A 57,087-nucleotide genomic window follows, 5' to 3' on the forward strand; every position below is an offset into this window, starting at 1 on the left:
AAGAAAACCCGCGCCGGACCGAGGTCCTGCGCGGGTCTCTGAGCCGTGGATCCGCCGCCCGGACGGGCCGGGCGGCGGACGGCTGCGTCTTACTCGTCGTCGGTGCGCTTCTTGTTGAAGGCGGCACCCAGGATGTCGCCGAGCGAGGCACCCGAATCGGCGGAGCCGAACTGAGCCATCGCCTCCTTCTCCTCGGCCATTTCGAGGGCCTTGATCGAGACCTGCACGCGGCGGGCCTTCCGGTCGAACTGAACGACGCGGGCGTCGAACTTCTCGCCGGCGGCGAAGCGCTCGGGGCGCTGGTCGCCGCGGTCGCGGGCGAGCTCCGCCCGGCGGATGAAGGTCTGCATGTCGGTGTCGACGATCTTCGCCTCGACGCCGGCATCCTTCACCTCGATGACCTCGCAGGTGACGATCTGACCCTTCTTGATCTCGCCGGCTTCGGCGAAGGGGTCACCGCCGAGCTGCTTCACGCCCAGCGAGATCCGCTCCTTCTCGACGTCGACGTCGAGAACCTGGGCGCGGACCATGTCGCCCTTCTTGAACTCCTCGATGACCTGCTCGCCGGGACGGTTCCAGTCGAGATCCGACAGGTGGACCATGCCGTCGACGTCGCCCTCAAGGCCGATGAACAGGCCGAACTCGGTCTTGTTCTTGACCTCGCCCTCGACCTCTGAGCCGACCGGGTGCTTCTCGGCGAAGCCCTCCCAGGGGTTCTGCAAAGTCTGCTTGAGGCCCAGCGAGATGCGGCGCTTGACCGGATCGACCTCTAGGATCTGGACCTCGACCTCCTGGGAGGTGGAGACGATCTTGCCCGGATGGACGTTCTTCTTGGTCCAGCTCATCTCGGAGACGTGGATCAGGCCCTCGATCCCCGGCTCCAGCTCCACGAAGGCGCCGTAATCGGTGATGTTGGTCACGCGGCCCTTGAGCTTGGCGCCCTCCGGGTAGCGGGCGGCGATGCCCTCCCACGGATCAGCGAGCAGCTGCTTGATGCCGAGCGAGATGCGGTGCGTCTCGTGGTTGATCTTGATGATCTTGACCTTGACCGTCTGGCCGATGGTCACGACCTCGGACGGGTGGTTCACGCGGCGCCACGCCATGTCGGTGACGTGCAGCAGGCCGTCGATCCCCCCGAGATCGACGAACGCGCCGTACTCGGTGATGTTCTTGACGACGCCGTCGATGACCTGACCTTCCTCGAGGTTGGCCACCAGCTCCGAGCGCTGCTCGGCGCGGCTCTCCTCGAGCACGGTCCGGCGCGACACGACGATGTTGCCGCGACGGCGATCCATCTTGAGGATCTGGAACGGCTGCGGGGTGCCGAGCAGCGGGGTAACGTCGCGGACCGGACGGATGTCGACCTGCGAGCGCGGCAGGAACGCCACGGCGCCGTCGAGGTCGACGGTGTAGCCGCCCTTGACCTGGTTGAAGATCGTGCCGGTGACGCGGTCGTTGTTCTCGAACGACTTCTCGAGCTTGACCCAGCTCTCCTCGCGGCGCGCCTTGTCGCGCGAGATGACGGCTTCGCCGAGCGCGTTCTCGATCCGGTCGACGTAGACCTCGACCTCGTCGCCGACCTTCAGCTCGCCTTCCCGGCCGGGGCCGGTGAATTCCTTGAGCGCGACACGGCCTTCCGTCTTGGCACCGATGTCGATGACGGCCACGTCCTTCTCGATCGCGACGACGCGACCCTTGACGACGGAGCCTTCGGTGATCTCGTGTTCGAGGAAGCTCTCCTCGAGGAGGGCGGCGAAATCGTCGCGGCTCGGGCTGTGCCCCAGAGCGGTACCTGCGGTCATTCCATCTCCTGAACGGCCTCCAGCGGAGGCCCGTTGCGTCGGCGGCTCGCGTTGCAGGCGCCCCCGTTCGCCGCGGCCTCCCCGGAGTCTTTCGGGAGAGGCGACCGGTCCCGCGGGAGCCGGTTTGCCGACGCGTCGATACGGATGACGAGGGCGGTCCATCCGGCGGCCCGGCGGGCGCGCCAGAAGACGAGCGCGCGAGGGCGGATCCGGGAGGACGCGCGTCCCATACAACATCGTCCTTGCGACTTCAACCGATTGGGGTTTTAGGCTCGGTGGACCGCCAGGCGCCGTCGCGCCGTACGGTCTTGCCGATGGAAGCGGATGCGGCAACTCTGTCGGCGGTGTGGCGAACCCGGTGCGAAAGGCGCAGCGGGACCGGCGCTCGGGCGGGTCCGGCCGATCCGGAGCGGTTTTGGGGGGCAGAGGGTGCGGAACCTCGATCACGACGCACACGCTGCGGAGCCCCGGTCCGGCGCCGCCCCACCATCCATGCGATCCGGAGGGTGACGCGCATGCCGAACGGCTACAACGCCCCGATGGAGATGCTGGCGCGCAAGCTCGACAGCATCGCGCCTCTCGCGGAGTCGGACCGTGCCGCGCTCCTCGGCCTTCCCCATACGGTCCGCAACCTTCCGGCCCGCCACGACATCGTCCAGTTCGGCGACCGGCCGGGCCATAGCTGCCTCGTCCTGCAGGGCTGGATCTATCGTTACGCCGCGCTCGCGGAGGGCGGTCGCCAGATCCTGTCGTTCTACATCGCCGGCGACGTTCCTGACCTGCAGAGCCTCCACCTGCATCGGATGGACCACAACCTTGCCACGCTGAGCGCCTGCGCGGTCGCGTTCATCGCGCATGACGATTTGCGCGCGGTCCTCCTCCGGAACCCGGGCCTCGCCGGTATCCTCTGGCGCGACAGCCTGATCGATGCCGCCCATTATCGCGAGCGGATCACGAGCCTGGGGCGGCGGCAGGCCCTCGGGCGCGTCGCCCACATGTTCTGCGAGCTGTATCTCCGCCAGAGAGCCGTCGGGCTCGCCCGGGGCCTGAGCTGCCCCCTCGCCCCCAAGCAGGCGGAAATGGCCGACGCCCTCGGCCTGACCAGTGTCCACCTCAACCGCGTCCTGCGCACCCTCAGGGGGCGCGGGCTCGTGACCCTCAGCGGAGGCACGCTGACGATCGAGGACTGGGCGACGCTGGTCAAGGTGGCCGAGTTCGATCCGACCTTCCTGCATCTGGCGAACGACACGGCGATCGTCCCGGAACCCGTCGAGACCGTCTAGTCCGGGGAGCGCGTCAGGCCGCCAGGGCGTCCGGCGGCGCGACGGACTCGTCGGTATGGACGTCGAACCGGACGAGCAGCGCGGTGCCGAAGCTCGTGGTCAGGGCGCAGTCGGTGGCGTCGCGGCCGCGGGCCATGACGATGCGGCCGATGCGGCGGCAGTTGTGCCGCGCGTCGAACGTGTACCAGCGTGGGCCGTCCGGCCCTTCGAGGAAGACCTCGAACCAGGCGGAGAAGTCCATCGGCGCCGGGTCCTGCGGCACGCCGATGTCGCCGAGATAGCCGGTGGCGTAGCGGGCCGGGATGTTCATGCACCGGCACAGGGCGATCGCCAGATGGGCGAAGTCCCGACAGACACCGACCCGTTGCGTGTACCCGTCGAAGGCGGTGCGCGTGGCGTCGGCCAACTGGTAATCGAAGCGCAAGTGATTGTGGGCGAAGTCGACGATCGCCTGGACCCGCGCCCAGCCCTCGGGCGTGCCGCCGAACAGCGACCACGCGATGCCGGACAGCTTGTCGGTGTCACAGTAGCGCGAACCGAGCAGGTACATCAGGACGTCGTCGGGCAGATCCTGGACGGCGATCTGGCGCGCGCCGGGTGCCTGATCGTCCGGCAGGCCGCTGTCGGCGACCGTGAAATCGGCCGCCATGGTGATCCGGCCGCCCGGCGCGACGATGCGCGTGCTGACGTTGCCGAAGGCATCKACATGCCGGCGGGCTGCAACCGGAGGGTCGAAGGTGATCGCCTCCGGAGTCACGAGATCCCCGTGGCGCTCCGGGCGCACGTTGAGGAGCAGGTTCATCGGCGTCGGGCCGAACGTATCGAAGGCAATCGAGAAGCCCGAGCGGATGTGCATCGTCAAAGACCGTGTAAGAATCCGCCGCCCGGGTCGGCCGGACGACGGGTCGTGACTGGACAGGGCTCTAGAAGCCGCGAGGCGAGGCGAAGTTCCTTCAGGTTGTTCGTCTATCCGCCGACGGGCTGCACGAATATTCCGGACGGACCGGGCGCGCGTGCTTCGGCGTCGCGTGCGTCGGGCACGCTTCAGGTGTCGCAGCCGAGCGGGGCTGCCCGGCGCCGCGCCATGTTGCAACGCACAGGGCGCCCTCGTATCCCTGGCCGCCCGAATCCAGGGTCGGCCGGACGCCGCCGCGTAGACCCGCTGCCAGACGATCGATGCTCATGACGCCCGACAAGTTTTCCCTGTCGAAGGACAAGATCCGGGTCCTTCTGCTCGAGGGCATCAACGACAGCGCCGTGGCGCTGATGCAGGCGGCGGGCTACGCCAACCTGACTCGGCTGCCCAAGGCGCTCGACCGGGAGGCCCTGCACGAAGCGCTCCAGGGCGTGCACATGGTGGGCATCCGCTCGCGCACGCAGCTCGACGCGGCGGCCTTCGCGGCCGCGGACCGGCTGCTGGCGGTGGGCTGCTTCTCCGTGGGCACCAACCAGGTTGACCTCGAGGCGGCGCGCCACCGGGGGATCCCGGTCTTCAACGCCCCGTTCTCGAACACGCGCTCGGTGGCGGAGCTGACGATCGGGGAGATCGTGATGCTCCTGCGCCGGATCGTGCCGCGCTCGGTGGGCGCCCATGCCGGGCGCTGGGACAAGTCGGCGGCGGGCGCGCTGGAGGTCCGCGGCAAGACCCTCGGGATCGTGGGCTATGGCAATATCGGTACGCAGCTCTCGACGCTCGCAGAGGCCATGGGCATGCGGGTGCTGTTCTACGATCACACCGACAAGTTACGGCACGGCAATACCGAGCCGACCGAGTCCCTTCGGCAACTCCTGGCGCAGAGCGACGTGGTCTCGCTGCACGTGCCCGAGACCGAAGCCACCGCCAACATGATCGGCGAGGGAGAGATTCGGGCGATGAAGCCCGGCGCGTTCCTGATCAACAATGCCCGCGGCACCGTGGTCGATCTCGACGCCCTGGCCGGGGCTCTCCGCGACGGCCATCTCAAGGGCGCGGCCGTCGACGTCTTCCCCGTGGAACCCGGCTCCAACGCCGAATCCTTCGTCAGCCCGCTCCAGGGCCTGGAGAACGTCATCCTCACCCCGCATATCGGCGGTTCCACCGAGGAGGCCCAAGAGCGCATTGGGTCCGAGGTGGCGCGCAAGCTGGTGGATTACTCCGACATCGGCTCGACGGTCGGCGCCGTGAACTTCCCGCAGGTGCAGCTCCCGGCGCGGCCGACCGGAACGCGCTTCATCCACGTCCAGCGGAACTTGCCGGGCATGCTCGGACGGCTGAACGACGTCTTCTCCCGCGGCCACGTCAACATCGCCGCCCAGTTCTACCAGACCGACGGCGAGGTCGGGTACGTGGTGCTGGAGACCGACGCCACCGACGCGGATGCGGAGGCGCTGCTCACCGAGATCCGCGCGATCCCCGGTACGATCCGCGCCCGGCTGCTGTACGAGCGCCGCTGAGCATGCGCGCCGGCGTGCGGCGCATTCCGCCGACCGGAATTTACGATGCCGGCGTGAACACCACCGCTCTTGCCGCGTTCGCCTTGCGCGGCCAAGCTGGCCGCTGTTCAAGTCTTGGACGGCACATCGACGGCGTCGACCGATCGATTGCCAGGCCGGCGGAGGAATTGCGGTGACGAAGCGTGTTGGATGCGCGTGGGCCGGACTGGTGCTCGGCATCGCCGGGTCGGTCTCGGTCGTCTCCGGCGCGTCGGCGGATTGCCTGCGCCGGGTCTACAACCGGTCGAACCTCGTCATGGTCGCGCGCCAGGACGGCGGCCCGCCCGCCACGCTTCTGCCGGGCCAGTCCCTGCCGTTGCGGCTGTCCCATCCGGGCCGGATCGATATCGCGGCGTATTGCGGCGTGCCCGCCGCGGGGGGCGCCCCGGTGACCCAGCGCACCTTCGACTACGAAGCGGTTCTCGATCGCTGCTTCGTCCGGTTCGGCGGAGATCTGTTCGTGCCGCAGCTCGGGCGCGGATTCATCGGCCTGCAGGAGACAGCGCCGTTCACCGTGAACAACCCGCGCCAGGGCGACATCGTTCTGGGACCGGCGGCCGGGGCCGCCTGCGCGATCCCAGGCGCCGTGCTCAGACGGCGGGGCTGAGCGCCAACCCGTCAGAGATAGTGGCGGAACACGACGCCCCCGTTTTCGGACGCGCCGGGCGGCGGCGGAGCCACCGGCCCGATGAGCGGGCTCGCGAGGCGCAGGGCCACCAAGCCAAGGGCGGCGAGCGCCGGAGCGATCAGGCGAAACGGGCGAGCGAGCATGGACGCCTCCGTCGCGCGGTCGGTTCCGGATACGTCCTGCATGCAGACCCGTTGCGCATGTGAAGCATCGCACCTTACGGCCGAGCTGGACGTGCCGAAGCGCACATCGGTGACGTTGGGCGTCGCCCCGGCGCGGGGCGGCGCTGCCGCAGTGACGGTCGTTCGAATGCGTCCGCCATGTCGCTGGCATGTGCGCCGATGCGCTCCTATGCTGCCCGGCGTCGGGTGTTGCCTGGGGTCGCGCTGCACGGGCCGCGATGGCGCTCTCCGGGTGGAACCGACTGCGTGAACGAGGACGCGCGTATGCTGACCCAGACAGGCAACCCGATTCTCCGAGGTGATCTCGGCGTCGAGGAGACGATCGAGTCCGACAACATCGTCCGCTGGGACGGGGAGCGGCTCTACGTGGAGCAGGACGTCTATCACAACGGGCAGCTGGTTCACCGCAAGTATCGCCGGACGGTCACCGAGCCCGTCGCCCGCGTGCTCTGGACGATCCTCAACCGCGCCAAGCAGTAAGCCTCGGGCTTCCCGAACGACCGTCCTGACGCCGGGTCGTCGACGGCGGCGCGGAATCGGCCCGACGGGGCGATGGGTGATCCGGGGGTGTGAAGCGCGCCGCCGGCGGCGCTGGGCCGTGTATTCGGCCTCGCTCGGGATGATCCGTCTCAGATTGCGGCCCCTGCGTCCCAGACGAACGCCGTCCTTGACGAGGCGAGATAGGGGCGCTTTTCCTGCTCCGGACTGGGGCTGATGACCTCGAGTCTTGCCCGAGTCCTGCGTTCATGCGCGTTCAGACTGTCGTCCGGTCGATGCTGGCAAGCCTACTTCTCAATCGCTGGTCGATCATCGTGTTCAACACGGTGATCGCTCTCCCGCTGATCCTTGCACTGGTCGAGATCACGTCGCTGCTCTGGGGCGCAGGCTTGCAGACCCACCCGACGATCCATGAGGCCGGACACCTGGTCGAGGGTATGGGTGTGATCCTGATCGGCTGGGGCGTCGTGCTGGAGGAACGACACGGCGTTAGCCATCTCCTTGGAGGCCTGCCGACCGAGGACCCCGATTACGAGGCAGCCATCGATGCGCTCTGTCACCGCGGCGGTCTCGCCCTGCTGGTGCTGGGGCTCGTCGCCGAGATCCTCGTGCAGTGCGTCGAGGTGCCCGACCACGTCATCAACACCGACCGGATCGAGCGGGTCGTCCTGAGTGGTGGGGCGATCTTCCTCGCCCTCGGCCTGACGATGCTCGTTCGCCTGTCGGCCGGTCTCGCGACATTTCGGCGGCCGGGAACCGTTTCGGCCGGCACGCCCGTGCCCGAGGCGCGGCCGCACTGAGACACCGTCGGCGGGATCGCCCGGGCACCTGTACCCCGATGCGGCCGCTACGCGGCGACGGCAGCCGTCGGTTCGACCAGGGTGAGGTGAGCCGGTTTCAGTGCGTCCAGGCGCTCATGCGCGTGATCGAAGGCCGCCCGGATCGTCGTGCTCGCATCCTCGACCGCGACCAGGACCGCCAATTTCTGAGCGCTGGCGCGATCCGCGAGGCTGCGCGCGGCCGAGACCAGTGACTGCTCCAGATTGAGGAGGTCGGCCTCGGCATCCTTCCCCGCCTCCCGCGCCACCGTCGTGAGCCGGTCCAAAACAGTTTCCAGGGCATGGCGCAGGACAAGCGTCCGCACGCGCTCCTGAAGGAGCGCCCTCTCGTCGATCTTCATCGGAATCGGTCCGGGTTCGGGAACACGATCAAGCTCTCATACTTCGGCGCAGTGTGCAGCCACCTTTTTGCAACAGCGCAATACTGTCTCGCGACCTGGGTCTTCCGCGCGTTCAACATCGTGTCGGTGCGCAGGCGCCAAGTTGCTCTGCAATCGTGTGTCGAGTATTTGCCCAATTTGGGAATCGAATGCCCTGTCTCACGAGGTGCAGGACGAAAAATTGCGCACTCCGAGGTGCGCGCAATGGGTCGAATACCGGTGGTTGCCTGGGATTCGCTGCATCACGCGCGGCGCGCCGAACGGGACCGGGAGCGGGTGGCCGCTGCGTCGTGTCTCAGTACGGCGTGCCGCGCTGGCGCCGATCCCGCAGGGCCTCGGCGTGCCATTCCAGCTCGTCGAGGAAGCGGGCGGCCGCCGGTATGAGCCAAGGCTCGGCGGGGATGCCCTGCCCGTCGATGGCCGTCTGAAGGCGCGGGATCGGCAGGAGCGAGGGGATGCTGGACATGCCCATCTCCGCGAGCATCGCCCGGAGCGGCATCGCCGCCCGGACGCCGCCGAACTGGCCGGCGGAGTAGCAGCAGATCGCCGAGGGCCGCCAGAAATACTCTTCCAGGAAATGGTCGAGGGTGTTGGACAACGCCGGTGGGACACCGTGATTGTACTCCCCCGTGACAATCATGAAGGCGTCGGATCGGCGGAAAAGATCGGCGAGACGTTGCAGGGGCTCCGGCGCGGCGCCGGCCGGGTATTCCTTGAACATCCGGTCAAGGAGGGGCAGCCTCAGCTCAGCCGGATCGACCAGCGGTGCCGCGTGGCCGCGCGCCTCGAGCTGCGCAATCAGGAAGCGTGCGGCGCGGATGCCGATGCGGTCGGTCCGGACGCTGCCAAGGATCACGGGGATGGTCAGGGGCATGGTGAGCTCCGGTTCGCCCGATTATGCCAGAGGCGGTCGCGCCGCTCCAGGCGTGGCGCGATCCCGGGGGCGTCAGGCCTTGGCGCTGCTGGTGAGCGCGGCCGCGATGCCGATCGGACCGCCGGTCGCATAGGCGGTGATCGCCTTCGTGACCTGCTGCAGGAAGGAATCCAGGTCGCTCCCGCTCGCGGTCGGCAACGCGGCGGAGGCGGTCGAGGTCGCGCCCGTCGACGTGGTCGACGCCGTGGACGCGCTTGTCGCGTCCGTCGCGGCGCCGGTCTGCCCGGTCTCCGAGGAGTCCGGCAGGGGCGGACGGGCGTGGTGGCCGTGGTGGCGGTGCACCGGCGTGGCGTCGGTCGCGGCCTGGCCCGACGCCGCGCCGGTCGTGGATGCATCCTCGGCATTGGCCGCCGCATCGGCTGGCGTCGTGACGCCGCTCTGGAGGCCCATCTGGCTGAAGTCGGATTGCAACTGCAGGAGTGACGCCATCAGGTCGCTCGACAGGGTCGGCGCCGTGGCTGCGCTGGTCCCCTGCGGCGTGGCCGCCGTTTCGGGCGCAGTGCCGGAATTCTGGCCGGCGCTCGACAGGGCGCTGGCATCGAGCTGGATGGCGCTCGCTGCGCGTGCCTGCCTCAGGGCGCTGACGAGATCCCGTTGGAGAGAACTGCCCGTAACCGCATTCACCGACATCGTACGCCCTCGCGACCGCGTTCGATGTGGGCAGGCATGGCACGTTCCAGAATTAGCGCAATGATTTCAAGCGCCCTTGCAGGACGTCCTTCGGCAGGAACGGCCGAGCGGCAGAATTTGCCGATCCGTCCCGACCGAGCGCGATCGATTGGATCGGGATGAGGCCGGTCGCTCGGGGGATGCTGAGGGCAGTGCCGTGGATCGCGGCTTCTTCTGGTTTGCTGCGCCGCGCTCGATCAGGGCCGCCGCCACGGGTGTCGTGGGACGAGGGCACGGTGCCCGGCCCGGATCCATCGTCTGCGGACCGCCGCAGGCGCGACGGACGAACGGTCAGACTGAATTGTGCTGGAGCTGGGCTTTTGGCTCCCCGAGCAGGACTCGAACCTGCGACAAGGCGATTAACAGTCGCCTGCTCTACCAACTGAGCTATCGGGGATCACGAGGGGGTCTCTACACATCGGGATCGCAGCACGCAAGGGCCTTGATGTGCGCTCCGCTCCGGGGGGCGCCGGGCGGCCGTGACGTGATCGATCGGCAACACCCGCGGACGGCACCCAGGCTGATGGCACGCCGACGACTCGCCAACGCACGCCCCGCGTCATCGGACGGTCGTGACCCGATCCTATGGCGATCACCCCGCCGCACGCGCCGGCACGTTCTCACCGCGACCATGCTGTTCCATCGTTGTCTCAACCCGCAGGACCCTTTCGCCGAGAGCGAACTGTCCGTCGCCTTCGAATGGGTGAGCGACCGGCCCCGCCTGATCGCCGCCTTGGACGAGCATCGGGCCGACATCCTCCCCGAACTGGTCGACGTCTAGCGCGATGACCTGCGCCGCGAGATCGTCGCCGCCCTCCCGAGGCAGCCCGCTTCGCGACATGCGCCAGAGGGCGGCCGGTTCGCCGCGTGCGTGGATCGATGATTGGAGCCCGGCCCGGGTCGGCGCCATGATGAAATCTGTTCCGGCCGGGCCCGTGAACCGCGGCGGCGAGGCGAACAAGTCATGACGGTGGTTCGTGCCGACATGAACTGACAGCAACGATCGGAATTGAACTTAAAACCTTGCAAGCATCAGGAAACTTCGCTGGCTATCAGCGCGAAAAACCTCAGCGTTTGATAAGTAATTTTGCCAGCTATAGTTGTCTGTTCAAATTATTGTCCTTCGGTATAGATTGAGCAATCAGGCATTCCTGCCAGGGCGGCGCTGCTCTCATGCGAATCTCACTCGGCTTCAAGCTCTCGGCGGTCGTCGGGCTGCTGGCCCTGGTGGCGATCGCCATCGCGGTGTTCGCCGTACGGCAATCCAACTGGGAGCAGGAGCGCGCCGCCGCTACGGACAGGATCTGGAACGCCGGGCTTCAGGCCGGCGCTCTGGGTCAGGCGATCGAGCACGCGGTGGTGCAGGCCATCGCCCTCTACACCGCGGAGGACACGACCGAGGCGCGTTCGCGGCTGTCGGCGCTGCACGACGCCCTGGCGACGGTGGAGCAGGTGCGGGGGCCGTTCCTCGACGCGATGCAGGATCAGCTTCCCGAGGACCGCCGCCGGCGGTTCGATCTGTTCGTCAAGGAATTCATCGCCTACCAGACCGACACGGCCGAGCTGGGGCTCACGGTCTCGCCCAAGGCCGCTCTGATCCAGGCGACCGACGAGGCGACCGTGAAGAACCGCGAGCGCATGATCGCCGAGATCGGCCTTCTCGGGCGGGAGGTGCTGACCCGTCTCAACGCCCGCCGCGCCGAGGATGCGGCCGAGCGCCGTCAGATGCGGATCACCCTCGTGGTCGTGCCGGCCCTGGCGCTGGCGCTGGGTCTGTTCGCGGCGATCTGGATCATCGTCACCCAGGTCCGGCAGCCCCTGCATCGGCTCAAGGACGGGATGACGGCCCTCGCCACCAACGATCTCGGCCGCACGATCCCGTTCACGCACCGCCGCGACGAGATCGGCGAGATGGCCTCCGCCATCGCGGCTTTTCAGACAGCCCTGATCGAGAAGCGCGACCTCGACGCGCAGGCGCAGGGGCGCCGCGACCGTGACCGCCACCGGGCCGAGACGCTGGCCGTCGCGACGCGCACCTTCGAGACGGAGACGCATCGCGCGGTCGCCGATCTCGCGGGCTCGGCGGAGGCGATGCAGGTGGCGGCCGACACCCTCTCGGGGAATGCCGGCGCGATGACGGCCGAGGCCGCCGTCGTGACCGGGGCGTCAAGCCAGAGCGCCGGCATCGTCGACAGCATCGCCAGCGCCGCCGAGGAACTCTCGGCCTCGGCCCGGGAGATCGAGGCCCGAGTCCGATACACCAGCGAGATCGCATCCTCCGCCCTCACCGATACCCGCGGCCTGGAGGAGACGGTGATGAGCCTCTCGCAGGCGGCGGAGGAGATCGGCGCCGTCGTCACCCTCATCCGTGCGGTGGCCGAGCAGACCAACCTGCTGGCGCTCAACGCCACGATCGAGGCCGCCCGCGCCGGCGCCGCCGGGCGCGGCTTCGCCGTGGTCGCCGCAGAAGTTAAGGCGTTGGCCTGCCAGACGTCCCTCGCCACCGACCGCATCACCGGGCAGGTCGGGGCGATCCAGGGGGCCGCGGATCGCACGGTCGGCGCCATCGGGACGATCGGCGAGACCATCGCCCGGATGAGCCTGATCGCTTCCGAAGTGGCCCTCGCCACCGACCAGCAGGGTCACGCCAGCCAGGACATCGCCCGGGCAATCTTCAGCGCGGCGGCGGATGCCCGGAAGATCTCGGAGAGCGTGGCCGGCGTTGAGGCCGCCGCCGCATCGAACGAGGTGCAGGCCGGGCAGGTGCGCGGCAGCGCTGCGCGGGTCAAAGCCGGAACTTACACCCTGCAGCAGGCGATCGAGACATTTCTGATGCAGGTCCACGGCGCGTGACGCCGCGCCCGCACGCCATGGCGAGACTTGCCGATCGACCGGAATGGGAAGGATGGAGGCCTCGCCCGGAATCGAACCGGGGTGCAAGGATTTGCAGTCCTCTGCGTAACCACTCCGCCACGAGGCCTTCCTGGACGACGCTGCCGTCCCGCGGAGCTTGGCGGACAGCTCCGAGAGCGCGTCTCTAGCAGAGGTCGGCCGTCCCAGGCAACGGCCCCGAGCCCACCGCGTGTGCAGAGCCTGTCAGCTCTGCCAGACCCGGGGCATCGGCAGCCCGCGATAGCCCGTTAGGAACCGGGCGACGAGGCCGCGCAGGGGGCCGACGGCGTCCCCGAGAGCGCGGACCGCCAGATGGCCGTTCCAGGCGCTCGCCGCCGCCGTGATGCCCGGCGCAGCAGTCTCGGCCAGCCGGCTGCGCGCCTCATCGAGCCGCCCCTCGGCGCCGTCGGAGACGTCCAGGACGGTGGCGAAGGCGCGTGCCCCGCCGCCGATGGCCGGGCGGGCGAGCTGGTCGCTGATCGGTCCTTCCAGCAGGAGCGTGTCGGCATAGGCGAGCCGTCCGCCGCGGCGGATCCGCCAGGAATCCGAGAACAGGCCGTCCAGGATCCGCTCGCCCCGGGCCGCGCGACCGAACGCGACGACCTCCACGACGATCAGGGCGGCGCGTTCGGCGAGGTCGGCCTCGAAGTGCCGCCGGACCCGGGCACGGTCGAACAGGATCGTCTCCTGCGGCAGCCAGGCGAGGCGGGCGCCCGCCCCCAGGGTCACGGCGTTCTCGATCCGGCTCACGGGGCCGTCCGATCGGTAGATCTTCTCGGCCGCCGTCGTGGTCAGCACCAGATCGGCCGCCGGTTCGAGGGCGAGGTCGAGGGCGAAGGTGTCGCCGCAGGCCACCCCGCCCGCGGTGTTGACGAGGACCGTCTCGAGGGCACCCGTCCCCCGTGGGAAGCGTAGCCGCGATGGCCCGGATTCCGCGAGGTCGAGGACGCGCGTCTCGGCGCCCGGACGCGCCGGTCCCGCCCGCAGCCGGACACACCCATTCGAGCGCTGACGCGAGGGCGCGCCGTGGTCCGAAGCGGGTGACGAGGGCTGGCGCGGGAGGTGGCCGTCCATCAGGCGCGTCCGGTCGGTTCGTCGGTGACGGCGCCGAACGAGAGGGTCGGCCGGTCGAGGATGCGCCGGCCGAACAGGCTCGCCACAAGTTCCACCAGAACCCGCGCGCTGCGTCCACGCTCGTCGAGGAAGGGATTGAGTTCGACGACGTCGAGGGAGCGCACCAACCCGGAATCGTGAAGCATCTCCATGATCAGATGCGCCTCCCGGAACGTCGCACCGCCCGGGACGGTGGTGCCCACACCCGGTGCGATCGACGGGTCGAGGAAATCGATGTCGAGGCTGACATGGAGATGGGCGCCTTGAGCGGCGACGCGGTCAAGCACCCGTCGGAGGGGCGCCACGACCCCGAATTCGTCGATCGTCCGCATGTCGGTGACGCCGACCCGCCGCGCCGTCACCAGGGCGCGCTCGCCGCCGTCGATCGACCGCAGGCCGAACAGATGGACGTTGCCGGGGGGCAGCGGCGGCGGAGCCGGCTCGGCGAACAGGCGCGGAAAGCCCGGCTCGCCGCAAAGGGCGGCGAGCGGCATGCCGTGCACGTTTCCGGATGGTGAGGTCTCCGGCGTGTTGAAATCGGCATGGGCGTCCAGCCAGAGCACGAAGACGGATTGGCCGCGTCGCCCGCAATGCCGCATCACCCCGTCGACGGAGCCCAGCGACAGGCTGTGGTCGCCCCCCGCCGTCAGCGGCAGCGCCCCCGTGTCGAGGGCGTCCTCGACGACCCTGGACAGGGCGCGCGTCCAGGCGGCGACCGCGTGGAGCCCCCGGTCGCGCGCGGTGCCTTCCGGGCTGACGTCGCCGCGGTCCGTCACCGCGTGTCCGAGATCGGAGAGGGTGCGGGCGAGCCCGGCGGTTCGCAGGGCCGCCGGACCCATCAGCGCGCCGGGCTCGCTGGTTCCGACCTCGATGGGTGCTCCGATCAGCGCGATGCTGCGCGTCGCGTCCAGTCTGGCTTCGCTGCTCATACCGTCTCCATCGCGGTCTCGACGCCACGGCGCTCCGCAGCCGCTCTAGCAGGGGCCGGGCCGTCATTCGATGACGCGCCGCCGATCGCCCTTGGCGGGCCAGCCGACGCCGGTGCATCCGTCGATCGATCCGGCTGGATTTTGAAAGCCGCCGGACTGTCGAAACCGGCCTGCTGATCTACCCATGACTTGAACGGAAAGATGTTCCCTCCCTCCATGGTTGTGTTCCGAAGCTGATCGGCAAGAATCTCGCTGAATTGGCGTTTACGAGTTTTTTAGTGGAATTGGTTAGTCCGACAGGCTGTTCGCATCGCTTCAATATACCAGGGCCATCATGAAAACGTTTTCGCGGCTGAGCGCGCGCCTTCCCGCGACCACTGTCGGTCTGGCGCTCCTGAGTGCCACCGCGATGGGTGGATTCAGCTGGTACTCGGCGCGTTCGGGCCTGATGACCGCCGCCCACGAACGGCTCGAACTGGCAGCGGCGGCCCGGCGGGACGGGATCGAGCTGGTGGCGGACCGGATGCAGGCCGACTTCCAGGCGGTCGCGTCCCATCCGCAGATCGTCTCGAACTTTCCCGACCTGATCGATACGCTCGATCCGGCGAAGCCCGACACCGCCGGCGTCGTCGCGGCGTTCCGCGCTCCGCAGACCGCCGAGGCCCGGATCGCCCAGGATGGCAGCGGCATGACCTCGATGTATGCGCGCCGGCACGTCAAGGTCCAGGAGGTGGCGCGCAAGCTCGTCGCTCAGCCCGGCTACGCCGACCTGTTGTTCCTCGATGACAACGGCCGGATCGTCTACACGACGACCAAGGGGGACGACTTCGCCAAGGCGGTGTCGGACGAAGGTCTGTCGGGCACAGCGCTCGCCCGGCTGGTCGAGCGCCTCAAATCCGCCGATGCGGGCGCGGTTCTGTTCGAGGATTTTTCCGTCTATCCGGTCGACGGGATGCCAGCCGCTTTCATCGGCCGCGCCATGACCAAGCGCGCGAACGTCGCCATGGGCACGGCGCAGGCGGCCGAGCGGATCGGCTTCATCGCCATGCGGGTGACACCGACCCTGTTCGATCAGACCCTGGCCAAGCGGACCGGCCTCGGCGAGACCGGACAGATCGTTGCGGCCGGCGCGGACGGCCTCCTGCGCAGCAATCCGCCGCTGAATCCCGGCGTGAAGGCCGGAACGGCGCTCTCCGGAATCGGCCTGGCCGGCGACCGGATCAAGGCCGGTGGCGCGGTCGATTTCACTGCCGCGGACGGCATACACATGGCGGCGGCCTCGCCGGTATCCGTGCTCGGTGCGCCCTGGACGGTGGTGGCGGAGCAGTCCCAGGCCGAGGCGATCAGTGCGGTCCAGGCCCTGTCGCGCACACTTGTTCTCACGGGGCTCCTCGTCCTGGCCGCGACGGCGGTCCTCGGCCTGTTGCTCGCCCGCTCCATCGTGGCGCCGCTCGGAGCCCTCACCCGCGCGCTGAAGGCCCTCGCCGATCGCCAGGCCCTCACCGACGTGCCCGGCAGCGGGCGTCGGGACGAGATCGGGGACATCGCCCGCGCGGTGGTCACCATCCGCGACATGTCCCTCGAGGATGCCGCCCAGCAGTTGCAGACGACGGAGGCCGCCCGGCTGCGCGAGGAGCAGAGCCGCCGCGCGATGCTGAAGGAACTCGCCGACGGCTTCGAACGGTCGGTCGGCGGCATCGTCGAGGGCCTGACGGGGGCCGTCATCGAGCTTCAGGGCGCTTCTGGCACCATGCGGGCCGCGGTCGCGGGGACGTCCGAACGCTCGACCAGCGTCGCCAGTGCCGCCCAGCAGACCTCCGAGAACGTCAACACCGTTGCGGCGGCGGCCGAGGAACTCGGCGCCACCGTCCAGGAGATCGGCCGCCAGGTCGAGCAGGCGGCCGGGATGTCGGCGACGGCCGTCGGCGAGGCGCGCCGGGCCGAGCAGACCATGACCGAGCTGGCCGCCGCGGCGACGCGGATCGGCGACGTCGTCGGCATGGTCTCGACGATTGCCGGTCAGACCAATCTGCTGGCCCTGAACGCCACGATCGAGGCGGCCCGGGCCGGCGAGGCCGGGCGCGGCTTCGCGGTGGTCGCCTCCGAGGTCAAGGAACTCGCCGCCCAGACCAGCCGGGCTACCGAGGAGATCAGCCGACAGGTCGCCGCGATCCAGAACGTCACGGGCGATGCGGCGGGTGCGATCCAGGGAGTCACGGCTCAGATCGAGGCGATGAACCACGTGTCGACCAGCATCGCGGCCGCCGTGGATCAGCAGGGCGCCACCACGCAGGACATCGTCCGCAGCATGGGCCAGGCCTCCGTCGGCACCGGCACGATGACCGTCGAGATCGCCGCGGTCGCCCGTGTCGCGGGCGATGCCGGTGAGGCCGCGGCTTCGGTCGCTCAGGCTTCCGATGCCCTGGCGACGCGCTCGGAGCAGCTCCGCGCCGAAGTCGCGCAGTTCCTGCGCAACGTCAGGGCGGCCTAAGGCACGACCACCGCGGTGGCCTCAGGCCGCCGCGGCCGGCAGCGGCGCGGGCTTCTGCGCGGCGCGGCCCGCGAAGGCCTGGGCCGCAAGGGGAAGCTCGATCGCGGCGCAGAGACCGCCTTCGGGACGGTTCTCCAGGCACAGCCGCCCGTTATGGGCCTCGACGATGGCCTGGACGATGGAGAGGCCGAGACCGAAGCCGCTCGCCGCGTTAAGATTGCGGGCCCGGTCGCCGCGCACGAACGGCTGGAGCATCGCCTCGCGCTCCGCGTCCGGGATCCCGGGGCCGGAATCGAGGATGCAGACCCGGACGCCGCGCTCGGAGGATTCCATCTGGACCTCCGCGCGACCCCCGTATTTCACGGCGTTGTCGACCAGATTGGTCACCGCTCGCTGCAACTCCTCGGGACGGCCCTGGACCAGCACGTGCCGACTGCGGCCGACGCTCACCGGCGCCCCGAAATCCGAGAAATCGTCGCAGACCGTCTGGATCACCGACGCGAGGTCCACGAGGCTGTGGCTGTTCGTGTCCCGAACCTGGCCGTCGCGCACGAAGGAGAGCGCCGCTTCCACGAGGCCGTTCATCTGGTCGAGATCGCGCAGGGTGGAGGCCCGCGCGTTCTCGTCCTCGATGAATTCGGCCCGCAGCCGCAGGCGGGTGATCGGCGTGCGCAGGTCGTGGCTGATCGCGGCGAGCATCTGCGTGCGGTCGTCGATCAGCCGCCGCACCCGGGACCGCATCCGGTCCAGCGCCCGGGACACGGCGAGAACCTCGCGCGGGCCTGCTTCCGGCAGCGATACGTGGTCGTCGCGGGCGCCGAAAGCCTCCGCCGCCCCGGCGAGTCGCTTCAGCGGCGCCGTGAGAGCCCGGGTCGCCCACACGCAGAGGAGCGCCAGGGTCAGCGCCAGGAACACGACGGTGAAGATCAGGGCACCCTGGCGGGGACCCCGCAGCGGATCGTTCGGCAGCGTCGCCTGGAGGCGCGCCCCTGCCGGCGTGACGATGCCGACATGCAGCTGGCCGTCCGACCGGGCCTCGTCCGGATCGTTCGCCGAGAGATCGGTGATCGTCACCGGGCGGCCTGCGCCATTGCGCAGCCGTCGGATCACCGGCAGGTCGGGCGGCGTTGCCGCCCCCGGCGGCACCGTGCCGTCCCAGGCCTCGACGCGGATCAGCGGCAGGCTTCGCGCGCTCGCCAGCAGGGCGGGCCGCGCCGCCGGATCAACCGCGTCCATCAGCCGGAGGAGCACGCCGAGGCGGCTGGCGGCCACGCCCGGCAGGGTATCAGGATTCTGAGATTCGTGCAGGAACAGGAACGCCAGGGTCGCCACCACGTGGGCCACCGCGATTCCGGCGACCACGAGCAACGCGATCTGTCCCGCGATGGTCTTCGGGCGCAGACGGGCGCGGAGCCGCCGTAGCCCGCTCATGACCGCGTGACCTCCGGTGTGAACAGGTAGCCCCCCGAGCGGATCGTGCGGATGAATTCGGGGTTGCGCGTGTCGCGCTCGATCTTCTGACGGATCCGCGAGATCAGCACGTCGATGCTGCGCTCGAACGGACCCGCCGCGCGCCCCTGGGTCAGATCGAGGAGCTGGTCCCGCGACAGAACCCGCCCCGGCCGGAGGCAGAGGGCGTGCAGGAGATCGAACTCCGCCCCGGTGATCGAGATGCGCGCCCCCTCGGGCGACAGAACCTGCCGCAGGGAGATGTCGAGCGTCCATCCCGAAAAATGCAGGCGCCGACGATCATCCGCGTCGGGCGCTTCGGCCGCGACCCGCCGCAGGATCGCGCGGATGCGGGCCAGCAGCTCCCGCGGATTGAACGGCTTGGCGAGGTAGTCGTCGGCGCCCAGCTCCAGGCCGAGGATCCGGTCTACGTCCTCGGACTTCGCCGTCAGGATCAGGATCGGGATCTGCGATCCACCGCGGAGGCGCTTGCACAGGCTGAGGCCGTCCTCGCCGGGAAGCATCAGGTCGAGGACGATCAGGTCGATGCGCGATTCCGCCAGAGCCCGGTCCATATCGGGCCCGTCGCCCGCCAGGGTCACGCGGCAGTCGTTGCCGCGCAGGTAGCGCGCGATCAGTGACGAGATCTCCCGATCATCCTCGACGACGAGGATGTGCGGTGTTGCCGGAGAACTCATCGCGAAGGAATCGGTGTGCGGGTCAGCCTGCATCATAAGGCTATTATGGCTCGATCCGCCGATTATTCGAAGGTGGGTCAGGGAACCAATTTGTAAACGCGTGTTTCTCGCACGCGTCCTGAATTGAAGCGCAACGCGACGCCGCATCTGACGGGGGGAATGATGACCGGATCCGTGGACCGGAAAGACCCGATCGCGCCGCAGCCGCCGGACCTCGTCGCGCCCTGGCGCACGGAGGCACGGGCGGCGCTTCAGGCCGAGGCCCGGGCGTTCGCCCGCGACACGGTGCTTCCGCTCGCCGACGAACTCGACCGGCAGAAGGCCGAGATGCCGCGCGCGTTGATCGACGCCATGGCCGAGAAGGGCTGGTTCGGCATTACGATCCCCGAGGCGCAGGGCGGCCTGGGGCTCGGCGTGTTCGAGTATTGCCTCGTCTCCGAGGAGCTGGCCTGGGCGTGGCTTTCGGTGGGCAGCATCCTGGCGCGCGGCCAGGGGCTCGGCACCCAGACCCTCGATCCCGAGCGCCGGGCGGATCTCCTCCGGCGCTCGGCCCGGGGACAGTGGATCGGCTCGATCTCCCTGTCGGAACCCAATGCCGGGTCCGACCTCGCCGGCGTGCAGACCCGGGCGGTGCGCGACGGCGACCGGTGGCGGCTCACCGGCACCAAGCGCTGGGCGGGCTTCGCCAAGGGGGCCGACTTCATCGAGGTCCTGGCGCGCACCCGCGATCCGGAACCGGGCGAATCGCGCTCGGCCGGCTTGGAGCCGTTCCTGGTGCTCAAGGAGCGCGACAGCTTCCCGCCGGGCGTGACAGGCCGCGTGATCGACAAGATCGGCTACCATGGCTTCCAGACCTTCGAACTCATCCTGGAGGACGTCGTGGTGCCCGAGAGCGACCGGCTCACCGGGCTCTACGGCGACCAGGGCGCGGATGGCGATTCCGGCGGCTTCGCGTCCGTGCAGCGCGGCCTCAACATCGCCCGGGTCCACACGGCTGCCCGGGCTGTCGGCGTCGCGCGGGCCGCGGTCGAGGATTGCCAGTCCTACCTCCAGGAGCGGGTCCAGTTCGGGCATCCGATCGGCGACTTCCAGGCGCTGCGCTTCGCCCTGGCCGACATGGCCGCCGAGGTCGCTCAGGCGCGGGCCTATTGGCATCAGGTCGCCCACCTCCTCGACCAGGGGGAGCCCGCCGAGAGCGAGTCGGCGATGGTGAAGCTCCTGGCCACCGAGATGGCGGTGCGGGTCACCAACCAGGCGATGCAACTGCATGGCGGCAACGGCTACACCACCGAGCGCCGGGTCGAGCGCTACTGGCGCGACGCGCGGCTGACCACGATCTTCGAGGGCACCAGCGAGATCCAGCGGCGGATCATCAGCGACCGGATGCTGCCCCGACCGAGAGCCTGACCGGCCGTGCGGCGAATCGTCGAGCGGGACTCCCCGCCCGGCGCCACCCGGCTACCTCAGGATTTCGTCCTGCCCGGCGGACCGGGTGCCGCCAGCCGGAAGACCCGTGTCGAAACCCATCAGCGATTACGCTCTCATCGGGGACACCCATTCCTGCGCCCTGATCGCCCGCGACGGCTCGATCGACTGGCTGTGCTGGCCCCGCCACGATTCGCCGGCCCTGTTCCTGAAGCTTCTCGACGATTCCGCGGGCGGCGCGTGCAGCGTCGCCTTCGACGATTCGACCGGCCATGCACGCCGTTACGTCCCGGACACCAACGTCCTCGAGACGACCTTCACGACGCGGGCGGGGCGGGCGCGCCTCGTCGACCTGATGCCGGTGAATCCGCCGAGCCCCGAGCCCGACGAGGGGCCGGACGGCGAGAGCGAGAGCCGTCTGATCCGCTTGCTGACCTGCGAGCAGGGACACGTCTCGGGTTCGTTTCGCGTGCGTCCAACCTTCGACTACGCCCGCCGCCCCTGCACGCCCCTGGTGGAGGGCGGGTCCGTCCTGTTCGAGGCCGGAGACTGGCGCGTGCGGGTCAACGCGCATCCCAGGCCCTGTCTTACCGGAGACGCGGCCGAGGTGCGTTTCAGCCTCTCGGCGGGTGAGACGGCTTACCTGGTCCTCACCCACGGCGAGGATCAGGAAGACGCCTGCATCGATGATTTCGCGGGCGCGCGGCATCGCCTGGAGACGACCACGGAGTACTGGCGCCGCTGGAGCGCGCGCAGCACCTATCGCGGCGCCTACCGCGACGCGGTGATGCGGTCGGCCCTGTGCCTGAAGCTGCTGACCTACTCGCCCTCCGGCGCCATCGTGGCCGCGGCCACGGCCGGTCTCCCGGAAGCGGTGCCGGGCGACCGCAACTACGATTACCGCTTCACGTGGATGCGGGACGCCGCCTTCACGGTGACGGCTTTCGTGATGCTCGGCTATGTCCGCGAGGCGTCGGAGTTCCTGCGCTTCCTGCGGGAGCGGGACGGCACCTACGGGCGGGAGACCCGGCTGCTGTACGGCATCGCCGAAAACATGCCGCCCGAAGAGACACTCGATCACCTCGCCGGATGGAACGGCGTGAAGCCGGTGGTGATCGGCAATCTCGCCGCCGATCAGGACCAGCACGACATCTACGGCGAGTTGCTGCGGGCCTTGTGCATCTTCCTGGAGGCGGTGGATTACGATCCGCCGGAGAAGGTCAACGATCGCCTGCCGGAGGTCCTCGACAACCTCACCGCCCGGGCCATCCGCCACCGGCACGATCCGGACCACGGCATCTGGGAGCTGCGCACCGGACCGCGCCAGCAGCTCCACACCAAGGCGATGATCTGGGTGGCGCTGACGGATGCGGCCCGGATCGCCCGCAACATCGCGGGGGTGCCCGAGGAGAAGATCGCCCTCTGGGAACGGATCGCCGCCGAGGTCCGCGCCGAGTATTGCGAGCGCGCCTGGAACGCCGAGAAGCAGTCCTATGTCGGGGCCTACGGATCGCACCACCTCGATGCCGCCGTGCTGCGCGCCGCCCTGTTCGGCGCCCTCGATCCGCGGGAGCCGCGCATGCGCGCGACCCTCGCGGCCATCGAGCGCGAGTTGGGGGTCGGCGACCTGATCTACCGCTACCGCATGGATGACGGCCTCGCCGGCGACGAGGGTACGTTCACGGCCTGCGCGTTCTGGCGGGTCGGTTGCCTCGCCCTCGACGGGCGGACCACCGAGGCGAGGGCCGCCTTCGAGGGCCTGATCGCCCGGAGCAACGATGTCGGCCTGTTCGCCGAGGAGATCGACCCGGTCACCGACGCCCAGCGCGGAAATACCCCGCAGGGCTTCTCCCACATGGCGCTGATCAACGCCGCCCTGCGGCTGGAGGCCAGCATCGCCCGCTTCGGCATGGACGCGCCGGCGGATGCGGTGATGCGGCGGGCGGCCGAGTGATCGGGCTCGGCCGGACGCGTGGCGGCGCCCGCCCGGACGTCGCGGCGATCCCGGTCATGGGCGCACCGCCGCAGCCGCCAGGAGCGACCGTCATGGACCGTCGCCCCACGCGGGCCGGACGGGCTCAGTCGACGTAGACCCCCGCTCCGACCAGCGCCGGAACCTCATCGACGCGGGTTTCGCTGACGTAGCCCCATTTCACGACCGGAACGGTTTGGCCGGGTCGGGGAAACATGTAGTCGACCCAGCCCGATCCGGAGCCGCGGACGACCGCGACGAAGTCCTTGCGGAACTGTTTTCCGTCCGCATCCCGCTCGTCGAGCAGATTACGACCCTCATGGTCCGGATGTTCGGCGTTGAAGAGGATGACGCCGCGCATGTCGGTCACGAACAGGTAGACATCCGCGTGTCTCCAGTGACTGTTTTTCATCCTGAAGCCGGCGAAGGCGCGGTGACCCTGTCGTTTCAGAATGTCGCTCGCCTCCTGGACGAGCGCCTCGATCTCGGCGGCTTGATGGACGCCGTCCTCATCGTCGCCGGGATCGGGTTCGCACGGCGTCATCGTCAGGCTCAGAAGGAGCATTCCCAAGAGCGGCGCTTTAAGCATTGCCCAGCTCCCTGCACGCGGCCATGCGGCGACCTGCATCTCTGTCTGGGTACGCCGAGTCCCGCCCGGAGGGTGCTGACGACGGGCGAATGGCCGGGGTCGTGTGCTTCTGGCCGCAGGCAGAAGCTCGACGATGTCACGTTACCCGAGAACGGAAGCCCCAATCCCACATTCTAGGCCGATGGACCGGCACGGAATTGATGTAGCGCAATGCGCGACGCAGCGCCTTGCGCCGCCGTGCTCCGTCGAGTGCCAGACGCTGTCCGGGTTCCCCCGAGTCCACGCGGTCATCACGCGGAGAGGCGGAGCGTTGCCGTTCCCGCCGCGGATCGGCGACCGCCAGGGAATCGTATCGGGTCCGCCGGCGTTCGCGTCGCTGCGCGCGCGCCTCTCGGCTGCGCACGCGGATAGTGCGTGACGCCGGTCGGCCCCTTCGATCAGGCGGCGATCCGCGAGGGCTTGTCGAGGGCCTCGGGGGCGGCCTCCGGCTCGGCCAGGCCGTGGCTGGCGCGAAAATGGCCGAGGAGACTGTCGCCGAGGCCGTCGAGCACCGCATCGGTGGCGGCCTGCGCCTCGGGATCGAGCGCCGGCTCTTCCGGCCGGTACCAGGCCAGGATCTGCTCCGGCAGCGCGTCGAGGATCGCCCCCACCGGATTGATCGGACCGACCGCGTCCGGCTCCGGTTCCGCGGCAGCGACCAGCAGTGGCTCCGTGGCGTCGGCTGCGATCGCGAAGGTGGTCTTGCGCTGGCTCTCCAGGGCCGCCCGCCATGCGGCGTCGGCAGCATCAGCCTCGCGGCGCGCGGCTTCCCGGGCCAGTGCCCGCGCGGCGATGGCGCGCGCCGCCTCCCGGGCCTCGTCCCGGGCGGCCTCGGCCTCGTAGCGATTCAGCAGTGTGATGACCGGATGCATGTCCGGATCCGACGGGTCGCCGCAGGCCTCGATGGCGCACTCGATGATCCGCCGCGAGAGGCCGGTTTCCCGGACGGGGATCGCCCGCCGGGCGAGATCCTGCCACGCGGCGAACGCCGCCTGCATCGCCGGCAGGAGCGCGTCGGGAAGGCCGGCCCGGGCGTGCAGGTCCGCGAACAGGCGGGGATCGCGCAGGGCTCGGGCGATTGCGGCGTGGTCCTGACCCGACAGGTCGGCCAGGGCGGCGAGGGCGAAGTCGGTCCGCCCGGAGAGCGCGGCGCGCAGGATCAGGCCCGCGGTCAGCTGACGGGTCGTGCGCAGATGTGTCACCAGCCGCGACACCGCGGCCGCGCCCAGCCCGTCGCAGGCTTCGAGCGCCACCCGCTCGCCGGCCTCCCGGCTCATACGGTCGCAGCGTTCGGCGCCGAGCCAGCCGCGGCGCGTGACGAATCCCGACAGCGCCTGCGCCACCGCGATCGCCACGGCGTGGCGGACCTCCGGTGGCAGATCGGCCCGGGCGAGGAGCGCCTCGCGCAGGCAGGCCTCGTCCCCCCGGCGTTCGATCATGCGCAGCATCCGGCCCGCGGTGATCTTCGCCGTGGGATTGGCGGCCAGCACCACCAGGGTGTCGGTTTCGCCGATCTCGGCCAGGGCGCCCGAGACCGCGTGCGAGAGGTGATGACGGGCGGCGATCACCGCGCGGGTCGCCTCGTCGACGAGGGCGGCGGCATCCACGAGGTCGGCATCGGTGAGAACCGGCGAGCGCGCGAGGATCGGCCGCGCCACCTCCGGGACGTCACAGGAGAGCGCGACCACCAACGGGCGCGGCGTCCGAGCCGAGGCGGCGCAGGTCTCGGCGAGCGCCCGTCGGACCAGGGGCGACGGATCGTCGAGCAGCGCGAGCAGCGCGGTCTTGGCTTCCCAGGCCGCGTCGGCGTCGAGATCGCCGTACAGGTAGGCGCGGGCCAGGGCCGAGGTGGCCTCGGCCCGCCCTTCGGCCGAGGCGTTCTGCGTCCAGGCCAGGAACTCGCGGATGATCATCGACCGCTCCGGGGGGCGAACAGGCTGGTCCTGCCGCCGGACATGGGTGCCGCGACCGTGAGTTCCGCGGGGCGGCGGGGCGGTATCGGCGGGTTGAGGAGGGCGGCACCCGGCGGCGTCGCCGCCGGCTCGGGTAGGGCGCCCGTGACCAGAGGCTCCGGGACGGCCGCATGCGGTTGCGGCTCCGAATCGGAGCGCGGGAAGTAGGTCGGTGCCGCGTGCTGGGCCGGGGCCGCGGCGTTGCGCGCCTGCCAGAGCCGCGCCGCGGCGTCCGAAACCGCGCCGCGCTGGTCGGTCTGGAACAGGCTGCGCAGGTCGGAGGTGCCCCCGAACGCCGTCGCCGTGCTGGCATAGGCCGAGACCGCCTGCGGTGGGGCGGCGCCGCCCTGGCGCAGCCCCGTGATGTCGGTGGCGGTGGCACCCTGCGCCGCCGCGGCGAGGCTCGCGTAGAGTTCGGCGGCGCTGCGCGGCCGGCCGGTCCGGTCGTAGAACAGGGCGCGGTTGGCGGCGGCCGCCTCAGGCAGGTCGAGGGCGGCGGCGCGCTCCGGGAAGGTGCGGGCCGTCCCGATCAGGGCCGCCGCGCCCTTGGCACCGAGGACGTGTGCCGCGTAGAGGTCGCCGGCGGTCGGCTCGCGGCCGAGCGCCCCCGTGAGGGCATCGGCGTTCTGCTGGGTCAGGGCGCCGGCCAGCGTCGCGGCGATCTTGGGATCGCGGCGCAGGTCGAGGATCGCCTGCCGCTGACTCGCGTCGGGGACCGTGTAGCTGCCGTCGGACTGCCGGGTGATGGCGTCGGCCTGCGCCTGGAGACCGAGCCGCGGTCCGGCATTCTTCATGACGCCGAGCCAGGTCTGCTCGATGAACTGGAAGAGCCCGGTGGCCGAGGATGTCCCTGCCTTGGCGGTGGGATCGAGGGCGGATTCGCGACGCGCCGTGGCGAGAAGGTAGTCGAAGCCGGCGCCACTCGCCATCGCGCCATCGCGGATGGCCTGCACCACCGGCCCGGAGGCGGCCGTGCCCGGCAGCGGCCGCGCCTGGGGCGGCGGGCTCTCCGGTGGGCTCGACGGCGTGGTGAACAGGAACATCCGGGCGCGCACGGGGCTTGAGACGGCCCGAACCTGCGCCCGCTATGGTAAACAAGTCCTCAATCCGCCCCGTCGGCGAGGTTCCTGATTCAGGACCCGGTGAACTCCCCGGCGCCCTTTGGTCTGCGCATCTGGAAGCGGGTTTCGGCGGTGGCATGGAAGTAGTCGAAGTAGCCGCCGCGCATGATCGGATGCATCGCCGCGGTGTCGACCATTCCGTCGGTCACGTAGCGGGGGTCGACGTAGATCGACACCACCTGCCCGATGACCAGGAAGTTCTCCGCCTCCCCGCCCCCGAGGGGCACCAGCGGCACGGTCTGCAGCCAGCGGCATTCCAGGGCGGCCGGCGAGGCCGCCACACGGGGCGGACGGACCTTGTGAGAGGGCGCCGTCTCCAAGTTGGCGAAGGTGAATTCGCTCTCGCCGCGCGGCAGAGGGGCCGAGGAATCGTTCATCCCGTCGCGCAGGTCCCAGGTCGCGAGGCTGCAGACGAATTCCTGCCCCTCCTCCGCGAAGGTCATCGCGTCCTTGCGGCCCGACGACGAGAACGCGACCATGTTGTCGGCCACGGCGTTGAAGAACGAATAGGGCGCGAGGTTGAGCTGGCCCGCACGATTCACGGCGCTGATCCAGCCGATCGGCCGGGGGGCGACGATCGCCTTCAGGGGGTTGTGCGGGAGAACGCGCGCCTCGCGCGGCAGGTCGAGATCGTAATGCACGGCGGGCTCCCTCAGAGGTAGGTGACGATCGCGTCGAGCGCGGGCCGCGGTCGGTCGGAGGGCACCTCCCGCGCCCGGCCGATATGGACGAAGCCCGCGAGCTTCTCGGCGGGGGCGAGGCCCAGCGCGTCGAGGATGCGGCGATCGTAGGCGAACCACTCCGTCAGCCAGGAGGTCGCGAAGCCCGCGGCGTTCGCGGCGACGACGAGGTTCATGGCGGCGGCGCCCGCGGAGAGCACCTGCTCCCATTCCGGGATCTTCACGTGCGGACCGGCTCGCGACACCACGGCGATGACGACCGGCGCGTGCGTCAGCCGGGCCTGCTCCTGCGCCAGCCGTTCGGGACTCGCGTCGGGGTTGTCGGCCGCGAAGGCGGCGGCGATTAGAGCGCCGACCCGGACCCGCGCTTCGCCGGCGATGACGATGAAGCGCCAGGGCGCGAGCTTGCCGTGATCGGGCACGCGGGAGGCGACGGTGAGGAGGGTCTCCAGCTGCGCCCGGTCCGGACCGGGTTCGTCGAGCAGCACCGGCGGCACCGAGCGTCGGGTCTTCAGGAGATCGAGGGTGGCGGTCATGCGCTCAGTCCCGGTGTCGCGTCCCGGCGGGATGTGGCATGCGCGGGCCGCCGGTGGAAGTGCGGCCTTGCCGCCGCCATGGTCCCGGGTCAGAGGCTTGCCCGGACGATCCGGCGTCCGAACCGGAGCGAAAGGTTGAGAAAGGCCGACCGATGCGCATGAGGCTTGCCGCGACGGCGCTGGCGGTTCTCGCCGCCGTCCCGCCGCCCGCGTCCGCGCAGCAGGACCTGTTCCAGAACCGGCTCGGCGGCCCCCTCCCCTCGCCGTCGATCACCAGCCCGACCCTGCCGCCCTCCCTGCCGCCGGCCGAGCCGGAGGCGCAGCTGACCCTGTCGGCGCTCCTGTCGGGCCCGGGCGTGTCCCTGCGCGAGGGTCTGGCGTGGCGGATCTACGAGGATCGCGGCGACGGTACGCGCCCATCGATCGTCGCCCGCTCGACCGAGGCGGAGCCGCATTTCACCCTGGCCCCGGGCACATACGTGGCGACCGTGACCTACGGCTTCGCCAGCGCCTCGAAGCGCATCGTGATGGGGGGCCAGCCGACCACCGACACGCTGCGGGTCGCGGCCGGCGCCCTGAAGCTGGCGGGCGCCGTCGGCGACCAGAAGATCCCGCCCGGCCAGGTGGTGTTCTCGGTCTTCGTGCCGGTGGGGACGAATTCCGAGGGGCGGCTCGTGCGCTCCGGGATCAAGACCGGCGAGCTGCTGCGCCTGCCGGAGGGCACCTACCACGTGGTCTCGACCTACGGGGAATCGAACGCGATCCAGCGCGCCGACCTCCGGGTGGAGAACGGCAAGGTGACCGAGGCGACCCTCAACCATCGCGCCGCCACCGTGACGCTCAAGCTCGTGGCCGCACCCGGTGCCGAGGCCTTCGCCGGCACCGCCTTCTCGGTCCTGACGCCCGGCGGCGACACGATCCGCGAGGCGATCGGGGCGTTCCCGCAGGTCACCCTCGCCGAGGGGGATTACGTGCTGATCGCCCGCCACGACGGGCAGGTCTACACCCGGGAGTTCAAGGTCGAGAGCGGCCTCGACCGCGACGTCGAGGTCGTGGCCAAGGCCGGTTGAGCCCCGGGCCGCGTCGTCAGGCGAAGCGCCGCGCCAGGGCCACGCAGGCCGCCACCGCCAGGGCGGCGCCGATCATCGCGGGTTCGATCCGTTCGCCCAGCACCAGGGCGGCGACGCCGAGTCCGAGGAACGGCTGCAGCAGCTGGAGTTGCCCGATCGCGGCGATGCCGCCACGCGCCAGCGCCCGGTACCAGAACACGAACCCGATCAGCATGCTGAACAGCGCCACGTAGCCGAGACCCGCCCAGGCCGGCAGCGGGATCCCGGCGAGCTCCGCCGGCCGGAGCGTCAAGGCGAGCGGCAGGCTCACCGGGAGCGACAGGACGGTTGCCCAGGCGATCACCTGCCATCCACCGAGCCGGCGGGCCAGGACGCCGCCCTCGGCGTAGCCGAGCCCGCAGAGCAGGATCGCCGCCAGCATGAACGCGTCGCCGGGACCGGGTGGTCCATCGAGCCCACGCGCGGCGAACCCGACGGTGACCAGCGCGCCGGTGAGCGAGAGCAGCCAGAAGACGGGGGACGGCCGCTCGCCCGAACGGAGCGCGCCGAAGAGCGCGGTGGCGAGCGGCAGTAGGCCGAGGAAGACCGTCCCGTGCGCGGCGCCGACCGTTCGCAACGCGAGCGCGGTGAGCAGCGGAAAGCCGACAACGACACCCGCGGCCACGATGGCGAGCGCCGGGAGATCGGCACGGCGCGGCCGGGTCTGCCGCAACACCATCAGGGCAGCCGCGCCCACGAGGCCCGCGAGCGCCGCGCGCGCGGCGCTGAGGAACAGCGCGTCCATGCCGGTCAGGGCGAGGCGCGTCGCCACCAGGGACGCGCTGAAGATCGTGATGCCGACGAGACCGTCGACCCAGGCGCCCGCCGCGCCTGCGCGCACCGCGTCCCGCACTCCCCCCGCCACGCACGCCTCCCGAGAACCACTGCCGCACGCGGCTTGCCGCGCCACGATGCGCGTGGCCAGGAACGCTTGCGGGCTCGTCGACGGATCTGTCCTGCCGGACCATCAGTACAGTTGCCACTCACGTGGGCGGTCGGAACGGGATGCTCGTCCCGGCCCGGGACGGATTGCTCGCGCGGCGCGCAATGGTTCCATGTTCTGGGCGTTAACATTTCCGTGGGGGGCCGGAACGATACGACGGAGCCATCCATTCCAAGCCACCCGTTCCGGGCCTCTGGAGATCGATATGCGCCGTCTCGTCCTTGCCGCCGTCGCTGCCGCTGCCCTGGCCGGCCCCGCCTTCGCCGCCAACGAAGCCACGCCGACCGCGGCACCGAAATTCGAGACCGTCCCGCAGGACGCGGTGCTCAGCTACAATCTGATCGGGCTCAATGTGACCGACTCGCAGAACAATACGGTCGGCGAGATCAAAGATCTCGTGATCGATCAGGGTAAGCTCGCCGGATACATCGTCTCGGTCGGTGGCTTCCTCGGCATGGGTGAGCACTACGTGGCGGTCTCGCCCGCTTCCATCGCCATCAGCTACGACGCCAATGCCAAGAAGTGGAAGGCAGTCATCGGCGCGAGCAAGGATCAGCTCAAGTCGGCCCCCGAGTTCAAGTACGACGGCAAGTTCAAGCGCTGAGCCCCATCGCTCGATGCCGGCAGGGCGCTGAGCCCGGCCATGCGCAGTGTCGCGCGGCGGCAGCGCCGCGAGACCTCGTCCAACGGCGCCCGGGCCGCAGGGAAATGTGATCCCATCGCGACCCGGCGCCCGGACAGACCTGGGCTTTCCGGTTCAGGCGCTGCGGCGCGCGACCTTCCGTGCGGCAGGCCGAACAGGTGCCGCGATCGGCGCCGCCCCGGCCGCGAGGAATTCGAAAACCATTTCAGACCGACGCATCAAACGCCCTGTGCGCCAGGCGGGCGACGACGGCATCCCGCTTGGCTTGGCGCAGGACGATCCGGGCCGCGGCCCGCGCATTGGCCGCGCGCATTTCAGCCTGCGGACCGCCGTCACGAAGTGCCCGCCACGCGAGGGCGCGGAACCATCGGATATTTGCGAGGGCGGCGGCCCGCCGGCTGAGCGGCCCCCCGACATCCAGCGGCTTCTCGAGTGCGACCGACCCCATTGGCTCAATCCTGCAGTGCGATTCGCCGCCTGTTCGAAAATGACACACGACATGGCGATTCATCGAGACCTGGGCAATAGTGCTGCCAGCCGTAACTTTCGGACATAGCGCGAGGACTGCGCATCCACGAAATGCGGTAGATCGCGGCGGTCACGACGTCAGTGTCTCCGGGTGGCTTAAGATGAGGCAAGCCCGCCGAGCGGGAACGACACCGCGGGCGGACGGCTTCCCGGATTGAGACGGTGGATCGGCGCCGATCCGCGCCGATCGATCCCGCCTGGGGGTGAGCGTGCCGACGATCTTCGATGCCCATACCTTCGCCCTCACCGCGCATGCGGGCCAGCTCGACAAGGGCGGCCAGCCCTGCATGCGGCACCTGGAACGCGTGGCGAACGCCGCCCTGGGGCGCGCCGGCCATGCACGGCTCATCGACGGGCTCGACCTCGACCCGATGCACGTGATGCAGGCGGCCCTCCTGCACGATATCCTGGAGGACACGACGCGCACCACGGCGGACCTGCACGCGGCGGGTTTCACGGCGGACGTCATCGGGACGGTCACGCATCTCACGAAGCCGGTTAACCGGATGGCCTATTCGGAGCGGATCACGGCTCTGATCGCATCTGGCGACCTTGCGGCCCTGCTGATCAAGATGTCCGATACGGAGGACAATCTCTGCCCGACCCGCATTCCACCGAACGCCACGTTCCTGCGCGAGCGCTATGCCACGGCCTTCACCCGCCTGAAGGAAGCCGCGGCGGCCCGGGGCTACTCGGGGCGCTGACGCGGGCCGGACGTCACGGCGGTGTGGACGCGGTTGCCCTGTCGGGCGCTCCGGCCGCCGACGAGGCGGTGCAGGGACGTGGGGCCTCATGGACGTCACCGCGGTGACCGCTGTGACGATACGGTTCCCTGCGCCGGCCTGCGGGGACAGCGCGGGCCGTCGAGCCGGATCGCAGGAACAGTCGCAGCGACGTGGGGTTGCCCACAGGACCGGCAACAGACTTTCGAACGCGATTGCCGGACCGATCGGGAGATACGCCATGAAATTCATGACCCTCGCCGTCGCAGGCCTCGTCCTGTCCGCCGCTCCTGCGCTGGCAGTCGACAATTCAGCCGGTGCCACCAGCCGGTCGGGCACCGCCAACAGCACCGGTCCGAACGATGCGGGTTCGGGTTCCACGCCAGGGGCCGCCGGCAGCGGTCCGTCGACCGGCTCCATGAGCCGCTCCGGGACGACGAACAGCACAGGCCCGAACGATGCCGGATCCGGCTCGAAGCCGGCAGCCGGGAGCCGTTGACGGCAAGCACCGTCCTGCGGATGCGGCGCGGTCGCCCGGCGATCCGGGCAGAGGCGCATCGGCCGGTCCGCTCTGCATGCGTTCCGGTTTGCGATCGGTTGCAGATCCGGGTCGCAGAACGGCGTCCGTAGAACCTCTTGCCTCGTATCGACGGCGCCACCGGCGTCAGGCCGGTCGAGGTCGATGCCCTCCCCGCTTACCGGCATCACGGAAGTCCCATGCCGACCCGAACCATCGCGCTCGCTCTGCTCCTGCTGACTGGGCTCACAGCGTGCGACGACAAGCAGGCGCAGAACTCCACGCCCACGAAGCCCGACTCCACCAAGATGGAGCCGCAGACCGACCAATCCGCTCCGAATCCCCAGAAGCGGTAATGCCGCACGTTCGTTTCCGCACCTGTCGCCGCGCGTCCGATATGGAGGAGACGTCAGGACCGGGCCGCCAGCACGCCGGCCCGGTCCTGACCGCAGGCAGAAGCTGAAAGATCAGGGCACGGGTCACCGATCATCGGGGCGGCGGCGGCGAACCCGCGGGCGGCTTCGACCAGGAGGTCGTCAACGGTATCGGCGACCCAGAACGCGCCGTCGAGCACGGTCGTCAGAATGCTGGTCATCGGCCCTCTCCCACCTGCATCCCGGGGCGCCGTCGCGGATAAGCGGCGGCGTCCCGGGATGCGGCACCCAGTCGGCGCGCATCCGTCCGCTCAGACGAAATGCATCGGCAGGGCGCGGTCCAGAACCTCGACATAAGTGCCGGCCAGGACCGCGACGGTGGCGACGGCAACGGCGGCGGCGAGGGCGAGACGAGCAGTGAGAGTCATCGGAAGTCTCCATCAGGTCCGCGACTGTCTTCGCGGTGTGACCCCGATGTAAGCCGAAGCTTTCCGCGCCGGCGTGCTCCGGCACACTTCGGCGCAGATCAGTGGTGGCGCGCGCCGGTGCACACCGATGCGGCAGGCGTGAGCAGCGGACGGCGGCCACGCCCCCGGCCGCGAATCTCTCCGAGGCGCCGTTGCGGCCGCGTGAGCCCGGTCCGTCGAGTCAGGCCGCGCGCACGGTTGCCAGGAACCGGCCGACCTCGGCGGTGAGGTGTTCGGACTGGCGGGACAGTTCCGATGCCGCGCCTAGGACCTGGCTCGCCGCCGCGCCGGTCTCCTCCGCGGCGCCGGCCACGCCGGTGATGTTGCTCGTCACCTCGCCTGTGCCCTGCGCGGCCTGGGTGACGTTGCGGACGATCTCTTGGGTTGCCGCGCCCTGTTCCTCGACGGCTGCCGCGATCGAGGTCGCGACGCCGTTGATCTCGCGGATGCGGTTCGTGATCGAGCCGATGGCCGTCACCGCCTGCCCGGTCACTCCCTGGATCCGGCCGATCTGCGCCGAGATTTCCCCGGTCGCGCGGGCGGTCTGCTCGGCTAGCGCCTTCACCTCGGAGGCCACCACGGCGAAGCCGCGCCCCGCCGTACCGGCCCGGGCCGCCTCGATGGTGGCGTTGAGCGCCAGCAGGTTGGTCTGGCCGGCGATCGAGGCGATCAGTCCGACGACGTCGCCGATCTTCGCGACGGCGTTACTCAGTTCCTGCACGAGAATCCCGGTCTCGTCCGCCTCGCCGGCGGCCGAGCGGGCCAGTTCGGCGGACCCGTGGACCTGCCGTCCGATCTCCTGAACCGAGGCGCCGAGTTCCTCCGCCGCCGCGGCCACGGTGCTGACATTCGAGGCCGCTTCCTCGGCGGCGGCTGCGACCGCCCCCGATTGGGCCGAGGTCTGACCGGCCATGGCCGACATGGAACCGGCGGTGGCCTGAAGTTCCGTTGCCGAGGCGGAGACCTGCCCGACGATGCCGCCGATGGCGGCCTCGAAGCGGTCCGCCATCTGGCGCATGCCGATCCGGCGCTGCTCCTCGGCGTCGAGCCGGGCCTGCGCGGTCTCCGCCTCCAGGGCCTTCATCTGGATGAGACCCTCCTTGAACACCTGCACGGCACGGGCGATGGTCCCGATCTCGGTCTTGTGTCCCTGGTGGGGAATGTCCACCGACAGGTCGCCGGCGATCAGCGCCTGCATCGGCTGCACCACCGAGGCGATGCCCCGGGTGACGCCCAGGACGATGACCGCGGCCGAGAGCACCGACACCCCGACGGCGAGCGCGATGGCGATCAGGCCCACCGTCCTGGTCTCATCGAAGATCGCGCTGCTCTGCGCCTGGGCCGCCGCGGCGCCGTCATTGTTGATGGCGATGAGCGTCTCCAGAGCCTTCGAGGCGGCGCGGCGCGGAATCAGGCCCTTCGTCTCGTAGAGCTGATAGGCCTCCGTCTTCTTCCCGGCTCGCGAGAGATCGACGACGTCGTTGCGAACCGTCTTGAAGGTCTCCGATTCCCGGCTGAACGTCTCGAACTGAGCGCGCTCCTCCGGCGAGCTCACCAGCGCTTTGTAGGCCGTCGTCTTGTCGGCGAGCTTCCGATCGAAGCTCGCCATATCGGTCTCGATCCGGCCGAGCAGATCGGGGTCCGTCGCCTGCGTGTGGCGGAGGAGAAGTCCGCTGCTGCGCGCCGTCAGCGTGTCGATCTCGCCCAGCGTTCTGATGCTCGGCAGCCAGTTCGTGTCGATCTCGACCGTCTGTTCGCGCAGCTTGCGGGTGCTCATCAGCCCGAGGACGCCGAGCCCGATGACGAAGACCGTCAGAAGCGAGAAGGCGATCACGAGCTTGGTGCGGATCGAGACAGTTTGGAGCGACACGGCGACCTCGCGACAGCCGAATCCTGCAAATCTGCGACTGCGAGGTCGATCATTAGTGAAATGTATTTAATATCCGCTAATTCCGATCTTTCGGAGCCCGCGTTGAGCCGGACGGGCTTACAGGGCTCGAGTCTGCTTCGCGGACCGGTGCGATTGTTCCGTCGGGTTTGGGGAGCCGTCGGGCAGGGCCGATGTTTGGCTCCGTACGCCGCGTTGGGTGTTTTGATCCTTGCGTTCGCGTCCCGTGCCCCTACGCCCGCGCGGCATCGGGTCTCGCGCCCCGGCCGAGGGCGGGCCACCAGGATCTGCGGGGCAGCGTCGGCTCCGCGAGGGCATGGGGCCGCGGCGTGGCCGCCAGGCGGCGGCGATGGCCCTCGATCAGGCGCTCCAGCCGCTGGATCGCGACGAGCGCTTGGTTCGCCATCAGCCGATGGCCTTCGCAGGCGCCCTTGTCGGTCAAGGTCTGCACGACGTCTTCGGCACGTCGGACGATGTCCCTGGCCTCGACACAGTACCGATCCAAATCGGCAAGACGTGTCATCTGCCTCTCCCTGGTGGTCTACGGCCCATCGGCTCGTTCCGAGGCGGTGGACGCCGTGTCCGGATCTCTCCGGCAAGAGGCACTGAAAGAATGTTCGCGCGACCCCGCATCACCCGAGTGGAGGAGATCGGCCGCCTCCGGCGGCCGATCGGACGTCACGGCGACCCAATGCAAGAACATCGCCTACGCAGAACGCTCAGGCGCGGCCGAGGATGATGTGAGGAAAAATTTTGCCGCAGACCGGGATGGTCGATGCGAAGCAGAGTGTCTTGGTGGGCGCACTAGGGTTCGAACCTAGGACCCGCTGATTAAGAGTCACCAGCTGCAGCATCACGGAAGCTAGCGCCACATAACGGCATTGCAGAAAATTATACAATCTTTTCTTGCCCTTAGTGCCAAACGATAGCTAGCGTTATAACGCGGCTTCACGCCGTCTAACGCCCCCATGCCGTTACGTATTTGTTACGTGGAGCTGCCCACAATGGCAAAACCGCTCACCGCGCGCGCCATCGATCAGATGAAGCCAGAAGCGCGTGTGCGCGAGATCCCGGACGGCGGGCTGCCGGGCCTGTATCTCGTCATCCAGCCCTCCGGAACTCGCTCCTTCGCCCTGCGCTATCGCCATGTGGGGCGTACGCGGAACATGACTTTGGGGCGATGGCCCGCCTTCTCGCTTAGTGATGCACGTGAGGCCGCGCGAGCGGCACTTCGTGCTGTCGCAGAAGGACGTGATCCGGCGGGCGAGAAGCGTCACGCCAAAAGTGACACCTCTACCCTCTGCGCGGAGGTCGCGCGCCTCTTCATTGAGCGCGATCAGCGGCCTGAGAACCGGACCTGGAAGGAAACTGCCAGGCTTCTTGGGCTACGACCTGATGAGGATCGCCTCGCGCCTGTCAAAGGCGGCATCGTCGATCAGTGGTCCGGGCGGCGTATCGAAGACATCCGCCGCCGGGACGTAATCGCGGTCCTCGATGCCTTGAGCGACAAGCCGGCCACGAAGCAAAACACGTTCGCGGCCCTGCGCCGCTTCTTCAATTGGGCCCTTGCGCGGGATCTGATTGCAACCAGTCCCTGCACCGGTGTGGAAGCGCCAACGGCCACCCCAGCGCGTGATCGCGTTCTCACGGACGACGAGCTGCGCTGGTTCTGGCTCGCCTGCGAGGCCGTTGGGCCACCATTCGCGCCGCTGTTCAAGCTTCTCTGCCTGACCGGTCAACGTCGAGAGGAGGTAGGCGGCATGCGCTGGGCTGAACTGCATGGAAACTTGTGGGTTATCCCAGCCGCACGGGTGAAGAACGGACGCGTGCATGCACTCGTACTCGCCGCACCCACCCTTGAGCTGATCCAGAGCGTGGCACCGATTGAGGGCTGCCCATTCGTGTTCTCGACGACCGGGAGAACCTCAGTCTCGGGCTACTCTGAAGCCAAGAGGCGCCTAGACGCCGCCATGCTAAAGCGGGCGCGAGAGGAGACGGGCCGCCCTTCACTTCGGATCGCGCCGTGGAGATTGCATGATCTGCGCCGGACAACAGCATCAGGTATGGCGAAGCTTGGTGTACCACTTCCCACCATCGAGAAGGTGCTGAACCATGTCAGTGGATCCTTCGGCGGGATCGTTGGCGTTTATCAAAGGCATGAATTCAAGGCGGAGAAGGCCGCCGCGCTCGAAGCTTGGGGAGAGCATGTGATGGAGTTAACAAATTCGAATTTTACTACAGCGTCAGCCGGCTAGCTCACATGACTATTTCGCGAGCGGAGGCGATTGGCGCCATCACGCGTATTATATTTAACGAAAAGCCTGTTGCGAAACATATATCAAGTGTTACGGAGGCGCTGTCCAGAGCCGAGACCGAAGAAAAGTCATTGATATCATTTGAAGAGGACGCTGAGTGGGCTGGAGACGTAAAGGATCTTATAAGTCATTCAGATTTATATGTTAAAACGGCGAGCCAGTTAATTGCGATATTTGACTCGCTTCCTCCATTTCACAAGGCGGCAATCGAGTCATCGTATACCAATGTCGATAAGGGCCGCTTTGAACTTGAAATCTTATTACGTGGAACTGTTGAAGCGGTAGAGCGGATTACACAGAACTGGCGTGCTGAGTTGGCCGAGTCGGGGCCGACGCGAAGCGGGGGCGCCAAGAGTCAGCGCTCGGCCAAAATCCAGAAGAAGCGATGCGCCTATATTGCATATCAGTTACTTGCGTGCGATACCATAAACTTCCCAACTTCGCCTGGATCCCGTATATTCATTGAAATCACTGAAATACTATACGATTTATATACTGGACATATACTGGAGGATGTGCGCAGAGCTTGCGAAGAGGTGTTCCGGGAATTTGCCGCGCACAAACAGCGTCGCGAGTAATCGCCTGTTTGTGCGTGCGCTAAAGTGCGATCAGTTTAGCGTTGTGCATGTTCCCGGTGGAGGTACATGCTCGACATGGAAGTTCAAAGCTCTCACTCGCTATACAAGCACCTAACCCACCACCAGCTCTGCGAGCGGCTTCAGTGTTCAGAGATGAGCGTCTGGAGATACCGCCATGACCCGAGGTGGGCATTCCCGCGGCCTATCAGAGTCGGACGGCGTCTCCTATGGCGAGCCGATGAAATCGAGGCTTGGGAAGAGCAGCGGAGGGTCGCGTGATGACCGGCCGGCTACCCGCCCCAGGTTCTGATGAACTCGCTCCGGACTGCACGAGCACCGAAGCCAGGCAAAGATCCGCAACGCACCCTCTAGGTGCAACTGAGAGTCCGGAATATCCTCGATTGGCAATTGAGCAAGCTGAAGATTGCCGACTGGCTCAGAAATTTCAGGAGCTATTCTCAGGCAATGAGCGACATCATGGTACTCACGGCGCTCTCCCGCCACGATCGGCACCCTCCGCTAAGATCACGCCAGATTACCGCACGCTGGCAGGGCCGGCCACCATCGATCTTTGGCTAGAGCACCTCAACGGCGCCAGAGCGCTAGGCGTCGTGCCGATAAGGGATGATCACACCTGCTATTGGGGATGCATCGATGTTGATGACTACAATAAATTTCAGCATAGAAATATTGCCACCCGATCGGAGGATCTGGGACTGCCGCTGATCGTCTGCCGCTCGAAGTCTGGCGGAGCACACCTTTTTGTGTTCTTCAGCGAACCCGCGTGCGCCGCAAAAGTACGTAAGTTTCTTTCCGAGTGTGCCAAGATTCTAGGGTTAAAATCGGTCGAAATTTTCCCTAAGCAAGATCGATTAGATACCAACGCTGAAGGCCAAAGAGACAAAGGCTCTTGGTTAAATGTTCCATATTTTAATGCAAGCCGTGGTATGCGGTATGCCGTTCTCGCTGAAAAGTCCTTAGGCGCAGACGAGTTTGTTGCGGTGGCGAAAGAGCGTAGGATCACAGCTCAATATCTCGACGATATCGTTGCCGCCGCTGCAGCCGAATTTGACCCGGGCGAAGAATTGTTGGCGGAACAAGAGGCAGAGGCTGATGCGTTTAGCGCCGAAGACGCGAACTACGCGGCAGCGATGCTGCAACGGTATGCCGAAAAGGTCGAGCGCGCGTCTGAAGGCGATAGAAACAACACCTTGAACAGAGCCACTTTCCACCTTGCTACCATGGTTGCGCGCGGCTGGATTGAACAGGATGAGGTGAGCGATGCCATGTCATCAGCCGCCTATCGCTGCGGACTAATGGATGGTGACGAACGCAAAGCGACACAGCGAACGATCAGAGGTGCAATTCAGCGAGGGATGAAGCGGCCGCATAAGGATCGGCATCAGCGGCAAGGCAAAGGCCGCGGCGGGCCTGATCTGCTTGCGGATCTGGGCGATGAGTTCGAAGGGTTTCACACAGCAGACGGTGCAGCCTTCGCGGATATTCGCAAAGGCGAGCACCGTGAGACGTGGCCAATCAAGTCACACGATTTTCGTCTGTGGCTTATCGCCAGGGCTTATGAAAAAAGTGGCAAGGCTCCAACTGAGGCAGCGATTGAGGCAGCGCTCAAGGCTCTTGAGGCAAAGGCTCTTTTTCGGGGACCTGAGCGAGTCGTAGCGATTCGCGCAGCTGAGCAAGACGGCCGCTTTTATCTAGATCTCTGTAACGCGAAGTGGGAGGCAATCGAGATTGATGGCGAGGGGTGGCGGGTAATCGGAGCACCTCCTGTTCGCTTCCGGCGAACAAAGGGGATGCAGCCGCTTCCACTGCCGCTGAAGGGAGGGTCAATCGACCAGCTCCGGCCTTTCATCAACGTCGAAACGGAGGACGATTTTGTCCTTGCTATCGCGTGGCTGCTCGCTGCGCTCAACCCGCAGGGTCCTTATCCGATTCTAGCAACATCAGGAGCTGAGGGTTCAGCAAAGACGTCGTTCTGTCGAATGTTGCGGGCGCTTACCGATCCTAACGTCGTCGAACTTCGAGCACCTCCGAAGGACAACCGCAGCCTTTTCGTGGCAGCGAAAAACAACCACGTGCTCGGGTTTGATAATTTTTCGTTCATTCAGGATTGGATGTCGGACACCCTATGCCGCATCGCCACAGGTGGTGGCCACGCCGAGCGCACCAATTACACGGACGATGAAGAAACTCTGTTCACCGCCAAACGGCCTATTCTGCTAAATGGCATCCCTGAAGTCATCAACCGGCCGGACCTCGCGAACCGGACGATCTCGGTCACACTTGAGCCTATTGAGAAGGGAAAGCGACGGCCCGAACGCGAACTTTGGACGGCGTTCGAAGAAGCTCGACCAAAAATCTTTGGTGGCCTGCTCGATGCGGTTTCGGAGGGTTTGAACATGGTGCATCGGACTCAGCTCGCGGAACTGCCACGCATGGCCGATTTCGCGAGATGGATTGCGGCCTGCGAGGGAGCTTGTCCTTGGGCCCGAGGTACCTTCGAGCGCGCGTACGCTGAGAATAGTGAGGCAACTGCAGACGTCGTGGCGGAAGGGGATGATGTCGCACAGGCTGTAATGAATTTCATGAGGGGTCAACCTGAGCGGAGGTCTGGAGGAAGCACTATCAGGGAGTGGACCGGTACGGCCAAAGAATTGCTCGCCCTCATCAACGCTGATCTGGTCGATCGTGACCATCGTACGTGGCCAAAAGGGCCGCGAGGACTACGATCGCGCCTGAATAGGTGTGCTCGGACGCTGAAGGAAAGAGAGCAGATCACAATTCAGCGCAGCCGGCAGGCTCACGAGGGACGCGTCTTCACCATTACGGCCTACGATCTTGAAGATGGTATCCCGTTTTGAGAAGGCGCAACGGTCCTACCGTTGCGGGGTGCTGTTCCGTTGCGACGCTATGTTGCTGATTTTATTAGCCTCGCAACGGTCGCCGCGGTTGCAGCGGTAGGCTGTCTCTCTTCGAGGAAGATGGCTAGAAACCATGCGACCGTAGCGGGCGCTGCAGGCCGGTCCGGTGCAGCTAACTGTTGCAACCGTTGCGCCGCCGGCAACCGGAGCGCGCCCTCGGGCTCATCGAGGTAATTCTGACCTTGGATTTGGGGAATGCGATGCCGCGACCTCGAACGAAACGGCACATTCTGATTGAGAATGCCGCCTGCCTTGATCTGAAGGCCATTAAGCGCGGGGGCTTCATGGTGCCGGGCGAGGCAGTCGACGGCGTGTTGCCAGTCTTTCGCCATCTGTCTCAGTCGCCCGCGGGTGAGGTCGACCTCACGTGCCATGTTCACGATCACGAATGCGGCGCGCTGACTATCAAATTCAATCTGCGACACGGGCTGACGATAAAGCAGCATGTCAGCTTAATGTCTGCTGCGCGCGCGCCCTACGGCGGCCGGCAATGGTACTTCATTTGCCCGCAGACCGGTGCTCGGGCCTGCCGGCTCTTCCTGCCCCAAAACGGAGATCGCTTCCTTTCTCGCGAGGCTCACGGGCTTCGCTACGCCGTCGAGCACGGGACGCAGGGAAACAATGACATCGCTCGGGTTTGCCGCCTCTATGCGCGCATCGCGGGTGAGGCTCCGCCGAACGGTGCACTCAGCCACCTTCCTTCGCGTCGGAAGGGCATGCACGCGGCAACCCACGCTCGGCTGACTGCCCGCCTGATCCGCGTTCAGGCCCGGGTCTTCGGGCGAATCGATACATGGCTTGAGACTCTGCAGCTAGATGACCCGCGCCCATAGCTAAAATTGCGAGAGCGCGGCTCAGAAGGCCGGAAGCGCTCTCGCCGTGCGGTGACTACATCTAGCGCCTGATCGCCGCTGTCGCCCTTCCAAGCGCCGTCTCGTGCATGTACGGAAGCCCCACACTCGGGCAGGTCCGATTGCCCTTAATCGTAGCGCCAGGCTCTCGTGACGACGGCAAGGGGCGGCGGGACCTGCAATTGCCGCTAAGGTGCTCCTCGCCATGCTGCTTGAGGAGCGTTCAATGGGTAAGTATACCTCAAAGCGACTCTCCTTGTTGGCCGCTTCAAGGCTCCTCGGCACTGTCGAACTGATGGGAAGCAGGTGGGCGTCTGCAAAAACGCTCACTGGGTGCCTTCCTCACCAACGCTTAACCTGTGATCCGGAACGTGATCCGAACACCGAGCGGCGTGCTATAGCCTCGACTCGTCAAGGACCGAATGGTAATTTTTAGGTCTTTATCGCGATGCAACCAGACCGAGCCACGGCGGCACTTGACGTCGGAACTCGGCCTTCAAAGACAAGAGATATAAGAGTTGCATAATACTTTAACGTGACCATCCCGTAAGATATTCGAAGGAGAATTTTTTTAGATGAGCACGTGTCACCGCTGCGGGGGCGAAATCGAATTTAGGTGGATGAATGGATCGTTGCGCCCGCTACATGTAAGTGGTGGCTGTAGTTCGGGGTATGATTCGGACGGGCTTGACCATATCAGAACGCGTTTCAGTGAAATTGATAGCTACCTGAACCCCAATGCTCGATGCCCAAAATGTAATAAGCCAGTGTTTTTCTACAGGAGTCCGCATAACGGTCGGGTTTTTTTTGATGATGTCGGATGGCCTTGGCCCAAGCATGGCTGCTTTATCAGCGCCGATACTAAGGACGAGCAAATACCTGCGGCAACGAGAGGGACATACCGATTTCACCTCCGGGACAGGGCCGGGAATTCACTTGAGGCGTGGACTTTGAGTCGAGCCCCCGCTGTTTACGGCGATGGATTCATAATCGAATTGAAGGGGCGCGCGCGGAATGTCCGCCTCGCACTTTTTTTCAGCCAAGCCGAACTCTCGATATCTTCTGCGCAGATAGCCGACCTCGAGGATGCTCCAGCAATTATTTTGCCGAAAAAAATGCCTATCGACGGTCAGGTCAACCTGAGTTTTATGTGCTCGAGACTAGGCGTAGTAATCCATCTGAACGCAAATATTCATGGCTAGATCTAATATCTGCCTTCCATTAGGCTGAGTGGTGATGAAAAGGCGGAGATCCGAAGGCGGAAGAACGCCATTTTTTTGTTCAGGGCCAGCGCGATACATCTAAACCGCGTCAAGAGAGAGTCTGTTCGTGAAAAAAGAAGAATTTCGCGCTTGGCTGCTGAGCCGAGGTCTTACGTCAAACACGGTTGCGACTGGGGTCTATTCCGTCAACGCCGTCGAGCGGAGACTGGCACAGCTCGGCAGTTCCTACCCGACGATCGATGACGCTTACGATGCCGATCGCCTCGATGGGCTGCGGCAGGCGATCTCCGCGCTGCAGGCTGATGCTCGCGCAGGCGGCCGCCGCTTCGAAATTCTCATGCCGCAAGCCACCCAGCCGAGCGGGCGTCTACCTGGCTACCGATCGTGGCTCGGCCAGTATCGCCGGTTTCGTGAAGAGGAAGCCGGCCAGATCCGACGATCCGACTGGTCAGCGCTAGAGGCTTTGCGAGACGATTTCCTCGATAAGGTTCCTGATTTTGTCAATTTTAATCAGCGTGACGGTGATTATTTCGAAATCGAACGTGCGTATAAAGATTCGATTTTATTACAGATCTCCGCGGTGTTGGACAATGATAACAGTGATGAAATCGTTGGAAAGCAGGTTTATACCGCACTGATGCCAAACAAAGGCCCGCTTCTGAGATGGCAAACGAGAGACGCGATTGAGAAGCAAACTCCGCAGCTCGCCGTGCCTTTCTATACTGAAATCGGCCGACTGACGCGAAGCCAGGCGCCAGTACTCGACGCCGTGGCGCAGGCTGCGGAGCGCCTTGAAGGCTTACGCGCTGAAGGAGCGTCAAAACTGACCCTCGGCGAAATCCTCGGCATCGTGCTCACTGTGACAGGGTTCGTGCGCCCCAAAGAGTTGGCTCCGTTCAAGATCAGCAAGGCCCAGGCACTCGCCAAACGCCTGACAGGAGATCCGATCTTCGTCGGCGCGACCTACGACCGGCGCCAAGTCGAGGCATGGCTAGCGCTCCTCGGAAAGATCCGGAAGGTGATGGAGGAAAAATGGGAGTGGGCCCCACGAGACCTCCTCGACGTTCAGGGCTTCGCTTGGGTCGCCCTTGACGAGACTTGGCTAGCGCCTCTCGACGGTACTGTCGCGGATGGTCGGCCGGCTGAGACAGACACTGTGGCCGCCTCCCATCGCCTTCGAGGAGCGGAACCGACCAATCTCATCCTCTACGGCCCACCCGGCACCGGCAAGACCTTTCAGACGGCGACAGAGGCCGTACGATTGTGCGGCGGCACGCTCCCGGCCACACGCGAAGAGACTATGGCCCGCTATCGCAAGCTTGAAGAGGCTGGGCAAATTCGCTTCGTAACGTTCCATCAGTCTTACTCGTACGAGGATTTCGTTGAGGGACTGAGACCTGTAAGCGGATCCAGCGACGACGGTCCGGGCTTTCGCCTCGAACCGCGCCGCGGCATCTTCCGCGAAATTGCGGCTCTAGCCGAGCAGGCCCGTCAAAAGGGCCCTCACACAACTTCCTTCGATCTCTCCGGGCGACGCGTCTACAAGATGTCTCTCGGCCGTGCAGGGAGCGAGGATCACATCTATGACGCCGCTATCGCCGGCAGCTATGCGGTCCTGGGCTGGGGCGGAAAGGAGGACTGGTCGGACCCAAAATATGAAAACTACAAAGCGGTGTACGACCGCTGGAATCAGATCGAGCCGGGTACTTCGGGCAACTCTGGCAATATCGCTCAGGTCTGGTGCTTTCGCACCATGCAAGAGGGCGACCTCGTCGTCGTGTCAGAGGGTAACTCTCGCTTCCGAGCTATCGGTGAGGTAGTTGGACCTTATCGCTACGAGCCGACGGACGCGCGCGACTACAGCCATGTCAGGCCTGTGCAGTGGCGTCTTGTGCTCAAAGAGTCGCTTCCCGTCGAGGAGATCTACGGCAAGCAGTTCTCTCAGGCTTCCTGCTACCAGCTTGCCAATGAGCACCTCAAGCGCGAGGCCCTCGCCCGGCTCCTGCCCGGCGAGATTGCCGGAGCTCCCGCCGCGGCTCCCGACCAGTTCGTCCTCGTCGTCGACGAGATCAACCGCGCCAACATCTCTAAGGTATTTGGTGAGCTGATCACTCTCATCGAGCCTGACAAGCGCCTGGGGCGATCAGGGGAGATCACGGTTCGCCTCCCAGCGTCGGGCGACAGTTTCGGAGTGCCCGACAATCTCCACATCGTCGGCACCATGAACACAGCCGATCGCTCGATCGCGCTTCTCGACACGGCGCTGCGCCGCCGCTTCACGTTTCTTGAGCTGATGCCCCAGCCCGGCCTTCTGGCAGCGGCGAGCGAGCGCTGCGGCATCGACCTTGTGACATGGCTCACGACGTTGAATGCCCGCATCGAATATCTCTTTGACCGGGAGCACCAGATTGGTCACGCCTATTTCATGCCTTGCGCAAGCCGCGCCGACGTGGACGACGCAATGCGACACCGAGTAATTCCGCTTCTCGCCGAGTATTTTTACGAGGACTGGGCCAAGGTGGCGATCGTGCTTGGCGATTCCGAGGGCGAGGGGCGCTTTCTGGAGCGTAGCGCCCTCCAAGTGCCTTCGGGGCTAACCGGCGACGCCGCCGAGGAGCGCTGGCGCTGGGCCGTCAAGTCAGCCTTCGCCGACGCCGCTTATCCGGTTCTTCCGTGATTCGGCGAACACTCCCCGAATGGGGCAGTCTCGCCTATGGCGATGGCGAGGACAGGATCCCCGTTTGGGCTGCAGATCAACTTGCGGTTGCCGCTCGCGCCCTCCCCCACGGGGGCGCCGACGGGAGCGGTATCCTGACGCTCGGGCGCACCGAGCTGCGGGCCGCCGGAACTGTGGGCGTGCTCGCAGCCGCGGGTTCCGCGCTTGAGATTTTGCCAAAGATCGACGGGCTCGACCAGGGTGGGATCCGGCGCCAGCTCGTGCACATGCTGGCCGTGACACATGATCTCGACGTCGCAGCGGGCACGCTGACAGAACTCGACTGGCAGCGCGAGGACCTGCTTGAAATCCTGATCCGCCTTTTCGCCGGCATGCTGGCCGACGCCCTTCGCCGGGGTATGCCGCGCCGCTATGTCGGGCGGGAGGATGATCTCGCGCTGCTGCGCGGACGCCTCGACGTCAATCGCCAGTTCACGCGGCTTGCCGCGAGCCCGCAGGTGCTGGCCTGCCGTTTCGACGAGCTGTCGCCGGACATTGTCATCAACAGGATCATGAAGTCAGCCGTTATGAGGCTCTCCAGCCTCGCACGCGGTCCCGCGACTCGACGGAACCTGCAGGAGCTCGCGTTTGCCTATGCTGACATTGCGGCCGTGCCGGTGAGCACCCTGCGCTTCGATGCCGTCGTTCTCGATCGAACCAACGCTCGATGGCGGCATCTCCTTGCCTTGGCGCGCCTCCTGCTCCAGGGCCGCTTCCAAACCACCTCGGCCGGCTCCGGGACGGGCTTCTCGTTGCTGTTTGCGATGAACGACCTCTTCGAGGTCTATATTGCCCGCCTGCTCGCCCGCGCGTTGTCCAAGAGCGGGTGCACCATCATTGCACAAGGCGGGCGGCTTCACTGCCTGACGGACTTGAACAGTGGCGCGCGACGCTTCCAGACCCGCCCTGACATTCTAGTAAAGCGCGGCAATGAGATCACCGTCGTGCTAGACACCAAGTGGAAGCGCCTCGCGTCTCACATCGAAGATCCGAAACAGGGGATGTCCCAGGCCGACATCTACCAAATGATGGCCTACGGCCGGCTTTATCAATGCGACCGGCTTCTGCTTGTCTACCCGCACCACGATGGTCTTGCCTCGGAGGCTGGCATTCAAAGCCGACACCGCGTGTCGTACAGCCAGGACCAGCTTATTGCGGCCACGGTCGATCTATCCGCCCGTGGATCTACTAGTGACAGTTTGCGCGCCATCGTCGGCCCACTGGTAGCGGCTCTAGAGAGCTGCCACTAACAGAGCGCGCCAGCATCTGATTTGTAATGATCTGCTATGGATTTAAATTATCGATGTTCTCTGGATATTTAAACGGGAAATCCGGCCTGCGGCTGATGGCTTGCGTAGCGCATACGTAACACAGGTCTGCATCACGCACTCAGAGCGTTCCCTGAGAGGGAGCAAGTCGCGCTCCGAGTGAGGATCGGCATACACTGCGGCCTCACCCATCACTTGCAACCCCTGCCCTGCGCGGCATTGTTGGCGAAGCAGCCTACGACGCCGCGAGCTTTCTGGTGCCGCAGGACCCGGAGTCGAAGAACCGCTGGGTCGGTCAGGGCGTTCGGACGATGTTCACGCTCTACAACAAGGTGACCGCTCTCTGCCCGTCCGATCGCTGGTCCTGCTCGCCCGGCGGCTCGTGGGATTTTTCGGGCCGTCCGCGCGGCGAGATCGCCGAAGACCTCATGATGTGGGCGGCGGACCGGCACATGGGGGATGAGGCTGGGATGTGCCGCCTGATCGCCGGGCTCACCGTCTCGCCCGATCAGTGGAATGCCTATGCGTCGCTCATCATCGAGCGGCTGCAAGGTTTCCAGCCCGGCATGGCGGCGCGTGAGATCACGAGCTGCAACTCGTTCGAACCTGCCGATATGAAGCGAAAGTGCACCGCCCTCTTCATCAACGGCTCGGCGCGGTCCGAGACCAGCCGCACCTTCGTGGGTGCGATGACCGCTGCCGTCATTGAACGCTTTGCCGAAGCGCTCGGACCGCTGCGCGCGCTCGTCGTCGGCGAGGAATGGGGCCAGCTCTACGTTTCAAATTTCTATGAAGTGCTGACACTTTACCGCCAGGGCGGGATCAACTTCCTCGGCGTGTTTCAGAACGAGGCGGCTCAGATCGAGACGCGACATGGGCGTGAGATAGCGCGTATCTGGAAGAAAGCCGTTGCGCACACGCTCTATCGCGGTTTGCCAGACAGCGACCCGCTCAAGGAAATCGAGCACCGCTCCGGAAAAACCTCGGTGATGGTGCCCGGCTTCAATGTGAACTCCAACCAGGTGAACGGCTCGGGTGATAACCTCGTGGAACATGCACGCCGCCTTCCTTCAGGCCGAGGATATCCGACGCGCGACAGGTGGTGAAGCAGCTTTGCTGGATGCGCGAGACTGGGGATTTTTTGTCGTTAAGGTGCCTGAATTTTTGGATGCGCCTAGATACGGAGGAGTTCTTGAGAGATGCGCGAGAAAAATCTTAGTGGCATAACGCGAGCATACTCTTACCTAAGTCACATGGGGCTTCTGCTCGTGTCCGCACTGAGTCCGTTTGGGGCCATTCGGACACACCTGTGCTCATTCGCCCCCGGGCAGAACAGAAAGCCCGAGTTGCCTCAAGAAGGCGTTGTGCCTAGAAGTTGCCTCCCCAATCTGCTTTTGGATTTCGACTAGCTCGGCTTGAGTGGCCGACAGCTCAATTTCTTCCGCACCCAGAGCAGTGCTGATGTAGCGAGATATGTTGAGGTTGAAGCCTTCCTCAGCAATTCGATCCATACTTACGCGCTTGGAATAGCAGTCCTCTTCCGTACGGAATTGGTAAGTAGAGATAATCTTGCCGATATGATCCGGCGTCCCATTCTTGCCATCTCCTAATTTGTTCTGCCGCTTATCCTTCAAAAAGTGCTCCGCCGCGTTGATGAAAAGCACGTCGTCCGGCTTTTTGCACTTCTTCAAAACAATGATGCAGACCGGGATTCCTGTTGAATAGAACAGGTTCGCTGGTAGGCCTATGACAGTGTCGATGTGACCATCCTTCAGCAGCTTGGTGCGAATGCGCTCTTCCGCCCCGCCCCTAAATAGTACCCCGTGAGGGAGGATGATGGCCATCACACCCTCATCCTTTAGATAGTGGAAACCGTGTAGCAGAAAGGCGAAATCCGCGGCTGACTTGGGCGCCAGCCCATAGTTTTTGAACCGCACATCGTCGCCCATTGCCTCGGTTGGCTCCCAGCGCAAGCTGAAGGGCGGATTTGCAACGATCGCATCGAAGGAGGGCTTTTTGGCGGGGTTCAACTCCCGGAGGATGTCCCAATCATTAGTGAGAGTATCGCCGTGGTAGATTTCGAATTCCGTGTCTTTCACCCCGTGCAGCAGCATGTTCATGCGGGCGAGGTTGTAAGTGGTGATGTTTTTTTCCTGTCCGTATATTCGACCGATACCATGCGTCCCCATGCGCTTGCGCACATTCAGTAGCAGCGAGCCAGAGCCGCACGCGAAATCGAGCAGGCTGGCGAGCCGCTCTCTCTTACCGGTTGCGGGCTCCTGGCTGTCGAGTGTCACGATAGCGGAAAGGATGTCTGACACCTGCTGCGGGGTATAGAACTCACCCGCCTTCTTCCCCGAACCAGCGGCGAATTGGCCAATCAGATATTCGTAAGCGTCACCGAGCGCATCCACATCCGAGGAAAAGTCGGCGAGCCCTTTGGCAATCTCAGTGATGATGGCGCAGAGTTTAGCGTTGCGCTCACCGTACGTCCGGCCGAGCTTGTCAGAGGCGAGATTGATTTCCGAGAACAGGCCGCCGAACGTGCTCTGGAACGACTCGTTTTCGATATATTTGAAGCCCGCCTGCAGCGTGTTCAGTAGTTCATCGTTCTGGGTGCGTGCCATATGGGCGATGCTGGTCCAGAGGTGTTCCGGTTTGATCAGGTAATGCGCCTTGAGTCGCATCTGCTTTTCAAAAGCACCAACATCATCGGGGTTCTCCGCATACCAAACAGAAAGAGGTGAGCGCCCGCCGTTGCCGATCGCATTGGGATCTGGGTAGTCGCGCCCGAGCTCCTTCTTCGCGGCCATCTCGTAATTGTCAGAGAGGTAGCGCAGAAAGAGGAACGACAGCATATAATCGCGGAAATCGTCCGCATTCATCGCACCACGAAGCGTATCGGCGATGTTCCAGAGCGTTTTGCCCAGTTGCTTTTGGTTTTGGTCTTTCATTGTGCAGGAACTTCCTCAGGGGCAGGCGCTAGGGTTGCAGTGTGGGCAGGAACAATTCCCGGCAGGGCAAACTCGAACCGCGTGATGAAGTCGCGCAGGATACGGCGGAAAAGTTTTTTGTTGTCCTCCCCCATCTCTGTAGGTTCATGGATGGCATAGGCGCCGTGGCTCAGAAGGTTGAGTGCACGGTTAAACAGCGCCCTGTCTTCAGCGTTGTCGAGCGCCTTCAGGCAAAAGGCAATGCTCGGGTGCCCGAAGAACGAGGCAGTTTTCTCCATTACACTGCGCAGGGCGTTAAAGTGGAACGTGTAGAGCTTGCCTTTATCGAGATCGGCCGCACGCTGCAACTCAGCCAACGTAGCGACGTGGTGAAAGAAGGGGGTGTCTTGTGTATTCTGAAGAGTATAGGTGCCGTCGCTGCCCGGACGATGCAAAAAATAGCGCCGATGTTCGATCGACGGCGCGTCATCTATCTTTCTGCCCACTTCGTTGCACATGACGTTGAAGAACAACGCGTGATGCGAAGAGAAGATTACCTTGATAGGGGATGTTGCACCATCGGCATTCTTTCGCGTGGCCGCCCAACGCAGGAGCTTGGCTAAGTCACAGGCGACGGTAATGGCGTTGTTGTCGTCCAGCGACGAGATCGGGTCATCGATGTAAAGATACTTCTTCCCCTGATAAGATTCATGCCCATCCAGCATCCGTTCGCAGATTGCCATGAAGATGCACCAGATGAAGATGTTTTGCTCGCCCCTTGAGATCTTGATGTTGGTATGTTCGCCCTTTCGAAAGCTTACGAAATCAGGCCTGGAGATAGTTTCATTGCCCTGCTCAACGTTCTTGTAGGTGAAGTCAAAATCGAAGTCGGCGTAGCGATAAAGGTAGCGGGCAATAGTCTCGTCCAACGCAAGTTCCGTCATAGCACTGAAGAAAGACGATTTTTCGTTCAATTGAAGCTGGCGCACGCTGTCGCCCTCAAGGTCGTTTTCCCAGACGAACAGATCCTCGGTGAAGGCGTTGAAATAGAGCGTGTCGGGAGTGCCGGTTGGATTCTTCTTGTTCTTGCGCTTCCCCGCGTCCTTGAATTCCATCGACAGGCGTGTCTTCCCGGTGCGATTGTAAGCATAGATCAACACCAAAGAGGCCGGACCCGTCGGATTATTCAAATCATCACGAAGCCGAGCGACCAAGGATTTCAGATTCTTATATGTGCTCATGCGTCAGCCTGCCCGACGTGTGGGAAAAGCTGTTGCATCAGCCCCTTCTTGTGGGTCTTGAGGGTGGCGAGCTTGACGCTCTCGGCGGCGATAAGCTCGTCGATGGAGGTGAGACAATCGGCGATCCGCTGTTGTTCTGCGTCGCCTGGAACCGGAAGTTTAATTTTTTTTAGTTGATTAAGTGACAGAACTGTTTGCGAAGTTCCAACACTGAACATCCCTATAAATCTCGAGAAAGCCGAAAAAAGCTCAATAAAAAACTTGTTCGACCCGTGCAAAATCCGGAATACAGGATAGTAAACGCTCACTATTCCAGTTGTGCCGAGGTTGTTTTCGTTAAAATAGAAGCGTCGGTCGTCACTTCGACTTCGATAAGTCACATAATTCGGAGGGATTACATTGAAGCCGATATTATTCCTCTCGGTGATACGATCATTGTCATAATATTCCCGCTGCCTCACTAGGCCGCTTCGAGCAGAAGTCATAACTTCATATTCATCTTGAGCAGTCGATTGCTCGCGAAACTCCTCGATGAATTTGGCCAGCGGCACTTCTTTCCAATCGCCTTGATCCCGAAATTCGGAGAAACGAAGTCGTGGTTGAGTTTCCCCTTCTAGAGGAAAAAGCTGTTGCATCAGCCCCCTTTTGTGAGCCTTCAGCGCCACCACTTTCCGCGCCTGCGCCTCAATCAGCGCCTCCGTAGAAGCAAGGCAGTCGGCGATCTTGTGTTGTTCTTGAAGCGAGAAAGTCCCGCTGGGGATCGGTACAGGCAAGGCCAGTAGATCCCGGTCGCCAATGCTTAGTGAGCCATGAGCGCGGGCACCAACTTCAACAAACTTTCGCAGCCATCGCCCATGTAAATTTTGGAGAAACAGATAGTTCAAGTAGACCGGAGATATCACATTTTCCTTTACGCGGAAGCACGTGAATATACTGTTGGGGACCGAAGCGATCTCTTCGCCACTGTAAAGCGCAATAAATCCTTCCGGGTATTCCTTTGTCGCGCTTTTGTTGTAGGCAAAGTCATTCTTTTCTATGAGCAGATAGTTCTTATATGAGCTCCCAGCAATTACCCGCCCAAACTTCTCCATCTGGCTTACAAGGCCGACACCAGAAGTGATGCTCATCGGCACGCTAGTATTATCCCCGACCTTCTTGGTGCTGATCAACGCAACAGAGCCAAGAGGAACACTCTCCCACGGTCCTGCCTCACGAAATTCCGGAAAGCGTCGTTTTGGCACCAATGCAGTTAGACCGCCCTTCGCAACAGACAATTTCACCTTACTGCTCATAGGCGCTCAACCCCGAGATTTCGCGGCCACCAGCGCGCTTCAGCAGCAGCGGTATTAGATCAGCCATCAGGTCCAGCTCCTTTACCCGCCGCGCTTTCCAGTTGAGGCCAAGGGGTTCCATCAGGTCGGTCAGCGCCTCGCCATCGAAGATCATCCGTTGTAGGATGCCGTCAATGAAGTGGTGAAGCGCGTTGGTGGCCAGCCCGTGCTTGCCCGCGATGCCCGCTAGTTCCGCCGCATTCTTCTCGGCCTTGAAGCGGCTATAGCCCTCGCGGATGGCCTTCTCGCTCAGACCTTCGCCCGCCTTCAGCGTGGCGATGTAGGCGGCGATATCCTCTCGCTGGTCCATGAACTTGGCATCGGACTGGATGAGGCCGATTAGCTGCTCACGGCTCATCTTCTGCTTGCCGGGAGTCGCCTCGGAATAGCGAGCGATCAGACCCATGATGTAGTCATAGTCGATGACGGCCGAGGCAAAGAGGACGAACTCGAAATCTAGCTGGTCAACTTCCTGTGTCGGCTTATCCACGCCTTTGCCCTGCTGGGTACGAAGGCGCTGGGCGGTTTCCAGGTAGGCGCCGCGGAAGCCGAGGAGGTTGTCGCGCGGCAGAACCTGCTCAATCGCCGCGGTGTTTTCGGGGGTCAGGTCAGTATACTGGTCAAGCTGGGTCTTGAGTCGCTGGACCTCCTTGAAATGCTCGATGAAGGCCGCGCGAGCGGCGTCGCCCTTCAGGTTGGGCACGGCCTCGGGCGCATAATCGAGCCCCTGGGACTTCATGAAGGCATCAAGCTTCTGCACCGCGTCTTCGAGTTTCTGAATGACCACGGGAGCTTTGTCGACAAGCCAGATCTCTCGGGCCTTCTCGGCGGCGGCCTCGCCTGAGAAGAGGGCAATGGCTGTATCGACAGCGGCTTGCTGTTGGCGGAAGTCGAGGATATTGCCATAGGGCTTGGTGGCGTTCAGCACACGATTGGTGCGCGAGAAGGCCTGTATCAGACCGTGATGCTTCAGATTCTTATCAACGTATAGGGTGTTCAGAAACTTCGAGTCAAAACCGGTGAGCAGCATGTCTACCACGATTGTGATGTCGATCTTGTGGTGCGGCTGATTGGGGTAAGCCTTGCGCAGGTCGGCATCAGGCCATTGCTGGTCTTTAATGCGCTTCTGAACGTCCTGATAATATAAGTCAAAGTCCCCGATCGTATGGTTGGTTCCGTAGTGGGCGTTGTAGTCCGCAAGGATGGCCTTAAGGGCCTCCTTCTTCTTCTCTGGCTCGACAGCGTTGTCCTCTTTTTCTGTCGGCAGGTCTTCCTGGATCTGCTTCACATCAGGATCGCCCTCGGCAGGAGGCGAGAAAACGCAGGCGATGTTCAGTGGCTGAAAATTGGAATCGGCGGCGAGCTTCTCAGCCTGCATGAGCCTAAATAGCGCGTGATATTCGATGGCGTCATTGATTGACGACGTGGCGAGCAAAGCGTTGAACCGGCGCTGACCGGTTGCTGCGTCATGTTTGGTCAGGATCGCTTCGACGATCGCGCGCTTGGCCAGCGGCTCGCCCGGCTTCGGCTGCGATTTGCCCTGCGGTTTAAAGTAGTCGACATGAAAGCGAAGGACGTTTCCATCTTCGATGGCATGGGTGATGGTATAGGTATGGAGACGCTGCTGGAAGAGGTCTTCCGTCGTCTTCATGCTGGCCTGCGCATCTTCGATCTTCTGCTGGGCAGCATTCTGATCGAAGATGGGTGTTCCGGTAAAACCGAAGAGCTGCGCCCGTGGGAAGAATTCCTTAATCGCTCTGTGGTTTTCGCCGAACTGTGACCGATGGCATTCGTCGAAGATAAAGGCGATCCGTTTGTCGCGAAGGGTCTCAAGCTGTTCCTTGAAGGATTTCTTGCCATCCTTCTTCTGCTGCTTGTTGCGCTTGCTGTTCTCGTCGAGCGCGAGGCCGAGCTTCTGAATCGTACAGACGATTACCTTGTCGGAGTAGTCATCTGAAACCAGGCGGCGAACAAGGGACGCCGTGTTGGTATTTTCCTCGACGCAACCTTCCTGGAACTTGTTGAACTCCTCGCGCGTCTGCCGATCGAGGTCCTTTCGGTCCACGACGAAGAGGCATTTCTCAATATCCGGATTGTCCTTCAGCAGCGTTGACGCCTTAAACGAAGTCAGCGTCTTGCCGCTGCCGGTAGTGTGCCATATGTAGCCATTACCGCAGTCTTGCGCGATGGAGTCGACAATCGCCTTCACTGCGTAAACCTGGTACGGCCGCATCATCAGAAGCTTCTGCTCGCCCGCGACCAGGACCATATAACGGCTGATGGTCTGGCCAAGCGTACACTTGACGAGAAAGGTCTCGGCGAAGCTATCGAGATAAACAATCTTTTTATTGTCTACGTCGGCGAACTCGTAGACCGGCAGGAAACGCTCCTCGGCATTGAAGGCGAAGTGGCGCGCATTGTTGTTCGCGAAGTAGAATGTCCTATCTCGGTTGCTGACAATGAAAAGCTGAAGAAAGCACAAGATTGTCTTTGTATAGCCGTTTCCGGGGTCGTTCTTGTAATCTACAATCTGCTCCATTGCACGACGTGGGCTTATGCCGAGGGTTTTGAGCTCGATCTGAACTACCGGAACGCCGTTAATCAGAAGAATGACGTCATACCGATGATGGCTATTGTCCGTGTTGATGCGAAGTTGGTTGACTACCTCGAAGGTGTTCTTGCACCAGTCCTTGATGTTGACGAGCGTGTAGTTAAACGGTGTCCCATCATCACGTGTAAAGCTGTTGCGCTCGCGAAGTGTTCGGGCAGCGGTGAAAACGTCAGGGGTGACAATTTCGTCTACTAGCCTCTGAAATTCGCCGTCGGTGAGGGTGACCTGGTTTAGGCTCTCGAACTTCTTCCGGAAGTTGTGCTCCAGCGCCGCACGATTTCGAATATCGGGGCGATGTTCGTACTTGAGGTCCTTTAGCTTTGAGACCAAGGCCTCCTCTAGATCGCGTTCGGGTTTGTTAGTTGTCATCAATAAAGCTCAGTTTTTTCGGACGCCAGCCGGATGGGCCGGCTGGCTCTTGTTCAAGTTCCTGTCTTCGCCGCCAACTTCGCTGTTCTTCAATCTTTCGTATTCCTCAACTGACATCACCACCACGACTGGACGACCATGCTTGGCGACCATGACTGGCTCGGCGCGAGCCAAATCGATCAAACGTCCAAAGCTGTACTTGGCGTCCTTCGCCGACATGCTATGCATGGCGCGGCCCCTGTTTAAATCAGAGCTTACTATGGCCATTCTGGCCATTTTATCAAGACATCTTCGGCTGGTTCCACAAGCCCGCGCATGATTTCGCAACTTAGCGCGTTCCAGTATCGGTCGTTCCAGCGCCGCGTCGGGCGGAAGGCGTTGGATTTCGTTATCGGGCGCTTTTTGGAAAGCGCGATCCTAGGCAGCGACCGGCTGGCAGACGACATATAGCCAAAGGTGCTGTCGCCCGTGGGCATTCAGCAAGAGAGTCGCGATCACAAGGAGCGGCAGCGCCCGCTTTGAGCATCCGTCGTTTGGCATCGGAGGCCTCCTTGTGGGATTGGACTCAGTCTCACGCTCACCGGCGAAGATCGCCGCGAACCCCAGAGGGGAAGAGCGAACCCGCCTTCGATCGCCCTGCTGATCCCGGCCCCAGGCTGACGAGTCCGAGCGCAAGCATGTTCGCAGGTGGCAGCATTCACCCGGATGGTGCGGAAGGCGGTTGACGGCGTGAAGGTGCGCGATCCTTGGCGGAAAGGTCGTGGCGCAAAGCCAGCGGCCTTAGAGCGTCGGAGCGCGACAGCACCGGAGCGCCGTCAAGGGACGCATGGGTCCTGCGATGCTCGCAGGCTTGTCGCTGGTCCGTCAGGACTGAGAGGCGGCAAGCCGGAGGGAAACCGCCCGCAAGGGCGGCATCGTGGGTGCGGCCCGTACCGCCTTCACGGTCCGGGTGAATGCGGATCGCAGCGCCGCGCCGTGTCAACCGCGCATCCAATCCGGCGCGAGGGTTGGCCTTCCGGGAGGATTAGGGTCCAGAGGCTCGAAGGCTCGCGGTCGCGTCCAGTACCAGTGCCCGAAGAAGGGCTGCGCCAGCTACGGCAAGGCCATTCGCCGCGACGTGATCGAGGGCGAGTTCGCGGCCATTTCGAGAAACGCCTAGCCGCAGTCGCAGCTGTTCGATGTCGCGACCGCGATGATGAAGGACCTCTGGAACCGCAGCTCGTACTCGATTGCGCCCTCCCCAGGGATGGCGATGCCGTGCGCTGTTACGTCAGATGTTACGTTCGGGTCAGGCGAGAAAGCCCAAAACGGGCATTTCTGCATCTAAGCCTTTGAACTGATTGGTGGGCGCACTAGGGTTCGAACCTAGGACCCGCTGATTAAGAGTCAGCTGCTCTACCAACTGAGCTATGCGCCCGATCGCATCTGCGATCGCCCGGCGGCCACCAAGTCCGTCCGGGGTGGCGGGCTGATACCAACGCGGCCGGGGACTGTCCACCCCCGATCGCAGCTTTTTCTCATTCTGCCGCCGCATGCTGTGCATGCACCCGCACCGCATGGGCCGAGAGCTTGTTCAGCGCCGAGAGATACGCCTTTGCCGACGCCACCAGCGTGTCCGGATCGGCGCCGCGGGCGGTGACGCTGCGCTCGCCGTCCCGCAGGCGCACCGACACCTCCGCCTGCGCATCCGTGCCGCCGGTCACGGCATGGACCTGATAGAGCTCCAGCTGCGCCTGATGCGGCACCAGGGCGGTGATGGCGTTGAACACGGCGTCCACCGGCCCGTTGCCGTCCGCCTCCTCGATCCGCGTGCCGGTCTCGTCGGTGATGCGCAGGGTCGCGCGCTGCGGTCCCCGGGTGCCGGCGATCACCGACAGGGAGACCAGCCGGATCCGGTCGTGGGCCGTGGCGAGGTTCTCGTCGACCAGCGCCTCGATATCCTCGTCGT

49 protein-coding genes and 3 tRNA genes (1 of these 52 only partly in view) are annotated in these 57,087 nt (G+C 65.1%); 21 read left to right on the forward strand and 31 right to left on the reverse strand.

Features of this window, described 5'->3' with window-relative positions:
• Positions 1-89 precede the first annotated feature (89 nt).
• Positions 90-1,802, reverse strand: coding sequence for a 30S ribosomal protein S1 (gene rpsA / locus AC1DXK_RS06660; protein WP_457103922.1), 1,713 nt, complete (start codon positions 1,800-1,802; stop codon positions 90-92).
• Positions 1,803-2,317: 515 nt separating this feature from the next.
• On the opposite strand from rpsA, the gene AC1DXK_RS06665 reads away from it, so the two are divergent.
• On the forward strand, positions 2,318-3,085 hold the full coding sequence (locus AC1DXK_RS06665; protein WP_457103921.1) for a Crp/Fnr family transcriptional regulator: 768 nt from the start codon (positions 2,318-2,320) through the stop codon (positions 3,083-3,085).
• 13 nt (positions 3,086-3,098) lie between these two features.
• Here AC1DXK_RS06665 and AC1DXK_RS06670 read toward each other — a convergent pair whose 3' ends face one another.
• Positions 3,099-3,941: a transglutaminase-like domain-containing protein gene (locus tag AC1DXK_RS06670; protein ID WP_477297239.1), complete on the reverse strand. Its 843-nt coding sequence runs from the start codon at positions 3,939-3,941 to the stop codon at positions 3,099-3,101.
• A 326-nt stretch (positions 3,942-4,267) separates the two neighbouring features.
• On the opposite strand from AC1DXK_RS06670, the gene serA reads away from it, so the two are divergent.
• The 3 genes from serA to AC1DXK_RS06685 are packed head-to-tail and all read left to right on the forward strand — an operon-like array spanning position 4,268 to position 6,164.
• Positions 4,268-5,518 (forward strand): phosphoglycerate dehydrogenase, encoded by a 1,251-nt coding sequence (gene serA / locus AC1DXK_RS06675; RefSeq protein WP_457103920.1) that lies wholly within the window; start codon positions 4,268-4,270, stop codon positions 5,516-5,518.
• A 2-nt stretch (positions 5,519-5,520) separates the two neighbouring features.
• The gene (locus AC1DXK_RS06680) at positions 5,521-5,694 is read left to right on the forward strand and encodes a hypothetical protein (RefSeq protein ID WP_457103919.1); all 174 of its coding nucleotides are present in this window, start codon (positions 5,521-5,523) and stop codon (positions 5,692-5,694) included.
• Positions 5,691-6,164 (forward strand): hypothetical protein, encoded by a 474-nt coding sequence (locus AC1DXK_RS06685; protein WP_457103918.1) that lies wholly within the window; start codon positions 5,691-5,693, stop codon positions 6,162-6,164. The genes AC1DXK_RS06680 and AC1DXK_RS06685 overlap by 4 nt, the downstream gene beginning before the upstream one ends.
• A gap of 11 nt (positions 6,165-6,175) precedes the next feature.
• On the opposite strand, the gene AC1DXK_RS06690 is transcribed toward AC1DXK_RS06685, so the two are convergent.
• Positions 6,176-6,328, reverse strand: coding sequence for a hypothetical protein (locus AC1DXK_RS06690; protein WP_457103917.1), 153 nt, complete (start codon positions 6,326-6,328; stop codon positions 6,176-6,178).
• Positions 6,329-6,631: 303 nt separating this feature from the next.
• On the opposite strand from AC1DXK_RS06690, the gene AC1DXK_RS06695 reads away from it, so the two are divergent.
• Both AC1DXK_RS06695 and AC1DXK_RS06700 read left to right on the forward strand, forming a co-directional pair.
• Positions 6,632-6,847 carry a hypothetical protein gene (locus tag AC1DXK_RS06695; RefSeq protein ID WP_457103916.1) on the forward strand — a complete coding sequence of 72 codons (216 nt, stop codon included), beginning with the start codon at positions 6,632-6,634 and terminating at the stop codon, positions 6,845-6,847.
• Between the two features lie 266 nt (positions 6,848-7,113).
• Positions 7,114-7,665 carry a hypothetical protein gene (locus AC1DXK_RS06700; RefSeq protein WP_457103915.1) on the forward strand — a complete coding sequence of 184 codons (552 nt, stop codon included), beginning with the start codon at positions 7,114-7,116 and terminating at the stop codon, positions 7,663-7,665.
• Positions 7,666-7,712: 47 nt separating this feature from the next.
• Here the strand turns inward: AC1DXK_RS06700 and AC1DXK_RS06705 are convergent, their stop codons facing one another.
• The 5 genes from AC1DXK_RS06705 to AC1DXK_RS06725 all read right to left on the reverse strand — a co-directional run bounded on the left by AC1DXK_RS06705 (position 7,713) and on the right by AC1DXK_RS06725 (position 10,597).
• On the reverse strand, positions 7,713-8,045 hold the full coding sequence (locus tag AC1DXK_RS06705; protein WP_457103914.1) for a hypothetical protein: 333 nt from the start codon (positions 8,043-8,045) through the stop codon (positions 7,713-7,715).
• A gap of 334 nt (positions 8,046-8,379) precedes the next feature.
• Positions 8,380-8,958, reverse strand: a complete 579-nt coding sequence (locus AC1DXK_RS06710) for an NADPH-dependent FMN reductase (protein ID WP_457103913.1) — start codon at positions 8,956-8,958, stop codon at positions 8,380-8,382.
• Between the two features lie 72 nt (positions 8,959-9,030).
• A complete protein-coding gene (locus AC1DXK_RS06715) occupies positions 9,031-9,648 on the reverse strand; it encodes a cell wall anchor protein (RefSeq protein WP_457103912.1) in 618 nt (205 codons plus the stop codon).
• A gap of 360 nt (positions 9,649-10,008) precedes the next feature.
• Positions 10,009-10,084 (reverse strand) — tRNA-Asn (locus AC1DXK_RS06720).
• A gap of 195 nt (positions 10,085-10,279) precedes the next feature.
• Entirely contained in the window at positions 10,280-10,597 is a 318-nt protein-coding gene (locus AC1DXK_RS06725; protein WP_477297244.1) for a hypothetical protein, read from the reverse strand.
• A 263-nt stretch (positions 10,598-10,860) separates the two neighbouring features.
• On the opposite strand from AC1DXK_RS06725, the gene AC1DXK_RS06730 reads away from it, so the two are divergent.
• A complete protein-coding gene (locus AC1DXK_RS06730; protein WP_457103910.1) occupies positions 10,861-12,540 on the forward strand; it encodes a methyl-accepting chemotaxis protein in 1,680 nt (559 codons plus the stop codon).
• 53 nt (positions 12,541-12,593) lie between these two features.
• Here the strand turns inward: AC1DXK_RS06730 and AC1DXK_RS06735 are convergent.
• From AC1DXK_RS06735 to rocF, 3 genes are all read right to left on the reverse strand, one after another.
• Positions 12,594-12,667 (reverse strand) — tRNA-Cys (locus AC1DXK_RS06735).
• A 116-nt stretch (positions 12,668-12,783) separates the two neighbouring features.
• Positions 12,784-13,653, reverse strand: a complete 870-nt coding sequence (locus tag AC1DXK_RS06740) for an urease accessory protein UreD (protein WP_457103909.1) — start codon at positions 13,651-13,653, stop codon at positions 12,784-12,786.
• Positions 13,653-14,621: an arginase gene (gene rocF, locus AC1DXK_RS06745; protein WP_457103908.1), complete on the reverse strand. Its 969-nt coding sequence runs from the start codon at positions 14,619-14,621 to the stop codon at positions 13,653-13,655. The genes AC1DXK_RS06740 and rocF overlap by 1 nt, the downstream gene beginning before the upstream one ends.
• Positions 14,622-14,955: 334 nt before the next feature.
• On the opposite strand from rocF, the gene AC1DXK_RS06750 reads away from it, so the two are divergent.
• The gene (locus AC1DXK_RS06750; protein WP_457103907.1) at positions 14,956-17,112 is read left to right on the forward strand and encodes a methyl-accepting chemotaxis protein; all 2,157 of its coding nucleotides are present in this window, start codon (positions 14,956-14,958) and stop codon (positions 17,110-17,112) included.
• Between the two features lie 21 nt (positions 17,113-17,133).
• On the opposite strand, the gene AC1DXK_RS06755 is transcribed toward AC1DXK_RS06750, so the two are convergent.
• Together AC1DXK_RS06755 and AC1DXK_RS06760 are read right to left on the reverse strand one after the other, a co-directional pair.
• Positions 17,134-18,543 (reverse strand): ATP-binding protein, encoded by a 1,410-nt coding sequence (locus AC1DXK_RS06755; RefSeq protein ID WP_457103906.1) that lies wholly within the window; start codon positions 18,541-18,543, stop codon positions 17,134-17,136.
• Positions 18,540-19,295, reverse strand: coding sequence for a response regulator (locus AC1DXK_RS06760; protein ID WP_457103905.1), 756 nt, complete (start codon positions 19,293-19,295; stop codon positions 18,540-18,542). The genes AC1DXK_RS06755 and AC1DXK_RS06760 overlap by 4 nt, the downstream gene beginning before the upstream one ends.
• A gap of 126 nt (positions 19,296-19,421) precedes the next feature.
• Between AC1DXK_RS06760 and AC1DXK_RS06765 the strand changes: the two genes are divergently transcribed.
• Together AC1DXK_RS06765 and AC1DXK_RS06770 are read left to right on the forward strand one after the other, a co-directional pair.
• Positions 19,422-20,666 carry an acyl-CoA dehydrogenase family protein gene (locus AC1DXK_RS06765; RefSeq protein ID WP_457104064.1) on the forward strand — a complete coding sequence of 415 codons (1,245 nt, stop codon included), beginning with the start codon at positions 19,422-19,424 and terminating at the stop codon, positions 20,664-20,666.
• A 106-nt stretch (positions 20,667-20,772) separates the two neighbouring features.
• Entirely contained in the window at positions 20,773-22,638 is a 1,866-nt protein-coding gene (locus tag AC1DXK_RS06770) for a glycoside hydrolase family 15 protein (RefSeq protein ID WP_457103904.1), read from the forward strand.
• Positions 22,639-22,762: 124 nt separating this feature from the next.
• On the opposite strand, the gene AC1DXK_RS06775 is transcribed toward AC1DXK_RS06770, so the two are convergent.
• The 5 genes from AC1DXK_RS06775 to AC1DXK_RS06795 form a co-directional block, all read right to left on the reverse strand.
• A complete protein-coding gene (locus AC1DXK_RS06775) occupies positions 22,763-23,245 on the reverse strand; it encodes a cache domain-containing protein (protein ID WP_477297247.1) in 483 nt (160 codons plus the stop codon).
• 437 nt (positions 23,246-23,682) lie between these two features.
• A complete protein-coding gene (locus AC1DXK_RS06780; protein ID WP_457103902.1) occupies positions 23,683-25,197 on the reverse strand; it encodes a DUF2336 domain-containing protein in 1,515 nt (504 codons plus the stop codon).
• Positions 25,194-26,279: a lytic transglycosylase domain-containing protein gene (locus tag AC1DXK_RS06785; protein ID WP_457103901.1), complete on the reverse strand. Its 1,086-nt coding sequence runs from the start codon at positions 26,277-26,279 to the stop codon at positions 25,194-25,196. Before AC1DXK_RS06785 ends, AC1DXK_RS06780 begins: the two co-directional genes overlap by 4 nt.
• A gap of 89 nt (positions 26,280-26,368) precedes the next feature.
• Positions 26,369-26,998, reverse strand: coding sequence for a flavin reductase family protein (locus AC1DXK_RS06790; protein WP_457103900.1), 630 nt, complete (start codon positions 26,996-26,998; stop codon positions 26,369-26,371).
• 11 nt (positions 26,999-27,009) lie between these two features.
• A complete protein-coding gene (locus AC1DXK_RS06795) occupies positions 27,010-27,573 on the reverse strand; it encodes a nitroreductase family protein (RefSeq protein WP_457103899.1) in 564 nt (187 codons plus the stop codon).
• Positions 27,574-27,725: 152 nt separating this feature from the next.
• Here AC1DXK_RS06795 and AC1DXK_RS06800 point away from each other — a divergent pair, with 152 nt between their 5' ends.
• A complete protein-coding gene (locus tag AC1DXK_RS06800) occupies positions 27,726-28,643 on the forward strand; it encodes a hypothetical protein (RefSeq protein WP_457103898.1) in 918 nt (305 codons plus the stop codon).
• 16 nt (positions 28,644-28,659) lie between these two features.
• On the opposite strand, the gene AC1DXK_RS06805 is transcribed toward AC1DXK_RS06800, so the two are convergent.
• Positions 28,660-29,547, reverse strand: a complete 888-nt coding sequence (locus AC1DXK_RS06805; RefSeq protein WP_457103897.1) for a DMT family transporter — start codon at positions 29,545-29,547, stop codon at positions 28,660-28,662.
• A gap of 283 nt (positions 29,548-29,830) precedes the next feature.
• Here AC1DXK_RS06805 and AC1DXK_RS06810 point away from each other — a divergent pair, with 283 nt between their 5' ends.
• The gene (locus tag AC1DXK_RS06810; RefSeq protein ID WP_457103896.1) at positions 29,831-30,229 is read left to right on the forward strand and encodes a PRC-barrel domain-containing protein; all 399 of its coding nucleotides are present in this window, start codon (positions 29,831-29,833) and stop codon (positions 30,227-30,229) included.
• A 244-nt stretch (positions 30,230-30,473) separates the two neighbouring features.
• Here AC1DXK_RS06810 and AC1DXK_RS06815 read toward each other — a convergent pair whose 3' ends face one another.
• Positions 30,474-30,716, reverse strand: coding sequence for a hypothetical protein (locus tag AC1DXK_RS06815; protein WP_457103895.1), 243 nt, complete (start codon positions 30,714-30,716; stop codon positions 30,474-30,476).
• Positions 30,717-31,005: 289 nt separating this feature from the next.
• On the opposite strand from AC1DXK_RS06815, the gene AC1DXK_RS06820 reads away from it, so the two are divergent.
• From AC1DXK_RS06820 to AC1DXK_RS06830, 3 genes are all read left to right on the forward strand, one after another.
• On the forward strand, positions 31,006-31,500 hold the full coding sequence (locus AC1DXK_RS06820; protein ID WP_457103894.1) for an HD domain-containing protein: 495 nt from the start codon (positions 31,006-31,008) through the stop codon (positions 31,498-31,500).
• Between the two features lie 259 nt (positions 31,501-31,759).
• Positions 31,760-32,017, forward strand: a complete 258-nt coding sequence (locus AC1DXK_RS06825; RefSeq protein ID WP_457103893.1) for a hypothetical protein — start codon at positions 31,760-31,762, stop codon at positions 32,015-32,017.
• A 218-nt stretch (positions 32,018-32,235) separates the two neighbouring features.
• Complete coding sequence (locus tag AC1DXK_RS06830; RefSeq protein ID WP_457103892.1) at positions 32,236-32,391, forward strand: hypothetical protein; 156 nt, start codon at positions 32,236-32,238, stop codon at positions 32,389-32,391.
• Positions 32,392-32,444: 53 nt separating this feature from the next.
• On the opposite strand, the gene AC1DXK_RS06835 is transcribed toward AC1DXK_RS06830, so the two are convergent.
• The 3 genes from AC1DXK_RS06835 to AC1DXK_RS06845 all read right to left on the reverse strand — a co-directional run bounded on the left by AC1DXK_RS06835 (position 32,445) and on the right by AC1DXK_RS06845 (position 35,287).
• The gene (locus AC1DXK_RS06835; protein ID WP_457103891.1) at positions 32,445-32,630 is read right to left on the reverse strand and encodes a hypothetical protein; all 186 of its coding nucleotides are present in this window, start codon (positions 32,628-32,630) and stop codon (positions 32,445-32,447) included.
• A gap of 427 nt (positions 32,631-33,057) precedes the next feature.
• Positions 33,058-34,746: a methyl-accepting chemotaxis protein gene (locus AC1DXK_RS06840; RefSeq protein WP_457103890.1), complete on the reverse strand. Its 1,689-nt coding sequence runs from the start codon at positions 34,744-34,746 to the stop codon at positions 33,058-33,060.
• Between the two features lie 250 nt (positions 34,747-34,996).
• On the reverse strand, positions 34,997-35,287 hold the full coding sequence (locus AC1DXK_RS06845) for a hypothetical protein (RefSeq protein WP_477297253.1): 291 nt from the start codon (positions 35,285-35,287) through the stop codon (positions 34,997-34,999).
• A 481-nt stretch (positions 35,288-35,768) separates the two neighbouring features.
• On the opposite strand from AC1DXK_RS06845, the gene AC1DXK_RS06850 reads away from it, so the two are divergent.
• The 3 genes from AC1DXK_RS06850 (at position 35,769) to AC1DXK_RS06860 (ending at position 40,536) form a co-directional block, all read left to right on the forward strand.
• Positions 35,769-37,019, forward strand: coding sequence for a tyrosine-type recombinase/integrase (locus AC1DXK_RS06850; protein ID WP_477297255.1), 1,251 nt, complete (start codon positions 35,769-35,771; stop codon positions 37,017-37,019).
• 5 nt (positions 37,020-37,024) lie between these two features.
• Positions 37,025-37,657: a hypothetical protein gene (locus AC1DXK_RS06855; RefSeq protein ID WP_477297257.1), complete on the forward strand. Its 633-nt coding sequence runs from the start codon at positions 37,025-37,027 to the stop codon at positions 37,655-37,657.
• 278 nt (positions 37,658-37,935) lie between these two features.
• Complete coding sequence (locus AC1DXK_RS06860) at positions 37,936-40,536, forward strand: TOTE conflict system archaeo-eukaryotic primase domain-containing protein (protein ID WP_477297282.1); 2,601 nt, start codon at positions 37,936-37,938, stop codon at positions 40,534-40,536.
• Between the two features lie 47 nt (positions 40,537-40,583).
• Here AC1DXK_RS06860 and AC1DXK_RS06865 read toward each other — a convergent pair whose 3' ends face one another.
• A complete protein-coding gene (locus AC1DXK_RS06865) occupies positions 40,584-41,042 on the reverse strand; it encodes a hypothetical protein (RefSeq protein WP_477297258.1) in 459 nt (152 codons plus the stop codon).
• A 1,734-nt stretch (positions 41,043-42,776) separates the two neighbouring features.
• Between AC1DXK_RS06865 and AC1DXK_RS06870 the strand changes: the two genes are divergently transcribed.
• From AC1DXK_RS06870 to AC1DXK_RS06880, 3 genes are all read left to right on the forward strand, one after another.
• A complete protein-coding gene (locus AC1DXK_RS06870; RefSeq protein WP_477297260.1) occupies positions 42,777-45,347 on the forward strand; it encodes an AAA family ATPase in 2,571 nt (856 codons plus the stop codon).
• Positions 45,344-46,636 (forward strand): McrC family protein, encoded by a 1,293-nt coding sequence (locus AC1DXK_RS06875; protein WP_477297261.1) that lies wholly within the window; start codon positions 45,344-45,346, stop codon positions 46,634-46,636. The genes AC1DXK_RS06870 and AC1DXK_RS06875 overlap by 4 nt, the downstream gene beginning before the upstream one ends.
• A 275-nt stretch (positions 46,637-46,911) precedes the next feature.
• Entirely contained in the window at positions 46,912-47,760 is an 849-nt protein-coding gene (locus AC1DXK_RS06880; protein ID WP_477297263.1) for a DEAD/DEAH box helicase family protein, read from the forward strand.
• A 207-nt stretch (positions 47,761-47,967) separates the two neighbouring features.
• Here the strand turns inward: AC1DXK_RS06880 and AC1DXK_RS06885 are convergent, their stop codons facing one another.
• The 7 genes from AC1DXK_RS06885 to AC1DXK_RS06915 form a co-directional block, all read right to left on the reverse strand.
• Complete coding sequence (locus AC1DXK_RS06885; RefSeq protein WP_477297265.1) at positions 47,968-49,608, reverse strand: type I restriction-modification system subunit M; 1,641 nt, start codon at positions 49,606-49,608, stop codon at positions 47,968-47,970.
• On the reverse strand, positions 49,605-50,828 hold the full coding sequence (locus AC1DXK_RS06890; protein ID WP_477297266.1) for an AAA family ATPase: 1,224 nt from the start codon (positions 50,826-50,828) through the stop codon (positions 49,605-49,607). Before AC1DXK_RS06890 ends, AC1DXK_RS06885 begins: the two co-directional genes overlap by 4 nt.
• Positions 50,825-52,120, reverse strand: coding sequence for a restriction endonuclease subunit S (locus AC1DXK_RS06895; protein ID WP_477297268.1), 1,296 nt, complete (start codon positions 52,118-52,120; stop codon positions 50,825-50,827). Before AC1DXK_RS06895 ends, AC1DXK_RS06890 begins: the two co-directional genes overlap by 4 nt.
• On the reverse strand, positions 52,110-55,139 hold the full coding sequence (locus tag AC1DXK_RS06900) for a type I restriction endonuclease subunit R (RefSeq protein WP_477297269.1): 3,030 nt from the start codon (positions 55,137-55,139) through the stop codon (positions 52,110-52,112). Before AC1DXK_RS06900 ends, AC1DXK_RS06895 begins: the two co-directional genes overlap by 11 nt.
• A gap of 9 nt (positions 55,140-55,148) precedes the next feature.
• On the reverse strand, positions 55,149-55,358 hold the full coding sequence (locus AC1DXK_RS06905; protein ID WP_477297270.1) for a type II toxin-antitoxin system prevent-host-death family antitoxin: 210 nt from the start codon (positions 55,356-55,358) through the stop codon (positions 55,149-55,151).
• 1,122 nt (positions 55,359-56,480) lie between these two features.
• Positions 56,481-56,556 (reverse strand) — tRNA-Lys (locus AC1DXK_RS06910).
• Positions 56,557-56,656: 100 nt separating this feature from the next.
• Positions 56,657-57,087 carry the 3' portion of a 2-isopropylmalate synthase gene (locus AC1DXK_RS06915; protein ID WP_457103888.1) on the reverse strand. 1,135 nt of this gene lie beyond the right edge of the window, so only the last 431 of its 1,566 coding nucleotides appear in the window; its start codon lies off the right edge, out of view — the gene reads right to left on this strand; it ends in the stop codon at positions 56,657-56,659.

The organism is Methylobacterium sp. P3_A11 (assembly GCF_056403155.1).

Bases quoted from the DNA above. Each gene is read 5' to 3' on its own strand.
- AC1DXK_RS06895 (WP_477297268.1), bottom strand. From the start codon at position 52,120: ATGAGCAGTAAGGTGAAATTGTCTGTTGCGAAGGGCGGTCTAACTGCA.
- AC1DXK_RS06705 (WP_457103914.1), bottom strand. From the start codon at position 8,045: ATGAAGATCGACGAGAGGGCGCTCCTTCAGGAGCGCGTGCGGACGCTT.
- AC1DXK_RS06785 (WP_457103901.1), bottom strand. From the start codon at position 26,279: ATGTTCCTGTTCACCACGCCGTCGAGCCCACCGGAGAGCCCGCCGCCC.
- AC1DXK_RS06665 (WP_457103921.1), top strand. From the start codon at position 2,318: ATGCCGAACGGCTACAACGCCCCGATGGAGATGCTGGCGCGCAAGCTC.
- AC1DXK_RS06715 (WP_457103912.1), bottom strand. From the start codon at position 9,648: ATGTCGGTGAATGCGGTTACGGGCAGTTCTCTCCAACGGGATCTCGTC.
- AC1DXK_RS06775 (WP_477297247.1), bottom strand. From the start codon at position 23,245: ATGCTTAAAGCGCCGCTCTTGGGAATGCTCCTTCTGAGCCTGACGATG.
- AC1DXK_RS06850 (WP_477297255.1), top strand. From the start codon at position 35,769: ATGGCAAAACCGCTCACCGCGCGCGCCATCGATCAGATGAAGCCAGAA.
- AC1DXK_RS06690 (WP_457103917.1), bottom strand. From the start codon at position 6,328: ATGCTCGCTCGCCCGTTTCGCCTGATCGCTCCGGCGCTCGCCGCCCTT.
- rocF (WP_457103908.1), bottom strand. From the start codon at position 14,621: ATGAGCAGCGAAGCCAGACTGGACGCGACGCGCAGCATCGCGCTGATC.
- AC1DXK_RS06730 (WP_457103910.1), top strand. From the start codon at position 10,861: ATGCGAATCTCACTCGGCTTCAAGCTCTCGGCGGTCGTCGGGCTGCTG.
- AC1DXK_RS06695 (WP_457103916.1), top strand. From the start codon at position 6,632: ATGCTGACCCAGACAGGCAACCCGATTCTCCGAGGTGATCTCGGCGTC.
- AC1DXK_RS06750 (WP_457103907.1), top strand. From the start codon at position 14,956: ATGAAAACGTTTTCGCGGCTGAGCGCGCGCCTTCCCGCGACCACTGTC.
- AC1DXK_RS06885 (WP_477297265.1), bottom strand. From the start codon at position 49,608: ATGAAAGACCAAAACCAAAAGCAACTGGGCAAAACGCTCTGGAACATC.
- AC1DXK_RS06860 (WP_477297282.1), top strand. From the start codon at position 37,936: ATGACCGGCCGGCTACCCGCCCCAGGTTCTGATGAACTCGCTCCGGAC.
- AC1DXK_RS06845 (WP_477297253.1), bottom strand. From the start codon at position 35,287: ATGACACGTCTTGCCGATTTGGATCGGTACTGTGTCGAGGCCAGGGAC.
- AC1DXK_RS06780 (WP_457103902.1), bottom strand. From the start codon at position 25,197: ATGATCATCCGCGAGTTCCTGGCCTGGACGCAGAACGCCTCGGCCGAA.
- AC1DXK_RS06865 (WP_477297258.1), bottom strand. From the start codon at position 41,042: ATGCTGCTTTATCGTCAGCCCGTGTCGCAGATTGAATTTGATAGTCAG.
- AC1DXK_RS06855 (WP_477297257.1), top strand. From the start codon at position 37,025: ATGACTATTTCGCGAGCGGAGGCGATTGGCGCCATCACGCGTATTATA.
- AC1DXK_RS06725 (WP_477297244.1), bottom strand. From the start codon at position 10,597: ATGGCGCCGACCCGGGCCGGGCTCCAATCATCGATCCACGCACGCGGC.
- AC1DXK_RS06825 (WP_457103893.1), top strand. From the start codon at position 31,760: ATGAAATTCATGACCCTCGCCGTCGCAGGCCTCGTCCTGTCCGCCGCT.
- AC1DXK_RS06680 (WP_457103919.1), top strand. From the start codon at position 5,521: ATGCGCGCCGGCGTGCGGCGCATTCCGCCGACCGGAATTTACGATGCC.
- AC1DXK_RS06710 (WP_457103913.1), bottom strand. From the start codon at position 8,958: ATGCCCCTGACCATCCCCGTGATCCTTGGCAGCGTCCGGACCGACCGC.
- serA (WP_457103920.1), top strand. From the start codon at position 4,268: ATGACGCCCGACAAGTTTTCCCTGTCGAAGGACAAGATCCGGGTCCTT.
- AC1DXK_RS06905 (WP_477297270.1), bottom strand. From the start codon at position 55,358: ATGTCGGCGAAGGACGCCAAGTACAGCTTTGGACGTTTGATCGATTTG.
- AC1DXK_RS06740 (WP_457103909.1), bottom strand. From the start codon at position 13,653: ATGGACGGCCACCTCCCGCGCCAGCCCTCGTCACCCGCTTCGGACCAC.
- AC1DXK_RS06700 (WP_457103915.1), top strand. From the start codon at position 7,114: ATGCGCGTTCAGACTGTCGTCCGGTCGATGCTGGCAAGCCTACTTCTC.
- AC1DXK_RS06760 (WP_457103905.1), bottom strand. From the start codon at position 19,295: ATGATGCAGGCTGACCCGCACACCGATTCCTTCGCGATGAGTTCTCCG.
- AC1DXK_RS06755 (WP_457103906.1), bottom strand. From the start codon at position 18,543: ATGAGCGGGCTACGGCGGCTCCGCGCCCGTCTGCGCCCGAAGACCATC.
- AC1DXK_RS06815 (WP_457103895.1), bottom strand. From the start codon at position 30,716: ATGGGGTCGGTCGCACTCGAGAAGCCGCTGGATGTCGGGGGGCCGCTC.
- AC1DXK_RS06900 (WP_477297269.1), bottom strand. From the start codon at position 55,139: ATGACAACTAACAAACCCGAACGCGATCTAGAGGAGGCCTTGGTCTCA.
- rpsA (WP_457103922.1), bottom strand. From the start codon at position 1,802: ATGACCGCAGGTACCGCTCTGGGGCACAGCCCGAGCCGCGACGATTTC.
- AC1DXK_RS06800 (WP_457103898.1), top strand. From the start codon at position 27,726: ATGCGCATGAGGCTTGCCGCGACGGCGCTGGCGGTTCTCGCCGCCGTC.
- AC1DXK_RS06765 (WP_457104064.1), top strand. From the start codon at position 19,422: ATGACCGGATCCGTGGACCGGAAAGACCCGATCGCGCCGCAGCCGCCG.
- AC1DXK_RS06830 (WP_457103892.1), top strand. From the start codon at position 32,236: ATGCCGACCCGAACCATCGCGCTCGCTCTGCTCCTGCTGACTGGGCTC.
- AC1DXK_RS06810 (WP_457103896.1), top strand. From the start codon at position 29,831: ATGCGCCGTCTCGTCCTTGCCGCCGTCGCTGCCGCTGCCCTGGCCGGC.
- AC1DXK_RS06890 (WP_477297266.1), bottom strand. From the start codon at position 50,828: ATGAGCACATATAAGAATCTGAAATCCTTGGTCGCTCGGCTTCGTGAT.
- AC1DXK_RS06795 (WP_457103899.1), bottom strand. From the start codon at position 27,573: ATGACCGCCACCCTCGATCTCCTGAAGACCCGACGCTCGGTGCCGCCG.
- AC1DXK_RS06835 (WP_457103891.1), bottom strand. From the start codon at position 32,630: ATGACCAGCATTCTGACGACCGTGCTCGACGGCGCGTTCTGGGTCGCC.